Raw genomic sequence first — 41770 nt, forward strand, 5'->3', positions numbered from 1 at the left:
GTCCCGGCTCGCGCTCGATCGCGGCGAGCCGGGACAGCGCGCGATCCATGTCCGGGGCCCGGCGCAGGTCGTCGCGAAGGTTGGACGCGAGGCGCACCTCCTCGGCCAGGAACCGCACGGCGTCGAGGCGGGCATGAATCTCGTGCAGGTCGCAGGAAGGCGCCGACAACCGCCGTTCCAGGAGCCGCGCGCCGGCCGCCGTCGCGGTGCAGTCGATGGCGGCGATCAGCGACCCCTCGCGCCCGCCCGACAGGCTTTGCGTGATCTCGAGGTTTCTTCGCGTAGCGGCATCGATCTGCACAAAGCCGCCCGGCAGTTCCTTCACCGGGGGCCGGAGGAGCGGCAGCCTTCCACGCTGCGTGAGGTCGAGGTACTCGATGATCGCGCCGAGCGCGGACAGTTCCGCCCTGTCGAAGCCTCCGAAGGCGTCGAGCGAAGCGACTTCGTAGAGCGCGCAAAGCCGTTTCTCCGCCCCGGCGCTGTCGAAGGCCGCACGCGACAGGGGGGTCATGGCGGCCCCGGAATCAGACACTACTCCAGCAAGATCGCCCTCTTTCGCCTCGCTCACCAGGACCTCGCGCGGGGCGAGGCGCGCCAGTTCGGGCGCGAGCCGGGAAAGCGGGCAGGGCGTCACCCTGACCTCGCCCGTCGAGATGTCGACCCAGGCAAGTGCCGCGTCACCGCGTACCTCTGCGAAGCTGGCGAGATAGTTGTGCCGCCGCGCCTCCAGGAGCGATTCCTCGGTGAGCGTCCCGGGGGTGACCAGACGCACCACATCGCGCGCCACGACCGCCTTCGATCCCCGCTTCTTCGCTTCGGCCGGGTCCTCGATCTGTTCGGCAATGGCGACGCGGAAACCCTTGCGGATCAGCGACAGCAGGTAGCCCTCGGCTGCATGAACCGGCACACCGCACATCGGGATGTCTTCGCCGAGGTGCTGGCCCCGCTTCGTGAGCGCAATGTCGAGCGCCGCGGCGGCCGCCGCCGCGTCGTCGAAGAACATCTCGTAGAAGTCGCCCATCCGGTAGAAGAGGAGCGCATCCGGGTGGCGCCCCTTGATCTCCAGATATTGCGCCATCATCGGCGTGACGTTGGCGTCGGCAGACACGGATGACCCCCCTGAACCCCCGCGGGACCCTACAAAAGCGCCCGGCGAGGGAAAAGCCGCAAATCCTGTGGATTGTCACATTCCGGAGCGCTAAGAGGGCATCGCCCGGAGGAGGACCTGAGCCCCATGTCGAAGAACCGCGTCACGCCGGAAGAGGCGCTTGCCTATCACCTCAATCCTGTGCCGGGGAAGTTCGAGGTGGTGGCGTCGAAGCCGATGGCGACGCAGCGCGACCTGTCGCTCGCCTACTCTCCCGGTGTCGCGGTGCCTGTCGAGGCGATCGCAGAGGCACCCGAGACAGCCTACGACTACACCACCAAGGGCAACATGGTCGCCGTGATCTCGAATGGTACCGCGATCCTCGGTCTCGGCAACCTCGGCGCGCTCGCCTCGAAGCCGGTGATGGAAGGCAAAGCCGTCCTCTTCAAGCGCTTCGCCGACGTGAACGCCATCGACATAGAGCTCGATACCGAGGACCCGGACGAGATCATCCAGGCCGTCCGCCTGATGGGGCCGACTTTCGGCGGCATCAACCTCGAGGACATCAAGGCACCCGAGTGCTTCATCATCGAGAGCCGCCTGAAGGAGATGATGGACATCCCGGTGTTCCATGACGACCAGCACGGCACGGCGGTGATCTGCGCGGCGGGCCTCATCAATGCGCTGGAACTCAGCGGCAAGAAGATCGAGGACTGCCGGATCGTGCTGAACGGCGCCGGGGCGGCCGGCATCGCCTGCCTCGAGCTTCTGAAGACCATGGGCGCGCGGCATGACAATTGCCTCATGTGCGACACGAAGGGCGTGATCTGGCAGGGCCGGACCGAAGGCATGAACCAGTGGAAATCGGCCCATGCCGCGCGCACCGAGGCGCGCACGCTCGAGGACGCGATGAGGGGCGCCGACGTGTTCCTCGGCGTCTCGGCCAAGGGCGCGGTGACGCCCGCGATGGTCGCCTCGATGGCGCCCAATCCGGTGATCTTCGCCATGGCGAACCCCGACCCCGAGATCACGCCGGAAGAGGCGCAGGCGGTGCGCCCCGATGCAATCGTGGCCACGGGGCGGTCGGACTACCCAAACCAGGTGAACAACGTCCTCGGCTTCCCCTACCTCTTCCGGGGCGCGCTCGACATCCACGCCCGTGCCATCAACGACGAGATGAAGATCGCCTGTGCGAAGGCGCTGGCAAGGCTCGCGCGAGAGGATGTGCCGGACGAGGTGGCGATGGCCTATGGCCGGAAGCTCTCGTTCGGGCGCGACTACATCATCCCGACGCCCTTCGACCCGCGCCTGATCTACGTCATTCCGCCGGCAGTGGCCCGTGCCGGGATGGAGACAGGTGTCGCCCGGCGGCCGATCATTGACATGAGCGCCTACGAGTTGCACCTGAAGTCGCGGATGGACCCGACGGCGTCGATCCTGCAGGGCATTCATGCCCGCGCCCGCCAGGCGCAGGCGCGAATGATCTTCGCCGAGGGCGACGACCCGCGCGTGCTGAAGGCGGCCGTCGCCTACCAGCGCGCCGGGCTCGGCAAGGCTCTGGTGGTCGGTCGCGAGGCCGACGTGAAGGAGAAGCTCGCCGCCGAGGGGCTTGCCGACGCGGTGAAGGAGCTCGAGGTGGTGAACGCCGCGAACACGCGGCATCTCCAGCCCTACAAGGATTACCTCTACGCCCGGCTGCAACGGAAGGGCTTCGACATGCACGACGTCCATCGCCTTGCCGCCCGCGACCGGCATGTCTTCTCGGCGCTGATGCTTGCGCATGGCCACGGCGACGGGCTGGTGACCGGGGCCACGCGCAAGTCGGCGCATGTTCTCGGTCTCATCAACCACGTCTTCGACGCGCGCGCCGAGGATGGGGCGGTCGGCATCACCGCCGTCCTGCATCGCGGCCGGATCGTCTTCATCGGCGACACTCTTGTTCACGAGTGGCCGGACGAGGAGGACCTCGCCGACATCGCCGAGCGCGGTGCGAGTGTCGCGCGCGCACTCGGGATTGAGCCGCGCGTCGCCTTCCTTTCGTTCTCGACCTTCGGCTACCCGGTGTCGGAGCGCGCGACGAAGATGCATCAGGCGCCCAAGGTGCTCGACCGCCGCGGGGTGGATTTCGAGTATGAAGGCGAGATGACCGTCGATGTCGCGCTCAACATGGAGCAGATGGCACATTATCCCTTCTGCCGCCTGACCGGGCCGGCCAATGTCCTTGTCGTGCCCGCCCGGCATTCCGCCTCGATCTCGGTCAAGCTGATGCAAGAAATGGCAGGTGCGACCGTGATCGGCCCGATCCTGACCGGCGTGGACAAGCCGATCCAGATCTGCTCGACCGGCTCCACGGTCAACGACATTCTGAACATGGCCGTGATCGCCGCCTCCCGGATCGGTCTCTGACGCGTCTGCCGTCAGTGCACGAAGGCCGCTTGGGAACCCCAGAGTTCCTTGACCCGCGCATCCCTGCCGCAGGCCTTGCGGTAGAAGGCATAGGCCTTCGCCTGGCGCATGGGCCCGCGCCGCGTCAGAACTACCTTCGAGCCCTTGTAGTACCCCTGGTGGTAGGCTTCGGCCTTGAAGAAGGGGCCGGCATCGCGAATCTCGGTCGCAACCTTCCGGCCAAGCGCGGATTCGGCGTCAGCCTTTGCAGCGACCGCATCTGCGCGCTGCGCTGCGGACTGGACAAAGATGGCCGTGCGGTAGCTCTTGCCGCGGTCGCAGAACTGTCCGCCGGCGTCGAGCGGGTCGCTCGACCGGAAGAAAAGATCGAGGATATTTCGATAGCTGACCCGGGCGGGATCGAAGAGGATCTTGACCGCCTCGTAGTGGCCGGTGCTGCCGCTCGAAACCTGCTCATAGGTCGCGTCCTCGGCCACGCCGCCCGTGTAGCCGGAGACGACCTCCTCAACCCCCGGCAGGCTTTCGAAATTGCTTTCGACACACCAGAAACAACCGCCGGCGACGATCGCCGTCTCGGTCTTCGCCGCGGCGGGCAGCGCGGCCAGCAACAGGATCAAGGAAAGCAGCAGCTTCGCCATCTCACGCACCTCACGACGGACGCTACCAGAGGCGTCAGATGGGGCGCATCTGGCAACACACCTTAGCGTGATCGGAAGACATCCGGCCAGAGACCGCGCGTCAGGACAGAAGTCTCGCCAGACCCATCGCCACGCCGAGGTCCCCGGAAACCTTGAGCTTGCCGAGCATCACCCCGGTCATCGGATTCAGCTTGCCCGCAAGGAGCTTCCCGAGGTTCTCCTCGGAAATCGTCAGCGTGCAGTCCGTGGCGCGGTCCTCTGTCGTTGCGGTGCCGTCTGCCAGCACGATCACCCCCGCCGGGCCGCAATCGAATTTGAGAGTTCCGGAGAAGCGCCGGGTCTCCAGCGCCTTGCGGATGCCGGCGGCAATGGTTTCTAGGGACATGGGTGCTCCGCTCGGGTCAGGTGGGTCGGGCATAACGTCCGGACGGACGTCCCCGCAAGCGGAGCGCAGCGTCATGCGGGCGCCGCGCCGCAGGTTAGCGCTTCACCCGCGCGTTCCGTGCCGCGATCAGCCGCAGCCGGAGAGCGTTCAGCCGGATGAAGCCTTCGGCGTCCTTCTGGTCATAGGCGCCCGCGTCCTCCTCGAAGGTCACGTGCTTTTCGCTGTAGAGCGAATGGTCCGACCAACGCGCGACCGTGGCGGCGCGGCCCTTGTAGAGCTTCACCCGCACGGTGCCGGTGACATGGTCCTGGGTCTTGTCGATCAGCGCCTGCAGCGCCTCGCGTTCGGGGCTGAACCAGAAGCCGTTGTAGATCAGTTCCGCATAGCGCGGCATGATCGAGTCCTTCAGGTGCCCGGCACCGGCATCGAGCGTGATCTGCTCGATGCCGCGATGCGCCTCCAGAAGGATGGTGCCGCCGGGCGTTTCATAGACGCCGCGCGACTTCATCCCGACGAAGCGGTTTTCGACGAGGTCGAGAACGCCGATCCCGTGCCTGGCGCCAAGCTCGTTCAGCTTCGCGAGGATCGTCGCGGGCGACATGGCGACGCCGTCGATGGCCACCGCATCGCCCCGCTCGAAGGCGATTTCCAACAGTTCAGGCGTGTCGGGTGCCTGTTCCGCCGGCACGACGCGCTGGAGCACGTAGTCCGGGAACTCCCGCGCGGGGTCTTCAAGAACACGCCCCTCGGAAGAGGTGTGCAGGAGGTTCGCATCGACTGAGAAGGGCGCGTCGCCGCGCTTGTCCTTGGCGATGGGGATCTGGTTCGCCTCGGCAAACTCCAGAAGCTTCGTCCGGCTGGTCAGATCCCAAAGACGCCAGGGCGCAATGACGCGGATCGCCGGGTCGAGGGCCGCCGCCGAAAGCTCGAACCGGACCTGATCATTGCCCTTTCCGGTCGCTCCGTGGGCAACGGCATCCGCGCCGTGGCGGTGGGCGATCTCGACAAGGTGCTTGGAAATCAGCGGCCGCGCGATCGACGTGCCGAGGAGATAGAGCCCCTCGTAGAGCGCGTTTGCCCGAAACATCGGGAAGACGAAGTCGCGCACGAATTCCTCGCGCACGTCGACGATGTGGATGTTCTCGGGTTTGATCCCGAGCAGGATCGCCTTTGCCCGCGCCGGCTCAAGTTCCTCGCCCTGGCCGAGGTCGGCGGTGAAGGTCACGACCTCGCATCCGTACTCCGTCTGCAGCCATTTCAGGATGATGGAGGTATCGAGGCCGCCGGAGTAGGCGAGCACGACTTTCTTCGGGGCGGACATGTGGAACCTCCGTCGGCCAGAGACGATCGAGCCGCGATTATCGGAGAATATGCCCAAGGGCAAGGAGCCCCGCCGATCGGGCCGGCGGGACTCCGGATCGGTGCCCGCCCGGTCAGAGGCCGAGCTGTTCGCGCAGGAAGTCGATTGCCGGGTCGGAGAGCGTGCGGCCGTTCGCGGCGGTCGTCAGGGCCTCGCCCTCCGCCATCTCGGCGTCCGCAAGCGCTGTCTCGGCGTCGGCCGTGGCCGTCTCGGCGTCGGCCACCGCCGCCTCGTTCGTGGCGATCTCGGTCTCGAGAGCCGCGCGATCCGTCTCGTAGGTCTCGGCTGCGGTGCGCTCCGCGTTGAGCACGTCGAGGCTCGACTGATAATCGGTCGCAGCGGGGTCCAGCGCGGCGATGTCGGCGTCGATCTCGGCGGTTGTCCGGCCGCTGTAGTTCTGGTCGAGATCGGCCAAGGCCTGTTCGCTGGCGGAAAGCGCCGCGGTTGCCTCCTCGAGCGCGGCCGCGGCCTCCGCAGCCGCTTCGCCGGCGGCAACGGTCTCCAGCGCGGCCTCTCGGTAAGCGGCGATCCGGCCAACCTGGCTGTTCGGGCTCGCGTTCGCGAAGGCGGTCTCGCTCGCGTGGTAGGCGTTCAGCCCCTTCAGTTCCGAGGCCATCTTCCCGTGCGCGTTGGGGGCGGTCTCGACCGGTTCGGCGATGGCCACGGTGGTGGCCGTCGCGGTCACAGCCGTACCGGCGGCAGCCTTGGCCACATTTCCGGCCCCCTTGGCCTTGCCGCCGGCGTTGGCCTTGCCGGCGCCGCCCTTGCTGCCGGAGTTCCCGCCCTTGCCGTTGCCTCCCCCGTTCCCGCCGCCATTGCCGCCACCGTTGCCTTTCGCGAATGCCGGCGTGGCGCCGAACTCGAACGAGACCGGGGCAAGGGGTCCGAGGATCAGGGCAGACAGTGCCACAGCCGTCGCCAGTGTCTTTGAGCGGAACATGTTCATTGCCTCCAGGTAAAGCGCGCGATGGCGCGGCGCAGACCCCCGCGCAAGTATAAGCGGTAGATCCGTGGCAAAACTATGGCGCACCCGTCACTGGGGCGATGGACTTTGCCGCGAAACCTTGGCACCTCGTCGCAATGGTTCGATCTGAGTTCGGAGGGCGGCATGGGCGAATTCTCGCGGCGCGCGCGTGCGGCAACCGAGGCGCTGCGCGATCTCTTTCCCGCGACGCCGCTGCAACGCAACGAGCACCTGTCTGCCCGATTTGACGCCGAGATCTGGCTGAAGCGCGAGGATCTGACACCGGTCCGAAGCTACAAGCTGCGCGGTGCCTTCACGGCAATGCGCAGGGCTCTCGTCGTCGATCCGGGCAAGGCACATTTTGTCTGCGCGAGTGCCGGCAACCATGCGCAGGGAATGGCCTATGCCTGCCGTCATTTCGGCGTCCGCGGCACGATATTCATGCCGGTCACGACGCCGCAGCAAAAGATCGACAAGACACGCATTTTCGGCGGAAACAGTGTCGAAATCCAACTCGTCGGCGACTATTTCGACCACACTCTTGCCGCTGCGCAGGATTACTGTGCCAAGGCCGCCGCGCAGTTCCTGTCGCCGTTCGACGACGACGACGTGATCGAGGGCCAGGCCAGCATCGCGGTGGAGATTCTCGATCAACTGCCCGACCCGCCAGACCTGGTGATCCTGCCCGTGGGCGGCGGCGGGCTTGCCGCCGGTGTCACGGCGGTCTTCGCGGAGTCGGCGCCGGCCACCGACTTCCGCTTCGTCGAACCCCTCGGTGGCACGAGTCTCGCCGCGGCCGTTGCGGCGGGCGAACCCGTGACGCTGAAACGCGTCAACAGCTTTGTCGATGGCGCCGCCGTGGCGCGAATCGGCGCGCGCCCGTTTGCACGGCTGAATGGGATCCGCGCGGAGCAGGTGCTCGCCGCGCCCGAGGACCGGATCTGCATCACCATGCTCGACATGCTCAACGTCGAGGGTATTGTCCTGGAACCGGCCGGAGCGCTTTCCGTCGATGCCCTGCCGGACCTGGCCGATGCCATACGCGGCCGGAGGGTTGTCTGCGTGACCTCGGGCGGTAACTTCGATTTCGAGCGCCTGCCCGAGGTGAAGGAGAGGGCGCAACGCTACGCCGGGTTGAAGAAGTACTTCATCCTGCGCATGCCGCAACGTCCGGGCGCGCTGCGCGAGTTCCTGGAGATGCTCGGGCCCGACGACGACATCGCCCGCTTCGAGTACCTGAAGAAGTCAGCCCGGAACTTCGGCTCGGTTCTCATCGGCATCGAGACGAAGTCGGCGGACAGCTTCGCGGAGCTAAGGCGCAAGATGGACGAGGCCGCGTTCAGCTACCGCGACATCACCAACGACGAGGCGCTGGCAGATTTCCTCGTCTGAGGCGCGTCACGCCGCGTTGTCGTCCCGGTTGCCGAGGTCCGCGAGCCCGGACATGAATTCCGCCTTCGAGGCGAAGTAGGTGGCGACGATCGTCGCCGCGTCCACCTCGTCCTGTCGCCCGCTTGCAGCCCGGCGCTCCCCGTCTTGGCAGAGAGCACCGAACGCCGCGAACCCGAGGTTCCAGGCGCTCCCCTTGAGGAAGTGCAGATCCGCCTCGAACTGCGACGGGTCCGGCCGCTCGTTCAGGCGCTTCACTACGGATTCGACCTCGTCCAGAAAAAGATCAACGATTTCGGCGAATCCGTCGGCGCCGATCTCCGAGCACAGCTCGCCCGCGCGCTCCCAATCAATCATCATCTTCACCACCACTTGCCACCCCTTGGCAGCTGCAGCGTAGGCCCGCCGCGTTTCGCAGCCGTTAATCGGACCCGGGGCGCGAGGCATCGGCTGTCTTCAACGCGTGTTAACGACGCGACGGCTAAATGGCCGATGAAGTCCGGTGCAGTGAGAGGCGATGGCCCAGTCAGAGGCGGCGATGACAGAAACGGGACTGCCCGAGGTTCCGGCCCGGGCGGTCTGCCGCGTTCTGATCGTCGACGACAGCCGGATGCAGCGCAGGATCCTCTCCGCTCAGCTTGCCCGTTCCGGCCTAGCCGCGATGGAGGCGGGCACCGCCGAAGAGGCGCTCCGGCTCTGCGACCGGGATCCGCCGGACCTGGTGATCTCCGACTGGATGATGCCCGGCATGACCGGCATCGAATTCTGCCAGGCACTGCGCGCCCGCGTCCGCACACACTACGTCTATTTCATCCTGCTCACCTCCAAGACGGAAACCGCCGAGATCGCCCGTGGCCTGGAAGGCGGGGCGGATGACTTCCTGACGAAGCCGGTCAGCGGCGACGAGTTGCGCGCTCGGATCGCCGCGGGCGAACGCATCCTCAGGATGGAACGGGAGTTGACCGACAAGAACCGGCTTCTGTCCGACACTCTCGCCGAGCTCCAGAGCGTTTACGACTCGATCAACCGAGATCTCATCCAGGCGAAGAAGATACAGGAATCGCTCGTGCCCGAGCGGTCGAAGACATTCGGCGCGTCGCGCTTCGGCCTGCTGCTCAAGCCAAGCGGCCATATCGGCGGCGATCTTGTCGGGCTCTTCACTCCCGGTTTCAACCAGGTCGGGTTCTACAGCCTCGACGTCTCGGGCCACGGCATCACCGCCGCGCTGCTCACGGCGCGGCTGGCAAGTTATCTGTCGCCGTCGAACCTTGCGCAGAATGTCGCGATGGAGCAGCGGCAATGGCACCTCTACCGCCTGCGCAAACCGCAGGAGGTGGCCACCGCACTGAACGCCCGCATGACCAACGACACCGGAGTCGATGAATACTTCACGATGGTCTATGGCGTGGCCGACCTCTTTTCGGGGTCGGTTCGGATGGTCCAGTGCGGGCATCCGCATCCGCTTCTGCTCAGGGCCGACGGCACGGCCGAGTTCCTCGGCGATGGCGGCCTGCCGATCGGAATGTTCGCCGAGATCGGCTGGAGCGAGTTCGACATCACTTTGGAGCGCGGCGAACGCCTGTTGTTCTACAGTGACGGTCTCACCGAGTGTCGGCTGAAGGACGGCAGCATGCTGGAGCCGGAGGGTTTGGTGCGTATCGCGCGACGCGCCGCGTCGGCAGGACAAGGGGGAGAGTTCGTTGACGACCTCTTCTGGTTCCTCAGCCAGGAGATGGCCCCCGGCGCCTCGCTCGAGGACGACGTCTCGGCCATCGTTTTCGAGTTCGGCGGCGCGTAGGCTCGCCAGCTCGCGCAGAGACGGAGCGGCTCAGAAAGGGCAGGACCACAGGTAGGTCAGGCGCCGGCGACCGCGCGGGCGAAATGCCGGTCGCCCGCATTTCCGAGCATCCGGGGAGCAGCGGAGAGCGGCATCCAGACGGCTTCGTGGCCGGGCTCCGAGGGATTGCCGAGACGCCGCACCGGGCGCGCAAGGTAGATCGCGCAAAGCTTTTCGGCCCAGCGATCATACTCCGGCATGTAGACGAAGCGACGGAAGGCGCCGATCCGGCGCGGCGCCGCGATGGACCAGCCGGTCTCCTCGAAAACCTCCCGGTGGAGCGCCCGCAGCGGGGACTCGCCCGGATCTATGCCGCCACCCGGCAGCTGGAACTCCGGCTCCGGTTCCGCCTGATGCGTCAGGAGCACGTCGCGCCCATGCACCAGCAGGGCATAGACACCGTGCCGTATCCGGTAGCTTTGCCCCCGTACCAGAGGCTCCCCGAACCGTCTGATCATGGTGCGCCCTCTTGGCCTCCGGGTTGTCGTCCCCATATTCACGCGGTATGGCAGGGCGCAAGCGCCGAGGAAACCCCCATGACAAGCCTGTCGATGATCGCCTGGGACGATACCGTCCTTCCGTTTCAGCTTGACCGGTCCGACATCCGTGGCCGGGTCGCGCGCCTCGACGGCGTGCTGGACCGGGTGCTCTCGCAGCACAACTACCCGATGGTCGTCGAGGCCCTGGTGGCCGAGGCGGCGCTCCTGACCGCGCTCATCGGGCAGACGATCAAGCTGCGCTGGAAGCTGTCGCTCCAGATCCGGGGCGACGGTCCGGTGCGGATCATTGCCACCGACTATTATGCGCCGGCCGAGAACGGCGGCAGCGCGCGGATGCGCGCCTGGGCCTCCTTCGATACCGAAAGGCTCGACCCGGCCGCGCCGGGCTTTTCGCAGATCGGCAGCGGCTATCTCGCGGTTCTGCTCGACCAGGGGCCGGGTACGACGCCCTACCAGGGGATCACGCCCTTGGCCGGAGGCTCGCTTTCCGCTTGTGCAGAGACGTATTTCGCGCAATCGGAGCAGCTGCCCACGCGCTTCGCGTTGAGTTTCGGCAAGTCACGGCTGCCGGGCGGCGCCGAACGCTGGCGTGCCGGCGGCGTGATGCTGCAGCACATGCCCAAAGCCTCGCCCTTCGTGGCGAAAGAGGGTGGCAGCGGCGAGGGAGGTCTGCTTGCTCCGGCCGACATCCTTGACGGCCTCGAAGGCGAGAACTGGGCGCGGTCGAACCTTCTCCTCGACACGGTGGAGGAACTGGAATTGATCGGGCCGAGCGTCACGCCCACGGATCTTCTGGTTCGGCTGTTTCATGAGGAGGGCCCGCGGGTCTTCGATTCGCAAGCCGTGCATTTCGGCTGTTCCTGCTCGCAGGACCGGGTGCGCGAATCGCTATCGATTTACTCGGCCAAGGACATCCGGCACATGACGACCGAGGCGGGCATCGTCACCGCCGACTGCCAGTTCTGCGGTGCGCACTACGAGTTTGATCCGGCCACGCTCGGCTTTGAGGCGACGAAGAGCCCCGATGACGCCGGCTGATCCGCTCGCCCCGGTGGTCGAGGCGCTTGCCCGGCCGGGGCGGCCAACCTCGGACTACGACCTCAATCCCGGCACCAGCTTGCCGGAGGGGCGGGTGCTCTGCCCCGCGGGGGTGCTCGTCGCGCTGCAACCCGGGCCGCGCGGGGTGGACGTGATCCTGACGAAGCGCTCCTCGCGGCTCAAGCATCACCCCGGACAGATCGCCTTCGCCGGCGGAAAGGTCGATGCGGGCGACGCCGACGCCGTGGCCGCCGCGTTGCGCGAGGCGGAGGAGGAGATCGGCCTTCCCCCAAGGCAGGTCGAGGTCCTGGGCCTCGCAGAGGCGCATGAGACGGTGACGGGCTTCCTCGTGACCCCGGTCTTCGGCCTTATCCGCGGAACCTTCACTCCCGTTCCCGAGGTGGGCGAGGTCGAAGAGGTGTTCTCCGTCCCGCTCTCCCATCTCGTCGACCCGGCGCGGTACAGGATCGAGGGGCGGCGGTGGCGCGGCCAGCACCGGCGTTACTATGCGGTGCCCTACGGGCCCTATTACATCTGGGGCGCGACCGCGCGTATCCTGAGGGCGCTTGCGGACCGGATGGCGGAATGAGGATCACCGATGCCTGGCTCAGGGACGAGGGGTTGCAGCAGGTGCTGCAGCTCCTGACGGATGCCGGGCACCTGGCACTCCTGGTTGGCGGGTGCGTGCGCAATGCGCTTCTCGGCCAGCCGGTCGCGGATATCGACATCGCCACGGATGCCGTGCCGGATCGCGTGATCAAGGTCGCGGGCGCGGCCGGGCTGAAGGTGGTGCCGACCGGGGTGGAGCACGGCACGGTGACGATCGTCGTGGACGGCGTCCCGCACGAGGTGACGACGTTCCGGCGCGACGTGGAGACATTCGGGCGCCACGCGACCGTCGCCTTTTCGACGCGGGTCGAAGAGGACGCGGCGCGGCGGGACTTCACCATGAACGCGCTCTATGCCGACGCGGCGGGGCAGGTCGTCGATCCGATCGGCGGACTTCCCGACCTCAAGGCGCGCCGGGTCCGGTTCGTCGGCGAGGCCGGAGAACGCATCCGCGAAGACTATCTGCGAATCCTGCGCTTCTTCCGGTTCCATGCCTGGTATGGCGATGCGGAGGCCGGGATGGACGACACGGCGCTCGCAGCCTGTAGTGAGAATTCGGCCGGGTTAGACACGCTTTCCCGCGAAAGGCTCGGCCACGAGATGCGCCGTCTTCTGGCCGCGCCCGATCCGGCGCCGGCGCTGGCGGCGATGCAGGTCACCGGGGTGCTCGCCCGGGTGCTCCCCGGGGCGGACGTGGCGGCGCTCGCGCCTCTCGTCCATCTCGAACCGCCCTATGCGCCCGATTGGATCCGCCGTCTTGCCGCGTTGGGAGGGCCGGAGGCCGAGGATCGCCTGCGGCTTTCGCGCGCCGAAGGACGGCGGCTTGCCATCCTGCACGCGTGTCTCGCCGAAGGCACCCGTCCCGCCGAGATCGCCTATCGCCACGGTGCCGAAGTCGCCCGCGACACCGTCCTCCTGCGCAGCGCGAGCCTTGGCGCCGCGCTGCCGCCGGGCTGGGAGGAGGCCGTGGCCGAAGGCGCCTCGGCGCTTTTTCCGCTGCGCGCCGCCGATCTGATGCCCGGCCTGTCCGGAGCGGCCCTGGGCGAACGGCTGAAGCTGCTCGAGGACCGCTGGATCGCCTCCGGCTTCCGATTGTCACGGGAACAATTGCTGGCTTGAAGGCGCCCTGTCAGGCGCGGCAGGATGGCCGCCTGATCTGGACCTGCTGCCATGATGCTCGACACATTTCCCGCGCTCCTCGCGCTCGCCGTCGCCACGCTCTTCACGCCGGGGCCGAACAACGCCATGCTTGCGGCCTCCGGTGCGAACTTCGGCTTCCGCCAAACCGTGCCGCATCTCCTGGGGGTTGCCCTCGGGTTCCCGTTGATGCTGCTGATCGTCGGCCTGGCGCTGGGCGGGATCTTCCAGGCCAGCGCACTCCTGCGCGAGGGTCTGCGCTGGGGTGGCGCGGCAATGCTGCTCTGGATCGCCTGGAAGATCGCCCGGTCGGGCGGAATCGGGTCGAAGGCCGAAGGCGCGCACCCCATGCGCTTCCACCAGGCGGTGGCGTTCCAGTGGGTGAACCCGAAGGCTTGGTCGATGGCGGTCGCCGCGACCTCGCAGTTCGTCCTGCCGGAGACGCCGCTGATCACGGCGGCAGCCGTGGCCGCGACGTTCATGATGCTCGGTCTCAGCTCGTCGGCAACCTGGACCTATGCCGGCCAGGCCATCGCACGGTGGCTCACGACCGCGCAGCGGCTCAGGGCCTTCAACCTCGTCATGGCGGGCCTCATCGCGCTCTCCGTCGTCGAACTCGTCCGGCACTGAGTTCCCCTATCTGCCGGTCTGATGTATATCCGGCCGGCAACCCGAAAGGCGCCGCGATGTTCAGGTTCTTCGAGAGCCTTGTCGATCCCTATGTCGCTTACGAGGAGAAGGATGCGCCTCCCCGGCGGCTCCTTCCATTCCTGATGGAGTATTCGCGGCCGTTCCGCGGCGTGTTCCTGGTGACGGCCGCGTTGAAGTGCGTCTCGGCGGCCCTCGACGTGGCGCTGATCTGGTATGTCGGGCGGATGGTGGACCTCCTTTCCCAAGGCACGCCAGCCGAGGTCATGGAGTCCCACGGGACGGAGTTCGTCCTCGCCGCGCTGGTGGTTCTCATCGTGCGCCCGATCGTTTCCGGCATAGACGTGGCGCTCTTGCACAACACGATCCTCGTGAACTACGGGGCGCTCTTCCGCTGGCGCGCGATCCGCCATGTGCTCCGCCAGTCCGTCGGCTGGTTCGAGAACGATTTTGCCGGACGCATCGCGAACCGGCTGATGCAGACGCCTCCCGCGGCCGGCGATGCGGTGTTCCAGGTCTTCGACGCCGTTGCGTTCGCCCTGACGACGCTGGTCGGAGCCGTGATCCTGCTCGGAAATGCGGATTCCCGGCTGATGGCGCCGCTCCTGATCTGGGCCGCGCTCTACCTCGCGCTGATGCTTTGGACGGTGCGTCGTGCCGGTCCGGCCGCAACGGCCTCGTCGGACGCGCGGTCGTCCGTCACGGGTCGGGTGGTGGACAGCTTCACCAATATCCATTCGGTCAAGATGTTCGCCCACGATGACCGCGAAGTCGCCTATGTCGGCGAATCCATCGAAAACCTTCGCGCGACCTTCGCCCGCGAGATGCGCATCATAACCAGAATGGACGTGGTGCTGACGATACTCAACGGTGCGTTGATCGTGTCGGCGACGGCCTTGGCGACCTATCTCTGGTATCGGGGCCAGGCCACGGTCGGAACCGTTGCCGCGGCATCGGCGCTGGTCCTCCGGCTCAACTCGATGACCTACTGGATCATGTGGGCAATGACCAACCTCGTGCAGTCGCTCGGCGTCGTCGCCGAGGGGATGGCGACGATCGCACAGCCGATCGGCCTGGTGGACCGGCCGGGCGCGCGGCCGCTCGACTTTCGCGAGGGCCGAATCGAGATCGACGTGCTGAGCCACCACTACGGCCGCGGCTTCGGCGGGCTCGACCGGGTCAGCCTGACGATCCGGCCGGGCGAGAAGATCGGCCTCGTCGGGCGATCGGGATCGGGGAAATCGACCCTCGTCAAGCTTCTCTTGCGTTTCTACGACCCGGAAGGCGGCCGCATTCTGATTGACGGACAGGACATTGCCGGGGTGACGCAGGATAGCCTGCGCGGCCGTATCGGAATGGTGCAGCAGGACAGTTCGCTCCTCCACCGCTCGGTGCGGGACAACATCCTCTACGGCCGTCCGGACGCGAACGAGGCCGAAATGATCGAGGCCGCACGCCGGGCCGAGGCGCATGACTTCATCCTTCAGCTCACCGATCCCGAAGGACGCACGGGCTATGACGCACAGGTGGGCGAGCGGGGGGTGAAGCTTTCAGGCGGACAGCGCCAGCGCGTGGCACTTGCCCGCGTGATCCTGAAGGACGCGCCGATCCTCGTCCTGGACGAGGCGACCTCGGCGCTCGACAGCGAGGTTGAGGCAGCGATCCAGGAAACGCTCTACGGAGTGATGGAGGGAAAGACCGTGATCGCCATTGCGCACCGGCTCTCGACCATCGCGCGGATGGACCGGATCGTCGTGCTCGACGACGGCAAGGTCGCCGAGGACGGCGGCCACGAGGCGCTTCTCGCCAGGGGCGGCCTCTACGCCCGCTTCTGGAACCGGCAATCGGGCGGCTTCATCGGCACGGACGAGGCGGAGGCGGCAGAATGAGGGCCGGCGAAATGATCGACGCCTTCCGCCCGGCCGAAGGCGCGCCGCCACAGACGCTCGGGCGCTTCTTCCTCTGGTGCCTGTCGGGCGCCTGGGGGCCGCTTGCCGTCGCAGCCGTCCTTTCGGCGATTGCCGGGGTGATGGAGGTGGTGACGGCCTGGTTCCTCGGCGCCATCGTCGACGCGGCGCAGGCCGGAAGCCCGGCAGCACTGCTGGCCGATCACTGGCCGCTGCTCGCCGGATTCGCGGTCTTCCTCCTGGTCCTGCGCCCGCTCGCCTTCGGGCTTTCTGCAGCCTCGAATTCCATCGTCGTGCAGCCGAACGTGCTGCCGCTGGTGCTGTCGCGGCTGCACCGTTGGACGATGGGTCATGCGGTGACCTTCTTCGACAACGATTTCGCGGGCCGGATCGCGCAGAAGCAGATGCAGGCCGCGCGCGCGGTCACCGATGTGGCGAGCGAGACGATCAACACGGTTGCCTTCGCGCTGGCCTCGCTTGCGGGCTCCGTCGCGTTCCTCGTCACAGTCGATGGCTGGATGGCGGCGGCGCTCGGGGTCTGGATCGCGGCCTACCTTCTCCTCATACGCGCGTTCCTGCCCAAGGTCCGGGGCAAGTCCGCGGCGCGGGCCGGCGCGCGGGCGATGGTGACCGGGCAGGTCGTGGACACGATCACCAATATCAAGACGGTGAAGCTCTTCGCCCACGCCGACCACGAGGACAAGGCCGCCCTGCGCGCCATGGCGGGCTTCCGCGACACTGCGCTCGACTTCGGGGTGCTCTCGGCCTGGTTCCGGCTGTCGCTCATGGTGCTCGCCGGCCTCCTGCCGCTGATCCTGATCGGCGGCTCGCTCATTCTCTGGACGAAGGGGCAGGCGACAACCGGCGACATCGCTGCCGCCGGGACGATCGCGATACGCATCGCGCAGATGACCGGGTGGGTCAGCTTCGCGCTCATGTCGATCTACGGTTCGATCGGCGAGGTTGAGGACGGGATGCGCACGCTGACGCCGCCCCACACGCTGACCGATGCCCCCGGCGCCGCCGTGCTTGGCCGCGTGAAGGGCGCGATCCGCTTCGACGACGTGAGCTTCGCCTATGGCCGCACAACCGGCGGACTCGACCATGTCACGCTGACGATCCAGCCCGGAGAGAAACTCGGGATCGTCGGCGCCTCGGGGGCCGGGAAATCCACCCTGGTCGCTTTGCTCCTGCGGCTCTACGACGCGGAAGAGGGTCGGATCCTGGTCGATGGCGAGGACGTGCGCAGCGTGACGCAGGAAAGCCTGCGCCGGCAGATCGGCATGGTCACGCAGGAAACCGCGATGTTCAACCGCTCCGCCCGGGACAACATTCTCTATGGCCGACCGGACGCGACCGAGGACGAGATGATCGCGGCGGCCACAGCGGCAGAGGCCGACGAGTTCATCCGACACCTGCAGGACCACAAGGGCAGGCAGGGCTACGACGCCTTTCTGGGCGAGCGCGGCGTGAAGCTTTCGGGTGGCCAACGCCAGCGGATCGCGCTGGCCCGCGCGTTCCTGAAGGACGCTCCGATCCTCGTCCTCGACGAGGCGACCTCCGCACTCGACAGCGAGGTGGAGGCGGCAATCCAGGGGGCGTTGCACCTGGTGATGCAGGGCAAGACCGTGCTTGCCATCGCGCACCGGCTCTCGACCATCGCCGAGATGGACCGGATCGTCGTGCTCGACCGCGGCCGGCTGGTGGAGGAGGGGACGCACGCGGAGCTTCTGGCAAGGGGCGGGCTCTATGCGCGGTACTGGAACCGGCAGTCGGGCGGGTTCATCGGCACCGAAGAGGCGGCGGAGTGAGGCTCACCGTCGAACGGCTCGGCCACCTGGGCGACGGGATCGCGCGCGGGCCGGACGGCACCCCGGTCTTCGTGCCCATGGCCTTGCCGGGCGAGGTGGTGGAGGGCGAGGTCGCCGACGGGCGCATGGAGGAGGCGAAGATCGTGACGCGGTCCCCCGACAGGGTCAGGCCGCCCTGCCCGCACTACCGCGCCTGCGGGGGCTGCGCGTTGATGCATGCCTCGGACGCCTTCGTCGCGCGCTGGAAGGAGGACGTGGTGCGCACCGCGCTCGCCGCGCAGGGCATCGCCGCGCCGTTCCGCCCCGTCGTGACCTCGCCGCCGCGCTCGCGCCGCCGGGCGACACTGGCCGGTCGGCGCACGAAATCCGGCGCCATCGTCGGATTTCATGGCCGCGCGTCGGGCACGATCATCGAGGTGCCGAGATGCGAACTGCTCCACCCGGGGCTCATGGCGACGCTGCCCGCGCTCGCCGAGATCACCGCGCTCGGCGCATCGCGGAAGGGCGAGTTGGCACTTGCGCTGACGCGGGGCGACTCCGGGCTTGACGTGGCGGTGTCCGGCGGAAAACCGCTGGATCAGAGCCTTTTCTCCGCGCTTGCCGCCGTGGCCGAACGCGCCGATTCCGCGCGCCTGACGTGGGAGGGTGAAGTGGTTGCCGCCCGCCGCCCGGTCGCGCAGCATTTCGGAACCGCGCGCGTCGTGCCGCCGCCCGGGGCCTTCCTGCAGGCCACGGCCGACGGGGAGGCGGCGCTCCTGTCCGCCGTGCGCGACGCGGTGGGACCGGCACGACGTGTCGCCGACCTCTTTGCGGGTGCCGGGACCTTCGCCCTGCCGCTCGCGAACCGTCGCGAGGTGCACGCGGTGGAAGGCGACGCCGCGATGCTCTCGGCGCTCGATGCCGGCTGGCGGCAGACGCCGGGCCTGCAGCGCGTGACGACGGAGGCGCGCGATCTCTTCCGGCGCCCCCTGCTGCCCGACGAACTGACGGCTTTCGGCGCCGTCGTGATTGACCCGCCGCGCGCGGGGGCCGAAGCGCAGATGCGCGAGATCGCGGCATCGCGCGTCGCCGTCGTCGCCGCGGTGTCGTGCAATCCGGTCACCTTCGCCCGCGACGCGCGCCTTCTCCTTGCCGCGGGCTTCGTGCTCGACTGGGTGCAGGTCGTCGATCAGTTCCGCTGGTCCACTCATGTCGAGCTTGTGGCGCGCCTCAGCCGCGTCATCACAGGGTCGTGAGGCACGGGATGCGCGGAAAGACGCCGACTTCCGGTTGCGGGCCGAGACGTATATCCTCCCCGGTCAAAAGCCGGAACGGCAAGGATCAAGGGGCAGCATACGCGAGATGAGACGCAGGACATTTCTGACAACCGCCGCAATCGGTATCCTGGGGACGGCGCTGCCGGTGGCGGCGCGCTCCAAGTTCCGGAGCTATTCCGGGCCAGAGATCACGCAGATCGTTGTCCACAAGGCCAAGCGCCGGATGTACCTCGTGAGCGGCACCGATGTGGTGAAGCGGTACCGCATCTCGCTCGGCGGGAATCCGGTCGGGCCAAAGCAGTTCGAGGGTGACGGCAAGACGCCCGAGGGGCTCTATTACATCGACCGGCAGAATCCGGTCAGCGCCTTTCACCTCTCGCTCGGCATCTCCTACCCGAACGAGGAGGATATCGCGCGTGCAGAGGCCGCAGGCAAGTTGCCCGGCAGCGACATCTTCATTCACGGGCGCGCCAGGAAGAATCGCGGGCGCGGGCGCGATTGGACCGCCGGTTGCATCGCCGTGAAGGATCGCGAGATGGAAATGATCTACTCGATGGTGAAGATCGGCACTCCGATCTTCATCCTTCCGTAGACTCCGACAAAAAAGCGAATTCCGGCAGTGCTTTAGCCACCGGTGACCAGCGTCCACCAGATCTTGCCGCCGGGCTCCTGGAACCAGGCGAAACCGACATCCCGCGCGGCGGGATCGAGGATGACCGCGCGGGTATCGGGCAGTTCCATCCAGGCCGAGAGGGTTTCCAGCTCGGTCTCGTACGTCTCGGAGATGTTCTCGCCAAGCATCCGGCCCTGATAGCCGGTCCGCTGGGCGCGGAGCAGCGGCGATGAACCGTCGGAGCCGAAATGCCATGGCCGGTTCTGCACTGCCATGTCGCGCGAATGGGTCGCCGCCGCCGCCGTCAGGAGGGGGTTCAGCGTGAGCGGCGCGGCGCCCGCGGCGGAGCGCAGGGAGTTGATGGAATCGACCATCGAGTAGGTAATCCGACCCTCATCTCCCGCCTTGATCACGTAGGCCTGCGGCAAGGGCCGGCCGTCTGGGCCAAGCTGGGGCGGTGTCGCCACACAGCCGGCAAGGGTCAGGGCCGCGGCAAGGCTCAGGATCAAGAGACGGGTCATCTGGGAACCTTCGGGTTTTTCGCAGGCCAGTCCTTTACAGCCTCGCCCGCGGGTGTTCAAACGCCAACTTGCGCGTCGGCGGCAGGGCGCAACCCTCGGGTGACACGAGAGTGAATTGAGAAAGGCGCAGCGCCCGACTAGAATGACATCGTTTGTGCGGCCCCACGAGGACGCCAAGCGCACACGAAAGACACGGATCTTCAGACCGGGACCCTAGAGGATGAGCATCAAGAATCCCCGCGGCCTCAGCCGCCGCACTCTCATCGGCACGGCCGCGGCCGCCGTCGGAAGCGCACTCGCCGCGCCCGCGCTCGCGCAGAGCGGCGCCGGCACGACCGAGTTCGAAAACGACCTCAACTCGAACATCCGCCGCAACATATCGAGCTTCCGCTCGTTGCAGTGGCAGCCCTATTTCTCCGATACCAAGAACGGCGCCGTTCTCGTCGACACCACCTCGCGGGCCCTGCACTTCTGGTCCGAGGACCAGGGTGTCTACCGCCTCTACCCGACGAGCGTTCCCCTGACCGAGGACCTGACGCGCCGTGGACGCACGGCGATCGTGAAGAAGGTGATCGGGCCGGAGTGGCGGCCGACGCCGGCGATGAAGGTCCGAAACCCGGAATGGCCCGATTATGTCGGCCCCGGCCCCGACAACCCGCTTGGAACCCACGCGCTTTATCTTTCGTGGGAGTTCTACCGCATCCATGGCACGCATGACACGCGCAAGATCGGCCGGCGTTCGTCCAATGGTTGTATCGGGTTGTATAATGAACACATTGCCGAGCTTTATTCGCTGACGAATGTGGGCACGCAGGTGTTGCTAATTTGACGATACGGGCAAAACTTTCGTTGCGGCGAGACGGCTTCATTGCGCGAAATGTGCCATCTGGGTTAGTGGGATTCTGAGGTGTTTTGACTGCCGCGACGACCTCGCTTATCCATCCGTCGCGGTGAAAATGGAGAGTTAGATGAAGAAGCTCGCGCTCGCCGCTGCCCTTTCGCTCGCTGCTACCTCGGCTTTCGCCGGTGGCGTGGAACCCGTCATGGAGCCGGCGCCTGTCGAACAGGCCGCGTCGTCCTCGAACGGCGGCCTGATCGTTCCGCTGCTGCTCCTGGTGCTCGTCGCCGCTGCTGCCAGCAACTGATTTTTCGGCTCAGGCCGAATTGGAAAGGGCGGTGGGGTTCCACCGCCTTTTTCATTTGCCGTGGGCTTCGGTCCAGCCCGCGAGGTTCGTTTCCAGCACCGCCATGAGCGCCGCGATATGCGCGTCGTCGTCATTGAGGCAGGGGACATAGGTGAAGCTCTTGCCGCCCGCATGAATGAAGGCCTCGCGGATTTCCCCCTGGATCTCCTCCAGCGTCTCAATGCAGTCGGCCGAGAAGGCGGGCGAGATGACCGCGATGCGTTTCTTGCCGGCCCTCGCAAGCTCGACGACATGCTCGACCGTGTAGGGCCGCAGCCACTCCTCGCGGCCGAAGACCGACTGGAAGGTGGTGTCGACCGAGCCCTCGGCCCAACCCAGCCTTTCGCGCAGGAGCCGCGAGGTCTTCTGGCACTGGCAATGGTAGGGATCGCCTTCCATCAGGTAGCGCTTCGGCATTCCGTGGTAGGAGGCGACCAGAATGTCGGGCCGGTGGTCGATGCCGGAATATGCCCGCTCGACCGATTGGGCCAGCGCCTCGATGTACAGGGAATGGTCGAAATACTCCGGCACGATCCGCACGGCGGGCTGGCGCTTTTCCTTCATTAGCGCGCGAAAGAACTTGTCGTTCGCGGTGGCCGAGGTGGCGCCGGCGTATTGCGGATAGAGCGGCAGGAAGACGATCTTCTCGCAGCCGGCGGCAACCATGCGGCGCACGACGCTCTCGGTCGAGGGATTGCCGTAGCGCATGCAGAACTCGACCATTAACCCCTCGCCGAAGCGGAGGGACACGGCCGTGCGAAGCTTAGCCACCTGCGCCTTCGTGATCGTCATAAGCGGGCTCTCGCCCTTCTCGTGGTTCCAGATCGACTTGTAGTTGGCGCCGGAGGTGAAGGGACGCTTCGACAGGATGACGAGCTGGAGGAGAGGCTGCCATTTCCACGCCGGGAAGTCGATCACGCGCCGGTCCGAAAGGAACTCCGACAGGTACCGCCGCATCGACCAGTAGTCGTAATTGTCGGGCGTGCCGAGGTTGGCGACCAGGATACCGATGCGCGCCCGCGCTACCGGCGGGTGATCGGCCGGGGCATGGGTCAGGCGGCCCGCTCCGGGGCGAACGATCTCGGTATCCATGGCATCCTCGCGCTCAACCAGTCCGACATAGAGGGAAATCCGCGCCGGTCAATCTTCCGCACGCGGCAGCGGCGCTTCCGTCGCACCCAGGGCGTCGGCCAATCGCTGGACGGCCGAGCCGGGGCGAAGCGGCTTCGGCTGGCTTGGATCCGGCGCCCATCCGGTCAGCCAGATCATCTCGAAGGTTGCGGCGATGCGGCCGCCTCCCGCCGGGAAGGCGGCCGCGTAGATCTCTGCGGCCGCCGGAAAGAGCGCACGCGGTGCGGCTCGGCGGGATCGGGCCGCCAGCGCGTTGCCCTCGCCCATCGCGCGCAGGTCCGCGATCAGGTGGAACAACGTGGCGTAGGTCACGGTCTTCTTGACCGTGTCGGCCACCGGCAGGGCGAATCCCGCACGCTGGAGCAAGGCGCCGAGGTCCCGGATCTCGGCCATCGGCAGGACGCGCGGCGAGAGGCCGCCGGTGAGCCGGCTTTCGGCCTCGGCCAGCGCCACGCGTAGTTCCGAAAGCGTCCGCCCGCCGAAGAGCACCCCGAGGAAAAGCCCGTCGGGACGTAGCGCGCGCCGGCACTGGATCAACTGCCCGACGAGATCCGCCGACCAGTGCAGCGACAACGCATGGATCACCAGATCGTGCGCGCCTTCCTCCAGGGCCAAGACCTCCTCGTCGGCGACGATGCGCGCGCCGGGCAGGATTTCCGCCCAGGGAGCCGGAAAGGCCGTCACCACGGCGGGGTCCGTAAACCTTTTGTTAACCTCGCCCAGTCTCTCCTCGGCTTCGGCGGCGGCCTCGTCGTGGAGGAAAAGGTCGGCCCCCTGTGCCAGCGCACGGGCACGGTTCCTGGACAGGGCGGCGCGGTCGATGAGGTTCGGCGGATCGGACATGATGGGTGAACCTAGGGTGCTTCGCGCGGGAATGCAAAGCGCGCTCCGCCTCCTCTTTCCGCCGCAGTGCATCTCCTGCGGCGAACCCACCGCGAGCGATTTCGGTCTCTGCGGCGAGTGCTGGCGGCAGACGCCCTTCATCTCGGGGCTCGTCTGCGACCGCTGCGGCACGCCGCTTCCCGGCGAGGAAGAGGGGCGGGCCGAGTATTGCGACGACTGCCTCATCCTTGCCCGGCCCTGGGAAAGGGGTCGGTCGGCGCTCGTTTACCGGGACAACGGCAGGAAGCTTGTCCTGGCCCTGAAGCATGGCGACCGGCTCGACCTGGCCCGGCCCGCCGGCGCCTGGCTGCATCGCGCGGCGCAACCCATCCTGCGCGACGGCATGCTCGTCGCGCCGGTCCCGCTGCACTGGGCCCGGCTCTTCCGCAGACGCTTCAACCAGTCGGCGATCCTGTCGAAGGCGCTGGCCCGGGTGGCGGGACTCGACCATTGCCCCGACCTCCTGCTGCGCGCGCGGCGGACGCCGAGCCAGGACGGGCGCGACCGTGACGGACGCTTCGCGAACGTTGCCGGGGCAATCCGCGTGCATCCGCGCCGCCGCGGCCGGATGGTGAACCGGGACGTGCTTCTCGTCGATGACGTGATGACCTCCGGCGCGACGCTTGCCGCGGCAGCGGAGGCCTGCCTCGCCGCCGGTGCCGCCTCCGTTTCGGTTGTGACACTGGCGCGCGTTGCCAAGGATTCCTAAATCCCTATAGTCACGGCGACTTTCGGATAGAGGCCAGTTCCTTGCCCCGCATCGAGATCTACACCACGCCCTGGTGCGGCTATTGCCTCGCCGCCAAGCGCCTTCTGGAGGCGAAGGGCGCCGCCTACGTGGAGACGGATGTCTCCCGCGATCCTGCCATGCGGTCCGAGATGATGCAGCGTGCCAGCGGCCGCCGGACCGTGCCGCAGATATTCATCGGCGAACGCCATGTCGGCGGAGCGGACGATCTTCACGCACTCGACCGGGCCGGCAAGCTCGACCTGCTGCTTGCGTCCTGAACCGATGCGCGCAGCCCTCCTCCAGCTTTCGGTGACGGACGATCCGGCGGAAAACCTGCCGGTGACGCTCGCACTTGTGCGCGAGGCGGTGGCGGGCGGCGCGGGGTTCGTCCTGACGCCCGAGGTGACCAATTGCATCTCGTCCGACCGCGCCCACCAGCACGCGGTGCTGCGGCACGAAGATCAAGACGCGACACTCGCGGCGCTCCGGGCGGAAGCTGCGGCGCGGGGCATCTGGCTTCTCGTCGGCTCGCTCGGGCTGCTGACGCACGACGCAGACGGACGCTTCGCCAACCGTTCTTTCCTCGTCGCGCCCGATGGCGGCATCGCGGCGCGCTACGACAAGATCCACATGTTCGACGTGAACGTGTCCGAGACCGAGCAGTACCGCGAATCGTCCGGATACCGGCCGGGGACCCGGGCGGTTCTGGCCGAGACGCCTTTCGCGCGCATCGGCCTCACCGTCTGCTACGACGTGCGCTTCCCGCACCTCTACCGCCGGCTCGCACAGGCCGGGGCGCAGGTCCTCACGGTGCCGGCCGCCTTCAACGACACGACCGGCGCGGCGCACTGGCATTCGCTTCTCCGCGCCCGGGCGATCGAGACCGGCGCCTACGTGCTCGCGCCCGCCCAGACCGGGACCCACGCCGCCCATAACGGACGTCCCCGGCGCACCTACGGCCATTCGCTTGCGGTCTCGCCCTGGGGCGAGGTCCTCGTCGATGCCGGAACCGAGGTAGGCGTGAGCTTCGTCGATCTCTCGCTCGCCGAGGTGGACCGTGCACGCGCGCGGGTGCCCTCGCTCGGCCATGACCGCGACTTCGAGGGGCCGTGAGATGTCGGATGGAAACGAACCGCTCGCCGTCGCGCTCTTCTCGGAAGTGTTCATGGCCGACCAACTCGTGCGGAACCGCATCAGCCGGGCCCTGCCGAAGGGGATGGAGCTAAGCCACTTCGCGGTGCTGAACCATCTTGCCCATCTGAACGACGAGCGTTCGCCCGCGCAGCTTGCCGACGTGTTCCACGTGACCCGCGGCGCGATGACCAACACGCTCGCCAAGCTGGAATGGGCCGGGCACGTCCACATCCGCCCCGACTGGGACGATGCCCGGCGCAAGTTCGTCTCGATCAGCCCGGCCGGCCGGTCGGCGCGGGATGCGGCGCTTGCGGCGATCGCGCCCGTGGTCGGTGACGTGGTCCGCTCGGTCGGTGCCGACCGGGTCCGTGCGGTCCTTCCGGTCCTGCGGGAGATCCGCCTTCGGCTTGGCGAGGACTAGGCGCGCTTCATGCCCGCCATGACATAGTTCACCGAGAGGTCGCGATCCGAGATCGTCCAGGTCCAGGCAACCGGGTTGAAGACGAAGCCCTTGCCGTCGACCGGGTCAAGCGCCGCACCCCGCAGGAAGCCTTCAAGCTCCGCCGGCGTGATGAACTTCGCCCAGTCATGCGTGCCCTTGGGCAGCCAGCGCATCACCCACTCCGCGCCGACGATCGCCATCATGAAGCTCTTGGGATTGCGGTTGATCGTGGAGGCGACGATGAGCCCGCCGGGCTTCATCAGCGTCTGGCAGGTTGCAAGGAACGCCTGCGGATCGGAGACATGCTCGACGATTTCCATGGCAAGGACCACGTCAAAGATCTCGCCCGCCGCTGCCAGCGCCTCGGCAGTGGTGTGGCGGTAGTCGATGTCGAGCCCCTGCTCCGCGGCGTGGATGCGCGCGACGGGGATGTTCCGCTCGGCCGCGTCCGCGCCGAGGACCTGCGCGCCGAGCCGGGCCATCGGCTCGGACAGAAGCCCGCCGCCGCATCCGATGTCGAGGATGCGCAGCCCCGCAAAGGGGGTCGGTGCCTTCAGGTCGCGCCCGAACTCGGCCGCGATCTGGGCGGTGATGTAGCCGAGCCGGACCGGATTCATCATGTGCAACGGCCGGAACTTGCCATGCGGGTTCCACCACTCGGCGGCCATCGCTTCGAATTTTGCCACTTCGGCGGGATCGACCGTGGATGTCGCGGACTGCATGCGTCTCTCCGTCTGGGGCGTCGGACCCGTGGCGGTCCTGAATCTTTGCGCTATATAGTTGAAGCATGGACCGGATCGCAGGGCAAAAGCGCACCAGCGTCACTCTCTACCCGCAGATCGAGCCCTTCGATCAGCGTTTCCTCGATGTCGGTGACGGCCATACGCTATATGTCGAGCAATGCGGCCGGCCCGATGGGCTTCCGGTCGTGGTGCTTCACGGCGGACCGGGTGGCGGCTGTTCGCCGGCCATGCGGCGCTATTTCGACCCCGCGGCCTATCGGATCGTCCTCTTCGACCAGCGCGGCTGCGGCCGGTCACGCCCGCACGCCAGCGTCGAGGCGAACACCACCTGGCACCTCGTCGCCGACATCGAGCGTATCCGCAAGCTCCTCGGGATCGAGGACTGGATTGTCTTCGGCGGAAGCTGGGGTGCGACGCTGGCACTGGTTTATGCGCAGACCCATCCGGACCGTGTGCGCCACCTTGTCCTGCGCGGCGTGTTCCTCATGACGGAAGGCGAGCTTGCCTGGTTCTACGGCGGCGGTGCCGGCGCCTTCTGGCCTGACCGGTGGAACGATTTCGCGCGGCTGATTCCGCCGGGCGAGCAATACGACATGATCGCCGCCTACCACCGGCGGCTGTTTTCGGGCGACCTGATGACCGAAACGCGATTCGCCCGTGCCTGGGCGGGGTGGGAGAATGCGCTCGCCAGCATCGAACAGGACGGTGTGGCGGGCGACGCACCGGCGGACTACGCCCGCGCCTTCGCCCGACTTGAGAACCACTACTTCATCAACAAGGGCTTTCTCGATACTGACGGCCAGATCCTGCGCGACCTGCCGAAGATCGCGGATGTGCCGGGAACGATCGTGCAGGGCCGCTACGACATGATCTGCCCGCCCGTTTCCGGATGGACACTGGCGCGGCACTGGAAGCGGTCCGACCTGCGCATCGTCCCCGCTGCGGGCCACGCGTTGTCGGAACCGGGGATCTCGGCGGAATTGCTGCGCATAATGGACGGTTTGAGAACCCAGCGAAGCGGCTGAGGCCGAGAGGAGGCGGAATTGCAGATGACCACTTTCCTCGGCTTCCTCGGCGCCTGTATCACAGCGGCCGCGACGGGCATGATCTTCCAGCCGGGCGTCTGGTACCGGAACCTCCGGAAGCCGACCTGGACCCCGCCGGCCTGGGTCTTTCCGGTGGTCTGGACGATTCTCTATCTCCTGATGGCCCTCGCCGCCACGCGCGTGGCGGCCCTGCCAGGCAACGGCACTGCGCTGGCGCTCTGGGCCTTCCAGATCGCACTCAACACGCTCTGGACGCCGGTCTTCTTCGGCGGGCACCATATCCGAGCGGGTCTTGTGGTCATCGTGCTCCTGTGGCTCGCCGTGGCGCTGACGATCCTGGCCTTCTGGGCATTGGACTGGATCGCGGCACTGATGCTGGTGCCCTATCTCGTCTGGCTGAGCCTGGCCACAGCTCTCAACTTCACCATCTGGCGCGCCAACCCGACCGGCAGCTGAGCGCGGCGTACTCTTTCCTTGCAACGCCGCCGGCCTTCGCCTATATGCGGGTTAACAGCGCGGCTGCGGGGTCCAAACCCGCAACCCACCGGGAAAGATCGACGGGCCGCTCTGGCCCGTTTTTTGTTGCTTGGAACCGATGACCGACCTCATCGCAAAGACCGCCATCGACCGGCGCCTGGCCGAGATCGTGACCCCCGCCATCGAGGGCCTGGGGTTTGAGCTGGTGCGCATCCGGCTGATGGGTGGCCTGCACAAGACGCTGCAGATCATGGCCGACCGGCCCGAGGGCGGGATCGACGTGGACGACTGCGGGCGCATTTCCATCGCCGTGTCGGCCGTGCTCGACGTCGAGGACCCGATCGAGGACGCCTATACGCTCGAGGTCTCCTCGCCCGGCATCGACCGGCCGCTGACGCGGCTGAAGGACTTCGACGCCTGGAAGGGCTACGAGGCGCGGATCGAGACCGAGGAGATGATCGACGGTCGCAAGCGATTCAAGGGGCGTCTCGCCGGCACGTCGGGCGACGAGGTCCTGATCGAAATCGAGGAAGGCACCATCGGCCTCAGGTTCGACTGGCTCGCCGACGCCAAGCTCGTGCTGACGGACGAGCTAATCACCGAGATGCTGCGGCAGAAGAAGGCCACGGAGCACGTGGACGATGCCGCGTTCGACCATATCGAAGAAGACACTCCCGAGGAGGACTGAATGGCAATCACCTCTGCCAACCAGCTGGAACTGCTGCAGACGGCCGAGGCCGTCGCGCGCGAGAAGATGATCGACCCCGCCCTCGTCATCGAGGCGATGGAGGAGAGTCTCGCCCGTGCCGCGAAGTCCCGCTACGGCTCGGAAATGGACATCCGCGTGAAGATCGACCGCAAGACCGGCCGGGCGAACTTCACCCGCGTGCGCACCGTGGTCGAGGACGACGCGGTGGAGAACTACCAGGCGCAGCTGACCGTGGCGCAGGCGAAGCAGTATCTTGCCGATCCCAAGGTCGGTGACGAAATCGTGGACGAGGTGCCGCCGGTGGACCTTGGCCGCATCGCCGCGCAATCCGCCAAGCAGGTGATCCTGCAGAAGGTGCGCGAGGCCGAGCGCGACCGCCAGTTCGAGGAATTCAAGGACCGCAAGGGCACGATCATCAACGGCGTAGTCAAGCGCGAGGAATACGGCAACATCATCGTCGACATCGGCCGGGGCGAGGCGATCCTGCGGAGAAACGAGAAGATCGGCCGCGAAAGCTACCGCCCGAACGACCGCATCCGCTGCTACATCAAGGATGTCCGCCGCGAACCGCGCGGGCCGCAGGTCTTCCTTTCCCGGACCGATCCGCAGTTCATGGCGGAACTGTTCAAGATGGAAGTGCCGGAGATCTACGACGGCATCATCGAGATCAAGGCCGTCGCCCGCGATCCGGGGTCGCGCGCCAAGATCGGCGTCATCTCCTACGACAGTTCCATCGACCCCGTCGGCGCCTGCGTCGGCATGAGGGGCTCGCGTGTGCAGGCCGTGGTGAATGAGCTTCAGGGCGAGAAGATCGACATCATTCCGTGGAACGAGGACCAGGCGACGTTCCTCGTGAACGCGCTGCAGCCCGCCGAGGTTGCCAAGGTCGTCATCGACGAGGAGGCCGGCAAGATCGAGGTCGTGGTCCCTGACGAGCAGCTTTCGCTCGCCATCGGTCGGCGCGGCCAGAACGTCCGCCTCGCCTCGCAGCTGACCGGGCTCGACATCGACATCCTCACGGAAGAGGAAGAAAGCCGGCGCCGTCAGGCCGAGTTCGCCGAGCGGACAAAGCTCTTCATGGATGCGCTCGATCTCGACGAGTTCTTCGCCCAGCTCCTGGTTTCGGAAGGCTTCACCAACCTCGAAGAGGTGGCCTATGTCGACATGGACGAGCTTCTTTCGATCGAGGGCGTGGACGAGGCCACCGCCGAGGAACTTCAGGCCCGCGCCCGGGACGTGATCGAGGAGCAGAACCGCAAGGCGCTGGAAAACGCCCGGGCGCTCGGCGTCGAGGACAGTCTGGTGAACTTCGAGGGGCTCACCCCGCAGATGATCGAGGCCCTGGCGCAGGACGGCGTGAAGACGCTCGAGGACTTTGCGACGTGCGCTGACTGGGAGCTGGCCGGCGGCTGGACCACCGTGAACGGCGAGCGGGTCAAGGACGAGGGCCTCCTCGAGAAGTTCGACATGAGCCTCGAGGAGGCGCAGCACCTTGTGATGACGGCACGTGTCCAGCTCGGCTGGGTCGATCCGGCCGAGCTTGAGGCCGGCGAAGAGGCCGAAGACGAGGAGGCCGAGGCCTGATATGGGCCTCGGAGGATCGCCATATGACCCGCGGTGGACGCGACACGGATAAGGACGGGCCGGAGCGGCGCTGCATCGTCACGGGTGACGTGCAGCCCAAGGCCGGACTCGTGCGTTTCGTCGTGTCGCCCGAGGGCATGGTGGTTCCCGATCTCGCCGGCAAACTGCCCGGCCGCGGCATCTGGGTGACGGCTGACCGGACCGCGATCGAGACCGCGGCGAAGAAGGGCCTCTTCTCCCGCGCCGCCCGTATGCCGGTCACCGTGCCCGAGGGTCTGGCCGATCTCGTCGAGGCCGGCCTGGCGCGGCGCGTGGTCGATCTTGTTTCCCTGGCACGCAAGGCGGGACTTGCCGTTGCGGGGTTCGAGAAGGTCAAGGGCTGGCTTGCCGACGGCAAGGCCAAGGTCCTTCTTCAGGCCTCGGACGGTTCTGACCGCGGCAAGGGAAAGCTCTGGACGCCGCAGGGCGGGCGCTGGTTCGGCTGCCTGACTTCGTCCGAGCTCGGTCTGGCCTTTGGGCGAGATAGTGTGATACATGGCGCGCTCGGCGCTGGCGGACTCTCCCAACGTGTTGTAGAGGAAGCCGCGAAACTGTCGGGCTTGCGCGCGGCAATCGGCGGAACGGACGCCGGGAAGGATACGAAGACGGCATGAGCGATACAGACGGCAAGAAACCCCTTGGCCTCGGCGGCGGGCGTTCCGGTCAGGTGAAGCAGAGCTTCAGCCACGGCCGGACGAAGAATGTCGTCGTCGAGACTAAGCGCAAGCGGATCGTTGTGCCGAAGCCGGGCGGGGCGCCTTCGGGACCGGGCGCGACGCCGACGCTCGGGGATCCCTCGCGCCGGCCTGCCGGCATCTCCGATGCCGAGATGGAACGCCGGCTGAAGGCGCTTCAGGCCGCCAAGGCCCGCGAGGCAGAGGAGGCCGTGCGTCGCGCCGAGGACGAACGCCAGCGCGAGGAAGAGCGCGAGCGCCGCCGGGCCGAAGCCGAAGCCAAGGAGCGCGAGGAGCGCGAGCGCGAAGAGGCGCTGAGGCTCAAGGCCGAGGAAGAAGCGCGCAAGGCCGAGGAGGCCGAGGCCCGCGCCGCGCGCAAGGAAGACTTCAAGAAACCGGCCGCCGCCAAGCCCGCACCGGTCGATCAGGCCGCCGTTCAGGCGGCCGCGGCCCGTGCCGAGACCAAGGGCGTCCCCGTCGGCGGACCGCGCAAGACCGACCGCGAGCGGGACGATCGCGGCGGCGGTGGCGGCGACCGCGACCGCGGCCGCGCCGGACGTGACGAGGGCCGCAGGGCAGGCAAGCTGACGCTTTCCGAGGCGCTTGACGAGGGCGGCCGCCAGCGCTCGCTCGCGGCGATGAAGCGCAAGCAGGAAAAGGCGCGCGCCAAGGCCATGGGCATGGGCCACAAGGCCGAGAAGCAGGTGCGCGATGTCCAGCTCCCCGAGACGATCGTGGTCCAGGAACTTGCCAACCGAATGGCCGAACGCGCGGCCGACGTGGTCAAGGCGCTGATGAAGATGGGCATGATGGTCACGATGAACCAGACCATCGACGCCGACACCGCCGAACTCGTGATCGAGGAATTTGGCCACCATGCCGTGCGCGTGACCGATGCCGACGTCGAACAGGCGATCGACACGGTCGAGGACCGCAACGAGGACTTGCGCGCGCGCCCCCCGATCATCACGATCATGGGACACGTCGACCACGGCAAGACGTCGCTTCTCGACGCGATCCGCCACACCAGCGTGGTCTCCGGCGAGGCCGGCGGGATCACGCAGCATATCGGCGCCTACCAGGTGAGGACCGACTCCGGCGCCGTGCTGACCTTCCTCGACACGCCCGGCCACGCGGCCTTCACCTCCATGCGCGCTCGTGGCGCGCAGGTGACCGACATCGTCGTCCTGGTGGTGGCGGCTGATGATGCGGTGATGCCGCAGACGGTCGAGGCGATCAACCACGCGAAGGCCGCCAAGGTGCCGATGATCGTTGCGATCAACAAGTGCGACAAGCCCGACGCAAATCCGCAGAAGGTGCGGACGGACCTTTTGCAGCACGAGGTCGTGGTCGAGGCGATGTCGGGCGACGTGCAGGATGTCGAGGTCTCCGCCAAGACGGGCAAGGGGCTCGACAATTTGCTTGAGGCCATCGCGCTTCAGGCCGAGATCCTCGAACTGAAGGCCAACCCGAAGCGGGCGGCTTCGGGCGCGGTCATCGAGGCCAAGCTCGACGTCGGGCGCGGCCCGGTCGCGACGGTACTGGTGCAGAACGGCACGCTCCGCCAGGGCGACATCTTCGTCGTCGGCGAGCAGTGGGGCAAGGTCCGCGCTCTCGTCAACGACAAGGGTGACCGGGTGAAGGAAGCCGGGCCCTCGGTCCCGGTCGAGGTGCTGGGCCTGAACGGTACGCCCGAGGCGGGCGACGTCCTGAACGTGGTCGAGACCGAGGCGCAGGCGCGCGAGATCGCCGCCTACCGCGAGCAGGCCGCAAAGGACAAGCGCGCGGCGGCGGGCGCGGCGACGACGCTGGAACAGTTGATGGCCAAGGCCAAGGCCGACGAAAGCGTGGCCGAACTGCCGATCCTCGTGAAGGCCGACGTGCAGGGGTCTGCCGAGGCGATTGTTCAGGCTATGGAAAAAATCGGCAACGAAGAGGTGCGGGTGCGTGTCCTGCACTCCGGCGTCGGTGCCATCACGGAATCCGACATCGGCCTTGCCGAGGCCAGCGGCGCACCTGTCATCGGCTTCAACGTCCGCGCCAATGCGCCGGCCCGCGCCGCCGCGAACCAGAAGGGCGTGGAGATCCGCTATTACTCGGTGATCTACGATCTCGTGGACGACGTGAAGGCGGCGGCCTCCGGCCTTCTCAAGGCCGAAGTGCGCGAGAACTTCATCGGCTATGCCGAGATCAAGGAGGTCTTCAAGGTCTCCGGCGTCGGAAAGGTGGCGGGCTGTCTCGTCACCGAGGGCGTGGCGCGCCGGTCCGCGGGTGTCCGGCTGCTGCGCGACAACGTCGTGATCCACGAGGGGACGCTGAAAACCCTCAAGAGATTCAAGGACGAGGTCAAGGAAGTCCAGTCCGGCCAGGAATGCGGCATGGCGTTCGAGAACTACGACGACATCCGCCAGGGCGACGTGATCGAAATCTTCGAGCGGGAAGAGGTCGAGCGCAAGCTCGCATGAAAAAGGAGGCGGCAGCGCCTCCCGCAATCCGCAAATGAGATAACGGCCGCCTGACGATCAGGCGGCCGCTTTCACGACGGGGTAACCCTCGAACAAGAGCTTCCCGACCCGGACGAGGATCTTGCCGTTTTCGAGCTGCCGCTCGAACGTCCCCTGTACCGACACACAGCTTCCGAGAGTGATGGTTCGCAGCATCGCCTTTTCTCCCCAACCGCGGGCTGCTTTGAAGTCTAGTCGGCACTCGTTAATCTCAGGCAAACTGGCCACGACATATTTTTGCCATAGTCGATCCGACTTGGAAACAATAATCCCGCCGCGTCCGGCGGTGGGCGGAAAAGTTCCACAGCTTGTGATTGTACGGCATCACCCGTGATCAGAGCCAGTCGCGCAGCACCGGGATCAGCGGCAGGTCCGCGGGTGGCATCGGATAGCCGCTGAGGTCCTTCGGCCGCACCCAGGAAAGCTCCTGCCCCTCGCGGGCCTGGGGCGTGCCCTGCCAGCGACGGCAGGCGAAGAGCGGCATCAGGAGGTGGAAATCCTCATAGGCATGGCTTGCGAAGGTCAGGGGCGCGAGGCAGCTTTTCCAGGTATCGATACCCAGCTCCTCGTGCAGTTCCCTGATCAGCGCGGCCTCCGGCGTTTCCCCCGGCTCCACCTTGCCGCCGGGAAACTCCCAGAGCCCGGCCATGGGCTTTCCGGGCGGCCGGCGGGCAAGCAGGACCCGCCCGTCGGCGTCGATCAGCGCGACGGCCGAAACCAGGACCGTCCTCACGACCGGTAGTCGGCGTTGATGTCGATGTAGCGATGCGTCAGGTCGCAGGTCCACACCGTGCGGGCGGCCTTGCCGACGCCGAGATCGACCGAGATCACCAGCTCCTCGTTCTTCATGTAGGCGCTTGCCGCCTCCTCGCTGTAGCTCGGGCTGCGCCACCCGTTCTCGGCCAGCGTGAGGTCGCCGAAGCGGATCGACATGGCGTCGCGGTCCGCCCGTGCGCCCGACTTGCCAACCGCCATCACGACACGGCCCCAGTTCGCATCCTCGCCCGCGATGGCGGTCTTCACGAGCGGCGAGTTGGCGACGGCCATGGCGGCGCGATGGGCGTCGGCCGCGTCGGCCGCACCGGTCACGCGAATCTCGACAAACTTCGTCGCGCCCTCGCCGTCGCGCACGACCTGCTGCGCAAGGTCGAGCATGACCCGGCCGAGCGCGGCCTCGAACTCCTTCGCGACGCGGCTCCTCAGATCGGTAATCGGCTCGGCTTCCGATTGCCCGGTCGCGGCGACGATCAGCGCATCCGAGGTGGAGGTGTCGCTGTCCACGGTGATCGCGTTGAAGGTGTCGCCGACTTGGCGCGCGACGATCTTCTGAAGCGCGGCCTGCGGAATCGTCGCGTCGGTGAAGATGTAGACGAGCATCGTCGCCATGTCGGGTGCGATCATGCCCGAGCCCTTGGCGATCCCGGCGATGCGGATGGGTCCGCCCTCGCCGTCGATCTCCGCCGCGGAACCCTTCGGGAAGGTATCGGTCGTCATGATCGCGCGGGCCGCCATCTCGATTCCATCCGCCGACAACGCCGCCTTCAGCTCGTCGAGCTTCGCGGTGATCCGCTCATGCGGCAGCGGCTCGCCGATGACCCCGGTGGAGGAGGAGAAGACCCGGGTCGCCGGGACTCCGAGCGCCCTCGCGACGCCGCCCGTGACGGCCGAAACCGCCTCGGTTCCGAGTTTGCCGGTAAAGGCGTTGGCGTTCCCGGAATTGACGATGATCGCGGCGCCGGCGCTCGTGCCGTCGGGCTTCTTCAGCTTCGCCTCGCAGTCCAGCACGCAGGCCGCCCGCGTGGCCGAGGTGGTGAAGGCTCCGGCGATCGTCGTACCGGGGGCAAGCCGGACGAGCGTCACGTCGGTACGTCCCGGATACCGGACCCCGGCCGCCACCGCCGCGAACTCGACCCCTGCGATACGCGGCAGCGCAGGGAAGCCGCCCTTCGGCGCGAGTGGCGAAACCGGGTTGGCCTTCTTCCTCGCCGCGGTCGCCGCAGCCTGCACCGCGTCGCCGACGGCATCGGCCGCGGCGGCCAGCGCACCCTCCACGACGGGCGCGACTTCTGTTTCCATGCGGATCCGCAAGGCCTTCACCCTGGCCTTCAACTTCTTGGCCTCGGCCTTCCACTCGTCCTTCGTCTTGGCCATCTCGGGTACTCCCTGCGCGGTCTCAGTTTTCGATCAGGTCCACGTTCTTCAGAATCGCGGGGTCGATGCCATCCACCGTCTTCTCGACCTTCGCGGCGTCGGTCAGCTCGGTCACCTTCGCCTCGACCGCTCGGCCCTGAAGCTCGCCCTCAAGCTCTGCCCGCACATCCTCGATGGTCGGCTTGGCTGCGGTGCGCACCTCCGTCAGCCGGATGACATGCCAGCCGAACTGGCTCTGCACCGGGGCAGAAGTCTCGCCCGCCTTCATCGCGATGACCGCGTCCTCGAAGGGCTTCACCATCATGCCGACTCCGAACCAGCCGAGGTCTCCGCCGGCGGCGGCCGACCCGCGGTCGGTCGACTTCTCCTTGGCGATGGCGGCAAAGTCGGCGCCGCCGTCAAGATCGGCCTTGATGGACTTCGCCTCGTCTTCGGTCGCCACGAGGATATGGGCGGCGTTGTATTCCTTGCCCGGCTCCGTCGCGGCATACTTTTCGTCGAAGAGCGCCTGGACCGCGTCGTCGGTGACGGCCGCGCGCGCGGTCTCGTCAAGCGTCACGCCCGAGAGATATCCGCGCCGCTGGTTGTCCAGCATCAGCGTGTCGCGCTTGCCGATGCTGCCTTCGGCCACTTCGGCGAGCGCTTCCTGCTGGATGATCTGGTCGAGAATGCCGTCGAACAGCGTCTTGTCGTCGAGCTGCAGGTACTGCGGCGGCAGGCTTTCGCGCATGGCGATCATGTGGCCAAGCGTGATGGCCTTGCCGTTGACGGTCGCCACCACGGTGTCGGCCGTCGGGTCTTCGGCCCAGGCGGCTGTGGCCGTTACGGCGAGGAGGGCGCCGAGAAAGGCGGATTTCAGCATCGTGAGGGCTCCCAAAGTGGCCGCGGCGGGGCGCAGCGTTGACTATCCGATGGCCGCCCCTTACATCGCGAGGGTCCCGTGAGGGCCGGCCCATCCTTGTTTCGCCGCCGTTCTTAGGATGCGCGAGGGGTGCCGGCAAGGCCAGGCTTATCACGAGCACGCCAGTCGAACCCGAGCGGAGAAAACATGCTGGGCCTCGGAACTATCGCGAAGAAGGTCTTCGGCACGCCGAACGACCGCAAGGTCAAATCGGTCCGCCCGCTCGTCGAAAAGATCAACGCGCTGGAGCCCCAGTTCCAGGCGCTGAGCGACGAGGGCATCAAGGCCAAGACGGCCGAGCTGAAGGAGCGGGTGGCGGGCGGCGAAAGCCTCGAACACGTGCTGCCGGAAGCCTTCGCCAACTGCCGCGAGGCGGCGCGGCGGGCGCTCGGGCTGCGCGCCTTCGACGTGCAGCTCATGGGCGGGATCTTTCTCCACCGCGGCAACATCGCCGAGATGCGGACGGGCGAAGGCAAGACGCTCGTTGCCACCTTCCCGGCGTACCTGAACGCGCTGACCGGCGAAGGGGTCCACATCGTCACGGTCAACGACTACCTCGCCAAGCGCGACGCGGACTGGATGGGCAAGGTCTATGCCCAACTGGGGATGACGACCGGCGTCGTCTACCCGTTCCAGTCGGCCGAGGAGAAGCGCGCCGCCTATCGCTGCGACGTCACCTATGCCACGAACAACGAGCTCGGCTTCGATTACCTGCGCGACAACATGCGCGCGACCATCGACGACATGATGCAGCGCGGGCACAACTTCGCCATCGTCGACGAGGTGGACTCGATCCTGATCGACGAGGCGCGCACGCCCCTCATCATCTCGGGGCCGAGCCAGGACCGGTCCGAACTCTACATCACGCTCGACAAGTTCATCCCCGAACTCCTGGACGAACACTTCAAGCTCGACGAAAAGCAACGCAACGCGACCTTCACCGAGGCCGGCAACGAGTTTCTCGAACAGCGGCTCTGGCAGGCGGGCGTGCTGCCGGAGGGTCAGACGCTCTACGATCCGGAATCGACGACAATCGTTCACCACGTGACGCAGGCGCTCCGGGCGCACAAGCTTTTCCAGAAGGACCAGCACTACATCGTCCGCAATGGCGAAATCGTGCTGATCGACGAGTTCACCGGCCGGATGATGCAGGGACGGCGTCTTTCGGACGGGCTTCACCAGGCCATCGAGGCCAAGGAAGGCGTGAAGATCCAGCCCGAGAACGTGACCCTCGCCTCGGTGACCTTCCAGAACTACTTCCGGCTCTACGACAAGCTCGCCGGCATGACCGGCACGGCCGAGACCGAGGCCGAGGAATTCATGGACATCTACCGGCTGGGCGTTGTCGTCGTCCCGACGAACAAACCCATCGCCCGGAAGGACGACCACGACCAGGTCTATCGCACTGCGCGCGAGAAATACGAGGCGATCATCGCCCGGATCAGGAAGGCGCACGAAAAGGGCCAGCCGATCCTCGTCGGCACGACCTCCATCGAGAAGTCCGAGATGCTGTCGGAGATGCTGAAGAAGGAAGCCATCCCCCACAACGTCCTGAACGCCCGCCAGCACGAGCAGGAAGCGAAGATCGTCGCCGAGGCCGGGCGCCTCGGGGCGGTGACCATCGCCACGAACATGGCCGGCCGCGGCACCGACATCCAGCTCGGCGGCAATGTCGAGATGAGGGTGCTCGAGGAGCTCGACGCCAACCCGGGGGCGCATCCCGACGAGGTGCGCGCCCGGATCGAGGCGGAACATGCCGCGGAGAAGGCCAAGGTGCTTGAAGCCGGCGGCCTCTTCGTGCTCGCCAGCGAGCGGCACGAAAGCCGGCGCATCGACAACCAGCTTCGCGGCCGGTCCGGCCGCCAGGGAGACCCCGGCCGATCCTCCTTCTACCTCAGCCTCGAGGACGACCTCATGCGCATCTTCGGGTCGGACCGGCTCGACAAGGTGCTGTCGAGCCTCGGCATGAAGGAAGGCGAGGCGATCATCCACCCCTGGGTGAACAAGTCTCTGGAACGCGCTCAGGCCAAGGTCGAGGGCCGCAACTTCGACATGCGCAAGCAGCTTCTGAAGTTCGACGATGTGATGAACGACCAGCGCAAGGTGATCTTCAGCCAGCGGCTGGAAATCATGGAGGCGGAGGATCTCGAAGAGATCGTCCGCGACATGCGCCACCAGATCATCGACGACCTCGTGGACGACCATCTCCCGCCGAAGAGCTACCCTGAACAGTGGAATACCGAGGGGCTCTATGCCGCGGCGATGGAAAAGCTCGCGCTTGACGTTCCGGTGATCGACTGGGCGAAGGAAGAGGGTGTCGATCAGGACGCGATCCGCGACCGGCTCTACGAGGCGTCCGACAAGCTCATGGCCGGGAAGGCCGAGGCCTTCGGCGCCGAGACGATGCGGCAGATCGAAAAGCAGTTCCTCCTCCAGACGATCGACAGCAAGTGGCGCGAACACCTGGTGACGCTCGAACACCTCCGCTCCGTCGTCGGTTTCCGCGGCTATGCGCAGCGCGATCCCCTGAACGAGTACAAGACCGAGGCCTTCCAGCTTTTCGAGAACCTTCTGGACGGCCTGCGCGAGGATGTGACGCAAAAGCTCGCCCAGGTGCGCCCGATGACGGAGGAGGAGCAGCAGGCGCTCTTCCGCCAGATGACGGAACGGCAGGCTGCGCTCAACGCGCCAGTCGCCTCGACGGTCGCCGCGGAGGCGCCGAAGCAGCCGGTGCTGGCGGGCTTCGACGAGAACGACCCGGCGACCTGGGGCGACCCGGGCCGGAACGACCCCTGCCCCTGCGGATCGGGCGAGAAGTTCAAGCATTGCCACGGAAAGCTCGCCTGATTCGAGTGATCTGTGGCGAAATTATGGCGGGCGGGCCCCAGGTCTGCCCGCCACCCCACCATCTTGGAGCACGGATCGTTTCGTGACCAAGATAGGGTAGCGGTCCTTCGGCCCCACCGTTTCCCGCCGTCGCCGCGCCGCCATTCCCCTGCCCCGATCCCGCGCTAGGCGTGAAGGGAACCTTGGGGAGACGACCATGCAGATCAATCGCAGGGCGATTACCGTCGGGACGACCTTCTTTCTGGCCGCGGCGACCGGCCATGTCATGCAGAACGGCGAAACCATCAGCGCGCGGCTGAGCGGCGCCGATGCACCGGCGGCACCGGTACTCGCCAGCGTGACGTCGACCGCGGCGACCGTGACCGTCACGGAGACCCCAGCCCCGGTTCCGGCACCGGAGCCGGTCGGCGTGCCCGCGCCTGAGGTAGTCGAAGCGCCGCCCGCCGCCGTGCCGGAACCAGCGCCCGCACCGGCCACCGCCGAGATCGTTGTCGCCGCCGTCCCGGCAGCCCCGGAACCGGTCGCCGCCCCGGCGCCGGTCCGCGCCGCCTCGGGTCTTCCCGACCTGCCGCCGGTAGAGCCGGTGGCGTTGGCTGCGGATCTGCGGCTTGCGGGGCGGATCGGCGCGCTTGACGCGGGCTACACGAAGACCGACACCGCCGCGGATGCAAGCTACAGTGTCTTCGGCATTGCCTGCGCCGACCCGACGCTCGCACTCGAGCCCTCCGCGCGCGGCATGATGAAGATGACACTTGCCGCCCCCTGCTTCGCCAACGAAAGGGTGACGGTGAGCCATGCCGGGCTTGTTGTCGCCATGGCGACCGATCCGGCCGGCGATCTCACAATGATGCTCCCGGCGCTTTCCACCACGGCCAGGGTCGATGTCCGCTTCGCTTCCGGCGACATGGTGGCCGCGACGCAGACCGTAAGCGGGCTCGACGCGCTCGCCCGCGTCGGCGTGCAGTGGCGCGGCGTCGATGGGTTCCGCCTTCATGCCTTCGAGAACGGCGCCGGATTCGACATGCCGGGCCATGTCTCCGCAGCCGCGCCGCGCGAGCGGACGACCGCCGACGGCGGGTTCCTCGCGGTTCTCGGTGATCCGGCGGTGGATCATCCGCTGATGGCCGAAGTCTACACGGCCCCGGCGGGTACGGTCCTGAGCGAGGTCATGGTGGAGGCACCGGTGACGGAGGCGACCTGCGGGCGGCTTCTTGCCGGCCAGGCGCTCCGCATGGTGCCAGATGCGGCCGCCACCACCGAGACGGTCAGCTTCGCCATGCCCGCCTGCGACGCCGTGGGGGACTCGGTGATGCTCGGCCTCGCGCCGGTTGCCGTTCCCGCGGTTGCGATGGTCACGGCCGGCGACTGAGCCGGCGCGGGCCGTCCTCAGAGATAGCCTTCCGAACGGAAGCTCAGTTCGCGCGACTTGCCGACGATCAGGTGGTCGTGCAGCACGATCCCCATGACCTCGGCCGCGTCGCGGATCTGACCCGTCACGACGATGTCGGCCTCCGACGGCGTCGGATCGCCGGACGGATGGTTGTGCACGAGGATGAGCGCGCTCGCGTTCAGTTCCAGCGCCCGCTTTACCACCTCGCGCGGATAGACCGGCACATGGTCCACCGTGCCCCTTGCCTGTTCCTCATCGGCGATCAGCACGTTCTTGCGGTCGAGGTAGAGCACGCGGAATTGCTCGGTCTCGCGGTGCGCCATGGCGGTGCGGCAGTAGTCGAGCAGCGCATTCCACGAGGACAGCACCGGACGATGCAGCACCTTCGCCCGGGCAAGACGGTGCGCCGCGGCCTCGACGATCTTCAGCTCCTGCACCACCGCGTCGCCGACGCCCCGCACGGCGCGGAGCCGTTCGGCCGGCGCCGAGACGACGCGGTTGAAGTCGCCGAAGGTGTCGAGAAGCAGGCGAGCGAGCGGCTTGACGTCCTGCCGCGGGATGGCACGGAAGAGCACGAGTTCCAGGAGCTCGTAGTCGGGCATCGCCGCGGCACCGCCTTCCATGAACCGGGACCGGAGCCTCTGCCGGTGGTCGCGGATATAGGAGGGCAGGCGGCCACCGGGCAGCACCGCTTCCGGCGCCTCGTCGGCGGGAAAGAGCAGCGGGGCTTCGTGAAAGGCGCGAGTCTGGCTCATGCCCTCAGATTCCCGTTGCATGGTGAAGGAAAGGTTAATCGCGTGGCGGCCGCCCGAGATAGGCCGCGAGTTCGGCGGGCGGATCGGCCATGAGCGCCGCCGTCGGCCGCGGGGCATGGGCCACGCCATTCGCCACCAGCACCGTCAGCTCGGCGAAGCTGAGCGCATCGCCGGGATCGTGGCTGACCATGAGGACGGTCGCGCCGGTTTCCCCGGCGATGTCCGCCACCAGTTCCAGCATCTCGGCCTTCAGCGCCGGCCCGAGCGCGGCGAAAGGCTCGTCGAGCAGCATCAGCGGCCGCGCCCGCAGCAGGACGCGCGCCAGCGCCACCCGGCTCTGC

40 protein-coding genes and 2 pseudogenes are annotated in these 41770 nt (G+C 67.1%); 25 read left to right on the forward strand and 17 right to left on the reverse strand.

The window, feature by feature from the left end; genetic code table 11:
- Positions 1–1081: pseudogene (locus F9K34_RS03710) on the reverse strand (DNA mismatch repair protein MutS); the annotation flags it as partial.
- A 153-nt stretch (positions 1082–1234) separates the two neighbouring features.
- Between F9K34_RS03710 and F9K34_RS03715 the strand changes: the two are divergent.
- Positions 1235–3493, forward strand: a complete 2259-nt coding sequence (locus tag F9K34_RS03715) for an NADP-dependent malic enzyme (protein WP_291335491.1) — start codon at positions 1235–1237, stop codon at positions 3491–3493.
- Positions 3494–3504: 11 nt separating this feature from the next.
- On the opposite strand, the gene msrA is transcribed toward F9K34_RS03715, so the two are convergent.
- The 4 genes from msrA to F9K34_RS03735 all read right to left on the reverse strand — a co-directional run bounded on the left by msrA (position 3505) and on the right by F9K34_RS03735 (position 6822).
- A complete protein-coding gene (gene msrA / locus F9K34_RS03720; protein ID WP_291335494.1) occupies positions 3505–4131 on the reverse strand; it encodes a peptide-methionine (S)-S-oxide reductase MsrA in 627 nt (208 codons plus the stop codon).
- A 100-nt stretch (positions 4132–4231) separates the two neighbouring features.
- The gene (locus F9K34_RS03725) at positions 4232–4516 is read right to left on the reverse strand and encodes an SCP2 sterol-binding domain-containing protein (protein ID WP_291335496.1); all 285 of its coding nucleotides are present in this window, start codon (positions 4514–4516) and stop codon (positions 4232–4234) included.
- A gap of 94 nt (positions 4517–4610) precedes the next feature.
- Positions 4611–5837 carry an argininosuccinate synthase gene (locus tag F9K34_RS03730; RefSeq protein WP_291335498.1) on the reverse strand — a complete coding sequence of 409 codons (1227 nt, stop codon included), beginning with the start codon at positions 5835–5837 and terminating at the stop codon, positions 4611–4613.
- A gap of 112 nt (positions 5838–5949) precedes the next feature.
- Positions 5950–6822 carry a hypothetical protein gene (locus F9K34_RS03735; RefSeq protein WP_291335500.1) on the reverse strand — a complete coding sequence of 291 codons (873 nt, stop codon included), beginning with the start codon at positions 6820–6822 and terminating at the stop codon, positions 5950–5952.
- A 162-nt stretch (positions 6823–6984) separates the two neighbouring features.
- Between F9K34_RS03735 and ilvA the strand changes: the two genes are divergently transcribed.
- Positions 6985–8232 (forward strand): threonine ammonia-lyase IlvA, encoded by a 1248-nt coding sequence (gene ilvA, locus F9K34_RS03740; protein WP_291335502.1) that lies wholly within the window; start codon positions 6985–6987, stop codon positions 8230–8232.
- Positions 8233–8238: 6 nt separating this feature from the next.
- Here the strand turns inward: ilvA and F9K34_RS03745 are convergent, their stop codons facing one another.
- Positions 8239–8601, reverse strand: a complete 363-nt coding sequence (locus F9K34_RS03745; protein WP_366557779.1) for an Hpt domain-containing protein — start codon at positions 8599–8601, stop codon at positions 8239–8241.
- Positions 8602–8767: 166 nt separating this feature from the next.
- Here F9K34_RS03745 and F9K34_RS03750 point away from each other — a divergent pair, with 166 nt between their 5' ends.
- Positions 8768–10027 carry a PP2C family protein-serine/threonine phosphatase gene (locus tag F9K34_RS03750; RefSeq protein WP_291335504.1) on the forward strand — a complete coding sequence of 420 codons (1260 nt, stop codon included), beginning with the start codon at positions 8768–8770 and terminating at the stop codon, positions 10025–10027.
- A gap of 56 nt (positions 10028–10083) precedes the next feature.
- Here F9K34_RS03750 and F9K34_RS03755 read toward each other — a convergent pair whose 3' ends face one another.
- The gene (locus tag F9K34_RS03755; protein ID WP_291335506.1) at positions 10084–10524 is read right to left on the reverse strand and encodes an NUDIX hydrolase; all 441 of its coding nucleotides are present in this window, start codon (positions 10522–10524) and stop codon (positions 10084–10086) included.
- A 78-nt stretch (positions 10525–10602) separates the two neighbouring features.
- Between F9K34_RS03755 and F9K34_RS03760 the strand changes: the two genes are divergently transcribed.
- From F9K34_RS03760 to F9K34_RS03795, 8 genes are all read left to right on the forward strand, one after another.
- Positions 10603–11604, forward strand: a complete 1002-nt coding sequence (locus F9K34_RS03760) for an Hsp33 family molecular chaperone HslO (protein ID WP_291335508.1) — start codon at positions 10603–10605, stop codon at positions 11602–11604.
- Positions 11591–12193, forward strand: coding sequence for a CoA pyrophosphatase (locus F9K34_RS03765; RefSeq protein WP_291335510.1), 603 nt, complete (start codon positions 11591–11593; stop codon positions 12191–12193). Before F9K34_RS03760 ends, F9K34_RS03765 begins: the two co-directional genes overlap by 14 nt.
- Positions 12190–13332, forward strand: a complete 1143-nt coding sequence (locus F9K34_RS03770) for a CCA tRNA nucleotidyltransferase (protein ID WP_291335512.1) — start codon at positions 12190–12192, stop codon at positions 13330–13332. Before F9K34_RS03765 ends, F9K34_RS03770 begins: the two co-directional genes overlap by 4 nt.
- A gap of 51 nt (positions 13333–13383) precedes the next feature.
- Entirely contained in the window at positions 13384–13980 is a 597-nt protein-coding gene (locus F9K34_RS03775; protein ID WP_291335514.1) for a LysE family translocator, read from the forward strand.
- A 56-nt stretch (positions 13981–14036) separates the two neighbouring features.
- Positions 14037–15887 (forward strand): ABC transporter ATP-binding protein, encoded by a 1851-nt coding sequence (locus F9K34_RS03780; protein ID WP_291335515.1) that lies wholly within the window; start codon positions 14037–14039, stop codon positions 15885–15887.
- Complete coding sequence (locus F9K34_RS03785; RefSeq protein ID WP_291335517.1) at positions 15884–17716, forward strand: ABC transporter ATP-binding protein; 1833 nt, start codon at positions 15884–15886, stop codon at positions 17714–17716. Before F9K34_RS03780 ends, F9K34_RS03785 begins: the two co-directional genes overlap by 4 nt.
- A complete protein-coding gene (locus F9K34_RS03790; protein ID WP_291335519.1) occupies positions 17713–18951 on the forward strand; it encodes a class I SAM-dependent RNA methyltransferase in 1239 nt (412 codons plus the stop codon). The genes F9K34_RS03785 and F9K34_RS03790 overlap by 4 nt, the downstream gene beginning before the upstream one ends.
- A gap of 106 nt (positions 18952–19057) precedes the next feature.
- Positions 19058–19564: a L,D-transpeptidase family protein gene (locus F9K34_RS03795; protein WP_291335520.1), complete on the forward strand. Its 507-nt coding sequence runs from the start codon at positions 19058–19060 to the stop codon at positions 19562–19564.
- A 32-nt stretch (positions 19565–19596) separates the two neighbouring features.
- Here F9K34_RS03795 and F9K34_RS03800 read toward each other — a convergent pair whose 3' ends face one another.
- On the reverse strand, positions 19597–20106 hold the full coding sequence (locus tag F9K34_RS03800; RefSeq protein WP_291335521.1) for a CAP domain-containing protein: 510 nt from the start codon (positions 20104–20106) through the stop codon (positions 19597–19599).
- A 220-nt stretch (positions 20107–20326) separates the two neighbouring features.
- Between F9K34_RS03800 and F9K34_RS03805 the strand changes: the two genes are divergently transcribed.
- Together F9K34_RS03805 and F9K34_RS03810 are read left to right on the forward strand one after the other, a co-directional pair.
- A complete protein-coding gene (locus F9K34_RS03805; RefSeq protein ID WP_291335523.1) occupies positions 20327–20935 on the forward strand; it encodes a L,D-transpeptidase in 609 nt (202 codons plus the stop codon).
- A 139-nt stretch (positions 20936–21074) separates the two neighbouring features.
- Positions 21075–21251, forward strand: a complete 177-nt coding sequence (locus tag F9K34_RS03810) for a hypothetical protein (RefSeq protein ID WP_291335524.1) — start codon at positions 21075–21077, stop codon at positions 21249–21251.
- Between the two features lie 51 nt (positions 21252–21302).
- Here the strand turns inward: F9K34_RS03810 and hemH are convergent, their stop codons facing one another.
- On the reverse strand, positions 21303–22382 hold the full coding sequence (gene hemH / locus F9K34_RS03815) for a ferrochelatase (protein ID WP_291335526.1): 1080 nt from the start codon (positions 22380–22382) through the stop codon (positions 21303–21305).
- Between the two features lie 48 nt (positions 22383–22430).
- Entirely contained in the window at positions 22431–23264 is an 834-nt protein-coding gene (locus F9K34_RS03820) for a methyltransferase domain-containing protein (RefSeq protein WP_291335528.1), read from the reverse strand.
- On the opposite strand from F9K34_RS03820, the gene F9K34_RS03825 reads away from it, so the two are divergent.
- From F9K34_RS03825 to F9K34_RS03840, 4 genes are read left to right on the forward strand one after another with little or no spacing between them, the layout of a single operon-like run.
- Positions 23263–24012, forward strand: coding sequence for a ComF family protein (locus F9K34_RS03825; RefSeq protein WP_291335530.1), 750 nt, complete (start codon positions 23263–23265; stop codon positions 24010–24012). The two genes, F9K34_RS03820 and F9K34_RS03825, sit on opposite strands and share 2 nt — an antisense overlap.
- Positions 24013–24053: 41 nt before the next feature.
- On the forward strand, positions 24054–24311 hold the full coding sequence (grxC, locus tag F9K34_RS03830; RefSeq protein WP_291335532.1) for a glutaredoxin 3: 258 nt from the start codon (positions 24054–24056) through the stop codon (positions 24309–24311).
- Between the two features lie 4 nt (positions 24312–24315).
- The gene (locus tag F9K34_RS03835) at positions 24316–25146 is read left to right on the forward strand and encodes a carbon-nitrogen hydrolase family protein (RefSeq protein ID WP_291335534.1); all 831 of its coding nucleotides are present in this window, start codon (positions 24316–24318) and stop codon (positions 25144–25146) included.
- Between the two features lies 1 nt (position 25147).
- Positions 25148–25588, forward strand: coding sequence for a MarR family winged helix-turn-helix transcriptional regulator (locus F9K34_RS03840; protein ID WP_291335536.1), 441 nt, complete (start codon positions 25148–25150; stop codon positions 25586–25588).
- Here the strand turns inward: F9K34_RS03840 and ubiG are convergent.
- Positions 25585–26331: a bifunctional 2-polyprenyl-6-hydroxyphenol methylase/3-demethylubiquinol 3-O-methyltransferase UbiG gene (gene ubiG, locus F9K34_RS03845; protein WP_291335538.1), complete on the reverse strand. Its 747-nt coding sequence runs from the start codon at positions 26329–26331 to the stop codon at positions 25585–25587. The two genes, F9K34_RS03840 and ubiG, sit on opposite strands and share 4 nt — an antisense overlap.
- 65 nt (positions 26332–26396) lie before the next feature.
- Here ubiG and pip point away from each other — a divergent pair, with 65 nt between their 5' ends.
- From pip to infB, 6 genes are all read left to right on the forward strand, one after another.
- On the forward strand, positions 26397–27377 hold the full coding sequence (gene pip, locus F9K34_RS03850; RefSeq protein WP_291335540.1) for a prolyl aminopeptidase: 981 nt from the start codon (positions 26397–26399) through the stop codon (positions 27375–27377).
- A gap of 24 nt (positions 27378–27401) precedes the next feature.
- Positions 27402–27854, forward strand: a complete 453-nt coding sequence (gene tspO, locus F9K34_RS03855) for a tryptophan-rich sensory protein TspO (RefSeq protein WP_291335566.1) — start codon at positions 27402–27404, stop codon at positions 27852–27854.
- A 139-nt stretch (positions 27855–27993) separates the two neighbouring features.
- Positions 27994–28563, forward strand: a complete 570-nt coding sequence (rimP, locus tag F9K34_RS03860) for a ribosome maturation factor RimP (RefSeq protein WP_291335541.1) — start codon at positions 27994–27996, stop codon at positions 28561–28563.
- Positions 28564–30168 (forward strand): transcription termination factor NusA, encoded by a 1605-nt coding sequence (nusA, locus tag F9K34_RS03865; protein ID WP_291335543.1) that lies wholly within the window; start codon positions 28564–28566, stop codon positions 30166–30168.
- A gap of 23 nt (positions 30169–30191) precedes the next feature.
- Positions 30192–30821, forward strand: coding sequence for an RNA-binding protein (locus F9K34_RS03870; protein ID WP_291335545.1), 630 nt, complete (start codon positions 30192–30194; stop codon positions 30819–30821).
- Positions 30818–33346 (forward strand): translation initiation factor IF-2, encoded by a 2529-nt coding sequence (gene infB, locus F9K34_RS03875; RefSeq protein WP_291335547.1) that lies wholly within the window; start codon positions 30818–30820, stop codon positions 33344–33346. Before F9K34_RS03870 ends, infB begins: the two co-directional genes overlap by 4 nt.
- Before the next feature lie 57 nt (positions 33347–33403).
- On the opposite strand, the gene F9K34_RS03880 is transcribed toward infB, so the two are convergent.
- The 4 genes from F9K34_RS03880 to F9K34_RS03895 form a co-directional block, all read right to left on the reverse strand.
- Positions 33404–33541 carry a hypothetical protein gene (locus F9K34_RS03880; RefSeq protein WP_291335549.1) on the reverse strand — a complete coding sequence of 46 codons (138 nt, stop codon included), beginning with the start codon at positions 33539–33541 and terminating at the stop codon, positions 33404–33406.
- Between the two features lie 178 nt (positions 33542–33719).
- On the reverse strand, positions 33720–34118 hold the full coding sequence (locus tag F9K34_RS03885; protein WP_291335551.1) for a (deoxy)nucleoside triphosphate pyrophosphohydrolase: 399 nt from the start codon (positions 34116–34118) through the stop codon (positions 33720–33722).
- Positions 34115–35536, reverse strand: a complete 1422-nt coding sequence (argJ, locus tag F9K34_RS03890) for a bifunctional glutamate N-acetyltransferase/amino-acid acetyltransferase ArgJ (protein ID WP_291335553.1) — start codon at positions 35534–35536, stop codon at positions 34115–34117. Before argJ ends, F9K34_RS03885 begins: the two co-directional genes overlap by 4 nt.
- Before the next feature lie 22 nt (positions 35537–35558).
- The gene (locus tag F9K34_RS03895; RefSeq protein WP_291335555.1) at positions 35559–36398 is read right to left on the reverse strand and encodes a peptidylprolyl isomerase; all 840 of its coding nucleotides are present in this window, start codon (positions 36396–36398) and stop codon (positions 35559–35561) included.
- Between the two features lie 186 nt (positions 36399–36584).
- Between F9K34_RS03895 and secA the strand changes: the two genes are divergently transcribed.
- A complete protein-coding gene (gene secA / locus F9K34_RS03900; RefSeq protein WP_291335557.1) occupies positions 36585–39284 on the forward strand; it encodes a preprotein translocase subunit SecA in 2700 nt (899 codons plus the stop codon).
- Between the two features lie 196 nt (positions 39285–39480).
- On the forward strand, positions 39481–40653 hold the full coding sequence (locus tag F9K34_RS03905; RefSeq protein WP_291335559.1) for a hypothetical protein: 1173 nt from the start codon (positions 39481–39483) through the stop codon (positions 40651–40653).
- 17 nt (positions 40654–40670) lie between these two features.
- On the opposite strand, the gene radC is transcribed toward F9K34_RS03905, so the two are convergent.
- Together radC and F9K34_RS03915 are read right to left on the reverse strand one after the other, a co-directional pair.
- The gene (gene radC / locus F9K34_RS03910; RefSeq protein ID WP_291335561.1) at positions 40671–41429 is read right to left on the reverse strand and encodes a RadC family protein; all 759 of its coding nucleotides are present in this window, start codon (positions 41427–41429) and stop codon (positions 40671–40673) included.
- Between the two features lie 34 nt (positions 41430–41463).
- Positions 41464–41770: pseudogene (locus tag F9K34_RS03915) on the reverse strand (AAA family ATPase); the annotation flags it as partial.

This window comes from Albidovulum sp. (assembly GCF_008933605.1).
Classification (GTDB): Bacteria; Pseudomonadota; Alphaproteobacteria; order Rhodobacterales; family Rhodobacteraceae; genus Albidovulum.

Excerpts from the sequence above, each read along its gene's own strand:
- F9K34_RS03715 (WP_291335491.1), top strand. The coding sequence starts at position 1,235 with ATGTCGAAGAACCGCGTCACGCCGGAAGAGGCGCTTGCCTATCACCTC.
- msrA (WP_291335494.1), bottom strand. The coding sequence starts at position 4,131 with ATGGCGAAGCTGCTGCTTTCCTTGATCCTGTTGCTGGCCGCGCTGCCC.
- F9K34_RS03725 (WP_291335496.1), bottom strand. The coding sequence starts at position 4,516 with ATGTCCCTAGAAACCATTGCCGCCGGCATCCGCAAGGCGCTGGAGACC.
- F9K34_RS03730 (WP_291335498.1), bottom strand. The coding sequence starts at position 5,837 with ATGTCCGCCCCGAAGAAAGTCGTGCTCGCCTACTCCGGCGGCCTCGAT.
- F9K34_RS03735 (WP_291335500.1), bottom strand. The coding sequence starts at position 6,822 with ATGAACATGTTCCGCTCAAAGACACTGGCGACGGCTGTGGCACTGTCT.
- ilvA (WP_291335502.1), top strand. The coding sequence starts at position 6,985 with ATGGGCGAATTCTCGCGGCGCGCGCGTGCGGCAACCGAGGCGCTGCGC.
- F9K34_RS03750 (WP_291335504.1), top strand. The coding sequence starts at position 8,768 with ATGACAGAAACGGGACTGCCCGAGGTTCCGGCCCGGGCGGTCTGCCGC.
- F9K34_RS03755 (WP_291335506.1), bottom strand. The coding sequence starts at position 10,524 with ATGATCAGACGGTTCGGGGAGCCTCTGGTACGGGGGCAAAGCTACCGG.
- F9K34_RS03760 (WP_291335508.1), top strand. The coding sequence starts at position 10,603 with ATGACAAGCCTGTCGATGATCGCCTGGGACGATACCGTCCTTCCGTTT.
- F9K34_RS03765 (WP_291335510.1), top strand. The coding sequence starts at position 11,591 with ATGACGCCGGCTGATCCGCTCGCCCCGGTGGTCGAGGCGCTTGCCCGG.
- F9K34_RS03770 (WP_291335512.1), top strand. The coding sequence starts at position 12,190 with ATGAGGATCACCGATGCCTGGCTCAGGGACGAGGGGTTGCAGCAGGTG.
- F9K34_RS03775 (WP_291335514.1), top strand. The coding sequence starts at position 13,384 with ATGATGCTCGACACATTTCCCGCGCTCCTCGCGCTCGCCGTCGCCACG.
- F9K34_RS03780 (WP_291335515.1), top strand. The coding sequence starts at position 14,037 with ATGTTCAGGTTCTTCGAGAGCCTTGTCGATCCCTATGTCGCTTACGAG.
- F9K34_RS03785 (WP_291335517.1), top strand. The coding sequence starts at position 15,884 with ATGAGGGCCGGCGAAATGATCGACGCCTTCCGCCCGGCCGAAGGCGCG.
- F9K34_RS03795 (WP_291335520.1), top strand. The coding sequence starts at position 19,058 with ATGAGACGCAGGACATTTCTGACAACCGCCGCAATCGGTATCCTGGGG.
- F9K34_RS03800 (WP_291335521.1), bottom strand. The coding sequence starts at position 20,106 with ATGACCCGTCTCTTGATCCTGAGCCTTGCCGCGGCCCTGACCCTTGCC.
- F9K34_RS03805 (WP_291335523.1), top strand. The coding sequence starts at position 20,327 with ATGAGCATCAAGAATCCCCGCGGCCTCAGCCGCCGCACTCTCATCGGC.
- F9K34_RS03810 (WP_291335524.1), top strand. The coding sequence starts at position 21,075 with ATGAAGAAGCTCGCGCTCGCCGCTGCCCTTTCGCTCGCTGCTACCTCG.
- hemH (WP_291335526.1), bottom strand. The coding sequence starts at position 22,382 with ATGGATACCGAGATCGTTCGCCCCGGAGCGGGCCGCCTGACCCATGCC.
- F9K34_RS03825 (WP_291335530.1), top strand. The coding sequence starts at position 23,263 with ATGATGGGTGAACCTAGGGTGCTTCGCGCGGGAATGCAAAGCGCGCTC.
- F9K34_RS03820 (WP_291335528.1), bottom strand. The coding sequence starts at position 23,264 with ATGTCCGATCCGCCGAACCTCATCGACCGCGCCGCCCTGTCCAGGAAC.
- F9K34_RS03835 (WP_291335534.1), top strand. The coding sequence starts at position 24,316 with ATGCGCGCAGCCCTCCTCCAGCTTTCGGTGACGGACGATCCGGCGGAA.
- F9K34_RS03840 (WP_291335536.1), top strand. The coding sequence starts at position 25,148 with ATGTCGGATGGAAACGAACCGCTCGCCGTCGCGCTCTTCTCGGAAGTG.
- ubiG (WP_291335538.1), bottom strand. The coding sequence starts at position 26,331 with ATGCAGTCCGCGACATCCACGGTCGATCCCGCCGAAGTGGCAAAATTC.
- pip (WP_291335540.1), top strand. The coding sequence starts at position 26,397 with ATGGACCGGATCGCAGGGCAAAAGCGCACCAGCGTCACTCTCTACCCG.
- tspO (WP_291335566.1), top strand. The coding sequence starts at position 27,402 with ATGACCACTTTCCTCGGCTTCCTCGGCGCCTGTATCACAGCGGCCGCG.
- rimP (WP_291335541.1), top strand. The coding sequence starts at position 27,994 with ATGACCGACCTCATCGCAAAGACCGCCATCGACCGGCGCCTGGCCGAG.
- nusA (WP_291335543.1), top strand. The coding sequence starts at position 28,564 with ATGGCAATCACCTCTGCCAACCAGCTGGAACTGCTGCAGACGGCCGAG.
- F9K34_RS03870 (WP_291335545.1), top strand. The coding sequence starts at position 30,192 with ATGACCCGCGGTGGACGCGACACGGATAAGGACGGGCCGGAGCGGCGC.
- infB (WP_291335547.1), top strand. The coding sequence starts at position 30,818 with ATGAGCGATACAGACGGCAAGAAACCCCTTGGCCTCGGCGGCGGGCGT.
- F9K34_RS03880 (WP_291335549.1), bottom strand. The coding sequence starts at position 33,541 with ATGCTGCGAACCATCACTCTCGGAAGCTGTGTGTCGGTACAGGGGACG.
- argJ (WP_291335553.1), bottom strand. The coding sequence starts at position 35,536 with ATGGCCAAGACGAAGGACGAGTGGAAGGCCGAGGCCAAGAAGTTGAAG.
- F9K34_RS03895 (WP_291335555.1), bottom strand. The coding sequence starts at position 36,398 with ATGCTGAAATCCGCCTTTCTCGGCGCCCTCCTCGCCGTAACGGCCACA.
- secA (WP_291335557.1), top strand. The coding sequence starts at position 36,585 with ATGCTGGGCCTCGGAACTATCGCGAAGAAGGTCTTCGGCACGCCGAAC.
- F9K34_RS03905 (WP_291335559.1), top strand. The coding sequence starts at position 39,481 with ATGCAGATCAATCGCAGGGCGATTACCGTCGGGACGACCTTCTTTCTG.
- radC (WP_291335561.1), bottom strand. The coding sequence starts at position 41,429 with ATGAGCCAGACTCGCGCCTTTCACGAAGCCCCGCTGCTCTTTCCCGCC.